This is a genomic window from Pseudoalteromonas sp. SG45-1 (genome assembly GCF_014164135.1).
Lineage (GTDB): Bacteria > Pseudomonadota > Gammaproteobacteria > Enterobacterales > Alteromonadaceae > Pseudoalteromonas > Pseudoalteromonas distincta.
The window spans coordinates 226815-284485 of the sequence record NZ_JACJEP010000002.1; the positions used below are offsets into that span (position 1 = coordinate 226815).

The 57671-nt window shown below is 37.4% G+C and carries 52 protein-coding genes and 2 pseudogenes (1 of these 54 only partly in view); 19 read left to right on the forward strand and 35 right to left on the reverse strand.

Annotated elements, in window-relative coordinates; genetic code table 11:
* Positions 1–62, reverse strand: partial view of a response regulator gene (locus H5117_RS03365; protein ID WP_002960883.1) — the 5' end (the start) only. The gene continues 322 nt to the left of window position 1, outside the view; 62 of the gene's 384 nt are visible here — the first part of the coding sequence; the start codon lies at positions 60–62; the stop codon falls past the left edge of the window.
* 529 nt (positions 63–591) lie between these two features.
* Here H5117_RS03365 and H5117_RS03370 point away from each other — a divergent pair.
* From H5117_RS03370 to H5117_RS03395, 6 genes are all read left to right on the forward strand, one after another.
* On the forward strand, positions 592–1920 hold the full coding sequence (locus H5117_RS03370; protein ID WP_165723449.1) for a hypothetical protein: 1329 nt from the start codon (positions 592–594) through the stop codon (positions 1918–1920).
* 152 nt (positions 1921–2072) lie between these two features.
* Complete coding sequence (locus H5117_RS03375; protein ID WP_182736149.1) at positions 2073–3377, forward strand: sugar ABC transporter substrate-binding protein; 1305 nt, start codon at positions 2073–2075, stop codon at positions 3375–3377.
* 146 nt (positions 3378–3523) lie between these two features.
* The gene (locus tag H5117_RS03380) at positions 3524–4396 is read left to right on the forward strand and encodes a carbohydrate ABC transporter permease (RefSeq protein WP_002960879.1); all 873 of its coding nucleotides are present in this window, start codon (positions 3524–3526) and stop codon (positions 4394–4396) included.
* Positions 4397–4398: 2 nt separating this feature from the next.
* Positions 4399–5229, forward strand: coding sequence for a carbohydrate ABC transporter permease (locus H5117_RS03385; protein ID WP_024589367.1), 831 nt, complete (start codon positions 4399–4401; stop codon positions 5227–5229).
* Between the two features lie 10 nt (positions 5230–5239).
* A complete protein-coding gene (locus tag H5117_RS03390; protein ID WP_182693430.1) occupies positions 5240–6241 on the forward strand; it encodes an ABC transporter ATP-binding protein in 1002 nt (333 codons plus the stop codon).
* Positions 6242–6489: 248 nt separating this feature from the next.
* Positions 6490–7449, forward strand: a complete 960-nt coding sequence (locus H5117_RS03395; protein WP_002960874.1) for a sugar-binding transcriptional regulator — start codon at positions 6490–6492, stop codon at positions 7447–7449.
* A gap of 433 nt (positions 7450–7882) precedes the next feature.
* Here the strand turns inward: H5117_RS03395 and H5117_RS03400 are convergent, their stop codons facing one another.
* From H5117_RS03400 to H5117_RS03465, 14 genes are all read right to left on the reverse strand, one after another.
* The gene (locus H5117_RS03400) at positions 7883–8707 is read right to left on the reverse strand and encodes an alpha/beta fold hydrolase (RefSeq protein WP_182736151.1); all 825 of its coding nucleotides are present in this window, start codon (positions 8705–8707) and stop codon (positions 7883–7885) included.
* Positions 8708–9152: 445 nt separating this feature from the next.
* Positions 9153–9578 carry a response regulator gene (locus H5117_RS03405; protein WP_182736153.1) on the reverse strand — a complete coding sequence of 142 codons (426 nt, stop codon included), beginning with the start codon at positions 9576–9578 and terminating at the stop codon, positions 9153–9155.
* Between the two features lie 16 nt (positions 9579–9594).
* Positions 9595–12462, reverse strand: coding sequence for a hybrid sensor histidine kinase/response regulator (locus H5117_RS03410; RefSeq protein ID WP_182736155.1), 2868 nt, complete (start codon positions 12460–12462; stop codon positions 9595–9597).
* Positions 12459–13625: a hypothetical protein gene (locus tag H5117_RS03415; RefSeq protein ID WP_182736156.1), complete on the reverse strand. Its 1167-nt coding sequence runs from the start codon at positions 13623–13625 to the stop codon at positions 12459–12461. Before H5117_RS03415 ends, H5117_RS03410 begins: the two co-directional genes overlap by 4 nt.
* A gap of 9 nt (positions 13626–13634) precedes the next feature.
* Positions 13635–14450 (reverse strand): type II secretion system F family protein, encoded by an 816-nt coding sequence (locus H5117_RS03420; RefSeq protein WP_182736158.1) that lies wholly within the window; start codon positions 14448–14450, stop codon positions 13635–13637.
* Positions 14447–15322, reverse strand: a complete 876-nt coding sequence (locus H5117_RS03425) for a type II secretion system F family protein (RefSeq protein ID WP_182693151.1) — start codon at positions 15320–15322, stop codon at positions 14447–14449. Before H5117_RS03425 ends, H5117_RS03420 begins: the two co-directional genes overlap by 4 nt.
* Entirely contained in the window at positions 15315–16613 is a 1299-nt protein-coding gene (locus H5117_RS03430) for a CpaF family protein (RefSeq protein ID WP_182736160.1), read from the reverse strand. Before H5117_RS03430 ends, H5117_RS03425 begins: the two co-directional genes overlap by 8 nt.
* Before the next feature lie 6 nt (positions 16614–16619).
* Positions 16620–17387 (reverse strand): hypothetical protein, encoded by a 768-nt coding sequence (locus tag H5117_RS03435; RefSeq protein ID WP_002960857.1) that lies wholly within the window; start codon positions 17385–17387, stop codon positions 16620–16622.
* Between the two features lie 83 nt (positions 17388–17470).
* Positions 17471–17860: a hypothetical protein gene (locus H5117_RS03440; RefSeq protein WP_101216677.1), complete on the reverse strand. Its 390-nt coding sequence runs from the start codon at positions 17858–17860 to the stop codon at positions 17471–17473.
* A gap of 640 nt (positions 17861–18500) precedes the next feature.
* Positions 18501–19178: a lipopolysaccharide assembly protein LapB gene (locus tag H5117_RS03445; RefSeq protein ID WP_138489063.1), complete on the reverse strand. Its 678-nt coding sequence runs from the start codon at positions 19176–19178 to the stop codon at positions 18501–18503.
* Positions 19175–21094 (reverse strand): pilus assembly protein N-terminal domain-containing protein, encoded by a 1920-nt coding sequence (locus H5117_RS03450; RefSeq protein ID WP_182736162.1) that lies wholly within the window; start codon positions 21092–21094, stop codon positions 19175–19177. The genes H5117_RS03445 and H5117_RS03450 overlap by 4 nt, the downstream gene beginning before the upstream one ends.
* 212 nt (positions 21095–21306) lie before the next feature.
* The gene (locus tag H5117_RS03455) at positions 21307–21879 is read right to left on the reverse strand and encodes a tRNA-(ms[2]io[6]A)-hydroxylase (RefSeq protein ID WP_165743839.1); all 573 of its coding nucleotides are present in this window, start codon (positions 21877–21879) and stop codon (positions 21307–21309) included.
* 47 nt (positions 21880–21926) lie between these two features.
* A complete protein-coding gene (locus H5117_RS03460) occupies positions 21927–22559 on the reverse strand; it encodes a sulfotransferase (protein WP_182711250.1) in 633 nt (210 codons plus the stop codon).
* Between the two features lie 14 nt (positions 22560–22573).
* Positions 22574–22945: an MAPEG family protein gene (locus H5117_RS03465; RefSeq protein WP_002962524.1), complete on the reverse strand. Its 372-nt coding sequence runs from the start codon at positions 22943–22945 to the stop codon at positions 22574–22576.
* Positions 22946–23097: 152 nt separating this feature from the next.
* Between H5117_RS03465 and H5117_RS03470 the strand changes: the two genes are divergently transcribed.
* Complete coding sequence (locus H5117_RS03470) at positions 23098–24450, forward strand: DUF2254 domain-containing protein (RefSeq protein WP_182736164.1); 1353 nt, start codon at positions 23098–23100, stop codon at positions 24448–24450.
* A 16-nt stretch (positions 24451–24466) separates the two neighbouring features.
* Here H5117_RS03470 and H5117_RS03475 read toward each other — a convergent pair whose 3' ends face one another.
* From H5117_RS03475 to ggt, 3 genes are all read right to left on the reverse strand, one after another.
* The gene (locus tag H5117_RS03475) at positions 24467–25192 is read right to left on the reverse strand and encodes an SIMPL domain-containing protein (protein ID WP_024596616.1); all 726 of its coding nucleotides are present in this window, start codon (positions 25190–25192) and stop codon (positions 24467–24469) included.
* A gap of 154 nt (positions 25193–25346) precedes the next feature.
* A complete protein-coding gene (locus H5117_RS03480) occupies positions 25347–27041 on the reverse strand; it encodes an NAD-dependent malic enzyme (protein WP_182736166.1) in 1695 nt (564 codons plus the stop codon).
* A 142-nt stretch (positions 27042–27183) separates the two neighbouring features.
* Entirely contained in the window at positions 27184–28962 is a 1779-nt protein-coding gene (gene ggt / locus H5117_RS03485; protein WP_182736167.1) for a gamma-glutamyltransferase, read from the reverse strand.
* Between the two features lie 97 nt (positions 28963–29059).
* Between ggt and rrtA the strand changes: the two genes are divergently transcribed.
* Positions 29060–29644: a rhombosortase gene (rrtA, locus tag H5117_RS03490; RefSeq protein ID WP_182194594.1), complete on the forward strand. Its 585-nt coding sequence runs from the start codon at positions 29060–29062 to the stop codon at positions 29642–29644.
* A gap of 81 nt (positions 29645–29725) precedes the next feature.
* On the opposite strand, the gene H5117_RS03495 is transcribed toward rrtA, so the two are convergent.
* The 5 genes from H5117_RS03495 to H5117_RS03515 all read right to left on the reverse strand — a co-directional run bounded on the left by H5117_RS03495 (position 29726) and on the right by H5117_RS03515 (position 37015).
* Positions 29726–32230 (reverse strand): prolyl oligopeptidase family serine peptidase, encoded by a 2505-nt coding sequence (locus H5117_RS03495; RefSeq protein ID WP_182736168.1) that lies wholly within the window; start codon positions 32228–32230, stop codon positions 29726–29728.
* Positions 32231–32362: 132 nt separating this feature from the next.
* The gene (locus tag H5117_RS03500) at positions 32363–33526 is read right to left on the reverse strand and encodes an endonuclease/exonuclease/phosphatase family protein (protein WP_182695939.1); all 1164 of its coding nucleotides are present in this window, start codon (positions 33524–33526) and stop codon (positions 32363–32365) included.
* Between the two features lie 112 nt (positions 33527–33638).
* Complete coding sequence (locus H5117_RS03505) at positions 33639–34790, reverse strand: 5-(carboxyamino)imidazole ribonucleotide synthase (RefSeq protein ID WP_182711244.1); 1152 nt, start codon at positions 34788–34790, stop codon at positions 33639–33641.
* A 2-nt stretch (positions 34791–34792) separates the two neighbouring features.
* On the reverse strand, positions 34793–35275 hold the full coding sequence (gene purE, locus H5117_RS03510) for a 5-(carboxyamino)imidazole ribonucleotide mutase (RefSeq protein WP_002962540.1): 483 nt from the start codon (positions 35273–35275) through the stop codon (positions 34793–34795).
* Positions 35276–35425: 150 nt separating this feature from the next.
* On the reverse strand, positions 35426–37015 hold the full coding sequence (locus H5117_RS03515; RefSeq protein ID WP_076914937.1) for an ABC-F family ATPase: 1590 nt from the start codon (positions 37013–37015) through the stop codon (positions 35426–35428).
* 637 nt (positions 37016–37652) lie between these two features.
* Between H5117_RS03515 and H5117_RS03520 the strand changes: the two genes are divergently transcribed.
* A complete protein-coding gene (locus H5117_RS03520) occupies positions 37653–38861 on the forward strand; it encodes a porin (protein ID WP_182736169.1) in 1209 nt (402 codons plus the stop codon).
* Between the two features lie 89 nt (positions 38862–38950).
* Here the strand turns inward: H5117_RS03520 and H5117_RS03525 are convergent, their stop codons facing one another.
* On the reverse strand, positions 38951–39862 hold the full coding sequence (locus tag H5117_RS03525; RefSeq protein ID WP_182695936.1) for a LysR family transcriptional regulator: 912 nt from the start codon (positions 39860–39862) through the stop codon (positions 38951–38953).
* Positions 39863–39970: 108 nt separating this feature from the next.
* On the opposite strand from H5117_RS03525, the gene H5117_RS03530 reads away from it, so the two are divergent.
* On the forward strand, positions 39971–41146 hold the full coding sequence (locus H5117_RS03530) for an MFS transporter (protein ID WP_182736170.1): 1176 nt from the start codon (positions 39971–39973) through the stop codon (positions 41144–41146).
* 23 nt (positions 41147–41169) lie between these two features.
* The gene (locus H5117_RS03535) at positions 41170–42309 is read left to right on the forward strand and encodes an MFS transporter (RefSeq protein WP_182736171.1); all 1140 of its coding nucleotides are present in this window, start codon (positions 41170–41172) and stop codon (positions 42307–42309) included.
* Between the two features lie 517 nt (positions 42310–42826).
* Here H5117_RS03535 and H5117_RS03540 read toward each other — a convergent pair.
* The 3 genes from H5117_RS03540 to H5117_RS03550 all read right to left on the reverse strand — a co-directional run bounded on the left by H5117_RS03540 (position 42827) and on the right by H5117_RS03550 (position 45009).
* Positions 42827–43708 carry an alpha/beta hydrolase gene (locus H5117_RS03540; protein WP_182715493.1) on the reverse strand — a complete coding sequence of 294 codons (882 nt, stop codon included), beginning with the start codon at positions 43706–43708 and terminating at the stop codon, positions 42827–42829.
* A gap of 30 nt (positions 43709–43738) precedes the next feature.
* On the reverse strand, positions 43739–44350 hold the full coding sequence (locus tag H5117_RS03545) for a MarC family protein (RefSeq protein WP_033029579.1): 612 nt from the start codon (positions 44348–44350) through the stop codon (positions 43739–43741).
* 176 nt (positions 44351–44526) lie between these two features.
* The gene (locus tag H5117_RS03550; RefSeq protein ID WP_182736172.1) at positions 44527–45009 is read right to left on the reverse strand and encodes a GNAT family N-acetyltransferase; all 483 of its coding nucleotides are present in this window, start codon (positions 45007–45009) and stop codon (positions 44527–44529) included.
* Between the two features lie 107 nt (positions 45010–45116).
* Between H5117_RS03550 and H5117_RS03555 the strand changes: the two genes are divergently transcribed.
* A complete protein-coding gene (locus H5117_RS03555) occupies positions 45117–45317 on the forward strand; it encodes a hypothetical protein (RefSeq protein ID WP_002962626.1) in 201 nt (66 codons plus the stop codon).
* Positions 45318–45375: 58 nt separating this feature from the next.
* Here H5117_RS03555 and H5117_RS03560 read toward each other — a convergent pair whose 3' ends face one another.
* The gene (locus tag H5117_RS03560; RefSeq protein ID WP_002962627.1) at positions 45376–45570 is read right to left on the reverse strand and encodes a CPXCG motif-containing cysteine-rich protein; all 195 of its coding nucleotides are present in this window, start codon (positions 45568–45570) and stop codon (positions 45376–45378) included.
* Positions 45571–45851: 281 nt separating this feature from the next.
* Between H5117_RS03560 and msrA the strand changes: the two genes are divergently transcribed.
* The gene (gene msrA / locus H5117_RS03565; protein ID WP_182736173.1) at positions 45852–46451 is read left to right on the forward strand and encodes a peptide-methionine (S)-S-oxide reductase MsrA; all 600 of its coding nucleotides are present in this window, start codon (positions 45852–45854) and stop codon (positions 46449–46451) included.
* 68 nt (positions 46452–46519) lie between these two features.
* Here msrA and H5117_RS03570 read toward each other — a convergent pair whose 3' ends face one another.
* Positions 46520–46759, reverse strand: coding sequence for a hypothetical protein (locus H5117_RS03570; RefSeq protein ID WP_182695932.1), 240 nt, complete (start codon positions 46757–46759; stop codon positions 46520–46522).
* A gap of 323 nt (positions 46760–47082) precedes the next feature.
* Here H5117_RS03570 and H5117_RS03575 point away from each other — a divergent pair.
* The 4 genes and pseudogenes from H5117_RS03575 to H5117_RS03590 all read left to right on the forward strand — a co-directional run bounded on the left by H5117_RS03575 (position 47083) and on the right by H5117_RS03590 (position 51658).
* Positions 47083–47996, forward strand: a pseudogene (locus H5117_RS03575) (2OG-Fe(II) oxygenase family protein).
* A gap of 335 nt (positions 47997–48331) precedes the next feature.
* Positions 48332–49594, forward strand: coding sequence for a hypothetical protein (locus tag H5117_RS03580; protein ID WP_182736175.1), 1263 nt, complete (start codon positions 48332–48334; stop codon positions 49592–49594).
* Positions 49594–50034 carry a hypothetical protein gene (locus H5117_RS03585; protein WP_182736177.1) on the forward strand — a complete coding sequence of 147 codons (441 nt, stop codon included), beginning with the start codon at positions 49594–49596 and terminating at the stop codon, positions 50032–50034. Before H5117_RS03580 ends, H5117_RS03585 begins: the two co-directional genes overlap by 1 nt.
* Positions 50027–51658 (forward strand): sensor domain-containing diguanylate cyclase, encoded by a 1632-nt coding sequence (locus H5117_RS03590; RefSeq protein WP_182736179.1) that lies wholly within the window; start codon positions 50027–50029, stop codon positions 51656–51658. Before H5117_RS03585 ends, H5117_RS03590 begins: the two co-directional genes overlap by 8 nt.
* 31 nt (positions 51659–51689) lie before the next feature.
* Here the strand turns inward: H5117_RS03590 and H5117_RS03595 are convergent, their stop codons facing one another.
* The 4 genes and pseudogenes from H5117_RS03595 to H5117_RS03610 form a co-directional block, all read right to left on the reverse strand.
* Complete coding sequence (locus tag H5117_RS03595) at positions 51690–52112, reverse strand: hypothetical protein (RefSeq protein WP_182693800.1); 423 nt, start codon at positions 52110–52112, stop codon at positions 51690–51692.
* 40 nt (positions 52113–52152) lie between these two features.
* On the reverse strand, positions 52153–52560 hold the full coding sequence (locus tag H5117_RS03600) for a hypothetical protein (RefSeq protein ID WP_182736180.1): 408 nt from the start codon (positions 52558–52560) through the stop codon (positions 52153–52155).
* 759 nt (positions 52561–53319) lie between these two features.
* Positions 53320–53526 (reverse strand): annotated as a pseudogene (locus H5117_RS20625) (DUF4241 domain-containing protein); the annotation flags it as partial.
* 297 nt (positions 53527–53823) lie between these two features.
* On the reverse strand, positions 53824–54177 hold the full coding sequence (locus tag H5117_RS03610) for a hypothetical protein (protein WP_182736182.1): 354 nt from the start codon (positions 54175–54177) through the stop codon (positions 53824–53826).
* 519 nt (positions 54178–54696) lie between these two features.
* Between H5117_RS03610 and H5117_RS03615 the strand changes: the two genes are divergently transcribed.
* Both H5117_RS03615 and H5117_RS03620 read left to right on the forward strand, forming a co-directional pair.
* Positions 54697–55398 (forward strand): metal-dependent hydrolase, encoded by a 702-nt coding sequence (locus H5117_RS03615; RefSeq protein WP_182736184.1) that lies wholly within the window; start codon positions 54697–54699, stop codon positions 55396–55398.
* A 349-nt stretch (positions 55399–55747) separates the two neighbouring features.
* A complete protein-coding gene (locus H5117_RS03620) occupies positions 55748–56350 on the forward strand; it encodes a thiamine biosynthesis protein ThiC (protein ID WP_182736186.1) in 603 nt (200 codons plus the stop codon).
* A gap of 241 nt (positions 56351–56591) precedes the next feature.
* Here H5117_RS03620 and H5117_RS03625 read toward each other — a convergent pair whose 3' ends face one another.
* Together H5117_RS03625 and H5117_RS03630 are read right to left on the reverse strand one after the other, a co-directional pair.
* Positions 56592–56999 (reverse strand): hypothetical protein, encoded by a 408-nt coding sequence (locus H5117_RS03625; RefSeq protein ID WP_182736188.1) that lies wholly within the window; start codon positions 56997–56999, stop codon positions 56592–56594.
* 161 nt (positions 57000–57160) lie between these two features.
* Positions 57161–57598, reverse strand: a complete 438-nt coding sequence (locus tag H5117_RS03630) for a hypothetical protein (RefSeq protein ID WP_182736190.1) — start codon at positions 57596–57598, stop codon at positions 57161–57163.
* Positions 57599–57671: the final 73 nt, after the last annotated feature.

The window sequence follows — 57671 nt, forward strand, 5'->3', positions numbered from 1 at the left end:
TCACGAATTTCCTTAACGTCATCAATAATGAGGATGGGCTCTAGCGGGCGAACAAATTCCATATGTAGGTTACTTCTATTTTGAATACATCTAAGTGCTTTAATACTAAGCTAACCCCATCATAAGCTCAAGAACGTTACTTAAAAAACACCAATAAATAAACTGTTTATAGGTTTGCCCAACAACGTATTTTTAAAGGATTATCTGCTCTCATATCTTCTACTAACTTATATTTTCATTAATTGTAATGAACAATAATGACGTATTCATAAGAAATTCCTTAATCCAATACAACATTCCATCAAAATTTGATGTAACAAATTTGCTACTTAACTTATTGATTCAAAAATATTTACATATGAATTCGATTTTTTGTAAACGTTTTGTAATAAAAAATCGTTGACCTTCTAAATTCATTCTGTGATTATGCTCAGCAGATGGGCTTATGCTCAGAAGTGCAGTTTCATTAACCACTTAATGTTTTGCTCAGTCAGCCTCATCTATACACACTGAATTAATACCAATTTCATTAAATGAAAATGCAATTTAATAAAGTTGGCATCACACACCACACTAAATAAAGAGCTTATTATGTTGAATAATAAAAAGACTAAATTTGCAATTTCTCTCATAGCGGCAGCTATGGCTACATCGGCTCCAGCACAGGCTGATATTTCTGAATATTTAGATCGCGTTGACGTAGACTTTTTACTAATGCAAAACTTTCAGTCAATTCAGGCTAAAGATGGTGCATTTCGTCCAGAAGATGAAGAACAAGAATCAGGATTTGGCCGTATTAGAGCTAATCTAATGCTTAAATTTCATATTAACGAGTTCATCACTGCCGATATAGATATTGCAGAAGAGCCTAATGACTTTGGTGGCGAAGATCGTGACTTTTCATTTCACAACGATTTTGCAGGTGTTGAATTTGACTTACTAGGTCTATATGGCACACCAAAAGAAAACGCAAATTTAACACTGCGTTTGGGTAATATTGGTGGCTCACCATTTCAATTTAAAGGCTTTCAAGACGGCGCAGATAACCAAAGTAATGCACTTATTGGTAATGGTATTACCGATTACGCAACCGCAGAAAACGGCGCACAGCTAAGTTACAGCGAAACTTTCGATAGTGGTGTAGTACGTGCTTATAATGTTACAGGTCACATTACGACTTCAAGTTTCGGTGAAGCATTTCAAGAAGACAGAGGTTATAACTACCGACTTCAAGGTACTCTAGAATTTGAAGGTGGCTTTAAAGCAGGCTTAAACTTATTAAAAGCGAATCAAGGCGACCAGTTACGTTTTGAAAATGGCGTAGCAAGTCTTGATGGTGTAACCACAACAAACTATCGCTTTGGCGATGGTGAAAACTATAATTTCTCAGCGTCACCTTCAAACGAGCGTGACACTCACGTTGGCGCAATGCCAGGGCTTGAGCAATCAATCATCCAGCTTAACTTAGCTTATCAACCATCTGACGAAACTAGCTTAATTTTTATGGTTGGTAAATCGTCTGATGATTACACATTTGCAGATGCCGCTGGTAATGCAGTTGCCGGTATTACCTACTTTGGTACAAACGGCATAGCTGATGAAAATGGCACTACTTTTGATTCAAACAGTGTAATAGAAGGCGACTCATCGGTTGAGTACTTCGTGTTTGAAGCACAACAATATCTAATCCCTAAAAAGCTATATGTAGCGGCTCGTTATGCAGAAGCCGATAACACTTCCGACTTAATTGAACAAACAGACAACACAGTAGAGCGTATTCAAGTAGCCGCAGGTTACTGGTTTAACGATAAAACGCTTTTAAAAGTTGAGTATGTTAACCAAGAAGAAGGTGTTAATTCGGGCGGCCAAATCGGTAAAGGATTTGACGGCTTCACTTCTGAAATATCTGTTAAATTTTAAATCATTATCCAACTAGTCTAACTATTTAAACAAAGGACCTAAAAAGGCACTTTGCGGGCAGTTTTATGCGTTAAAACTGCCATAAATAGAATTGGTAATAGATTGAAATTTAATAGCACTTGTTAAAACATAACGTGTATGGGGAATACCCGATGAAAAATAAATTAATTATGCTCGCGTGTGGCTTTATAAGCATGGGCGCTGCGGCAAAAGAAACAATCACAATAGCGACTGTTAACAATGGTGACATGATCACCATGAAAGAATTAAGCAGTGACTTTACCAGCCAAAACCCGGATATAGATCTAAAATGGGTTACTCTAGAGGAAAACATTCTTCGCCAACGTGTCACAACCGATGTTGCAACAAAGGGCGGCCAATACGATGTTATGACCATAGGTACTTATGAAGTACCAATTTGGGGCAAGCAAAATTGGCTAAAAGAGCTGGATAATTTAGGTGAAAACTACGATTTAGACGATTTAATTCCGGCAATTCGAAGCGGTTTAACGATTAACGACAAGCTTTATGCTGCGCCATTTTATGGCGAAAGCTCAATGGTTATGTACCGCACTGACTTAATGGAAAAAGCAGGGCTGACAATGCCTAAAGCCCCAACATGGGACTTTATACGCAAAGCTGCTAAAGCGATGACAGATAAAAAAGAAGGTGTTTATGGCCTTTGTCTACGTGGTAAAGCAGGTTGGGGCGAAAACGTTGCGCTTATTACATCCATGGCAAATTCGTTTGGTGCGCGTTGGTTTGATGAAAATTGGAAGCCACAGTTTAATACCCCAGAGTGGGAAAATACCCTTCAGTATTATGTCGATGTAATGAAAGAGTCGGGACCTGCTGGTTCATCTGCAAACGGGTTTAACGAAAATCTTGCACTATTCCAAACCGGAAAATGTGGTATTTGGATTGATGCAACCGTTGCAGGCGCATTTGTTACTAATAAAAAAGACTCAGAAGTTGCCGATAAAGTAGGGTTTGCACTTGCGCCAGATAATGGTCTAGGTAAACGCGGTAACTGGTTATGGTCTTGGACTTTAGCCGTACCGGCAAGCAGCAAAAAACCAGATGCCGCAATGAAATTTATTAGCTGGGCAACATCTAAAGAATACACTCAACTTGTAGCTGACAAAAAAGGTTGGGCAAAAGTACCGCCAGGTACACGTAAATCACTTTACAGTAATCAAAAGTACATGGACGCAGCACCGTTTGCGCAAATTACCTTAGATTCTATCCAATCTGCAGATCCTAAAAATCCAACCGTTAAACCGGTGCCTTATGTAGGTATTCAGTTTGTTGCTATTCCTGAGTTTCAAGGAATTGGTACAGCTGTTGGGCAACAATTCTCAGCAGCATTAACTGGCCAAATGACCGTTAAGCAAGCGCTTAGTGCGTCTCAGCACCTCGTTGAGCGAACAATGCGTAAAGCTCGCTATCCTAAATAGCATGTAATGGGCGGGTAAGTACTCAAACTTACCCAATATTTTATGTCAATTCTATTTACTTGTTAGTTATAAACGCTATCAAGGGTTTCTGATTTTCACTTGATAGTTAACAAGTAAATAGAATTGGCTTTTTTAAGGTCACCTTTATGGCAACAACTAACTCGCGCACGCTTGCTCGGTTTATGCTTCTTCCTAGTGTAATTTTATTACTTGCTTGGATGATAGTTCCGCTGTGTATGACACTGTATTTTTCTTTTATTGATTACAATTTATTAGTACCAGGGGATAAAGAGTTTGTAGGCTTTTTAAACTATGAATTTTTCCTAACTGATCCGGCTTTTTTTGAATCATTTTTTAACACGCTCTACCTAGTAACTGGGGTTTTACTTATCACTATTTGTGGTGGTATTGGCTTAGCTATTTTACTAGACCAAGCAATATGGGGACGAAATTACGTTCGCATTATGGTACTAGCCCCATTTTTTGTAATGCCAACTGTGTCGGCATTGGTATGGAAAAACATGCTAATGAACCCAGTTAATGGCTTATTTGCACACTTTGCTATTTGGCTTGGCTTTGAACCTATCGACTTTTTTGCTCAAATGCCGCTATTTTCAATCATCATAATTGTGTCTTGGCAGTGGTTACCGTTTGCAGCTTTAATACTGCTAACAGCAATACAATCACTCGACCGTGAACAATTAGAAGCGGCTGATTTAGACGGAGCTGGCCCATTTAGTAAGTTCTTTTACATCGTTTTACCGCACTTATCGCGCGCTGTAACTGCGGTTATATTAATCGAAACTATATTTTTACTGTCAATTTTTGCTGAAATATTAGTTACAACCAGTGGCGGTCCTGGTTATTCGTCAACCAATATAACGTACTTAATTTATACGCAATCGCTACTTCAGTTTGATGTAGGCGGCGGTTCGGCAGGGGGCATAGTTGCAGTTATTATTGCAAATATAGTCGCTATATTTTTAATGCGCTTAATTGGCAAAAACTTGGAGGGTTAATTATGACTATAAAAGATAGCCGTCGTTCCAAACTAATTTATACCATTGCTGCATGGACAATAAGCGGCATGATTTTCTTTCCAATTTTATGGACGTTAATCACCAGTTTTAAAACGGAAGCCGAAGCAATTTCAGCAAGCCCAAGCTTATATGCGTTTGATTGGACGCTCGAAAATTACCGAGATGTACTGTCGCGCTCGCCATACTTTACCCATTTTTGGAACTCTGTAGTTATATCACTAGGTTCAAGTTTACTGGGGTTATTAATTGCGGTACCTGCTGCGTGGTCTATGGCGTTTGTGCAAACTAAAAAAACAAAGCACTTATTAATGTGGATGCTTTCAACCAAAATGTTACCACCAGTAGGCGTACTTATTCCTATCTATTTATTGTTTCGCGACTTTGCATTACTCGATACAAAATTAGGTTTGGTTATTGTAATGACACTCATTAACTTACCAATAATGGTATGGATGCTTTACACCTACTTTAGAGAAATACCAAACGAAATACTTGAAGCTTCTCGTATGGATGGCGCAACAATTGGTGAAGAAATATTCCATGTTTTATTGCCAATAGCCTTACCGGGTATAGCCTCAACGCTATTACTCAATGTTATTTTGTCGTGGAACGAAGCGTTTTGGACACTTATTTTAACCGCTGCAAATGCTGCACCTTTAACGGCATTTATTGCCAGTTACTCAAGCCCTGAGGGGTTATTTTACGCTAAGTTATCGGCAGCATCTGCCATGGCCATTGTGCCAATTTTAATACTTGGTTGGTTTAGTCAAAAACAATTAGTGCGTGGATTAAGTTTCGGCGCAGTAAAATAGGAGAATACACATGGGCAGCATCACACTAAAACAAGTCACTAAAAACTTTGATGAAGTTAACGTAATTAAACCGCTCGACTTAGAAATTAAAGACGGTGAGTTTATCGTATTTGTTGGGCCATCAGGCTGTGGTAAATCTACATTACTTCGTATGATCGCAGGTCTTGAAGATACCACCAGTGGTAATATAGAAATTGACGGCATTGACGCTACAAAAACACCGCCTGCAAAAAGAGGCTTAGCAATGGTGTTTCAATCCTATGCGTTATATCCGCATATGACAGTGCGTAACAATATTGCTTTTCCTTTAAAAAGAGCCAAAGTTAGCCCTACAGAAATCGAAAGTAAAATTGCTAACGCCGCTAAAATTCTTAATTTGACCGATTATTTAGACCGAAAGCCTGGGCAATTATCGGGCGGTCAGCGCCAGCGTGTAGCGATAGGGCGCGCAATTGTTCGTCAGCCTTCGGCATTTTTATTTGACGAACCACTTTCAAATCTTGATGCGTCACTACGTGTAAATATGCGTTTAGAAATATCTGAATTACATAAAAGTTTAGCTACAACAATGATTTATGTTACGCACGATCAGGTTGAAGCTATGACAATGGCAGATAGAATCGCGGTATTTAATGCCGGTATTATTGAACAGGTAGGCACACCTTTAGAGCTTTATAAAAACCCAGTAAACAAATTTGTAGCTGGTTTTATTGGCTCTCCAAAAATGAATTTTATAGATGCTCCACAAAATGAAAATGCGAATGTTAGTTGTATTGGTATACGACCAGAGCATATAACACTCTCTACTGAGCAAGGAACGTGGGCTGGTACTGTCGGTGTAATTGAACATTTAGGGTCGGAGAGCTTTTTACATATAAATATTGAAGGCAAAGGGACCGTAACAGTAAAAGCAGATGGTGATTGTCCGTTAAAATATGGCGACAGTATTTACCTAAGCGCACCGGATGATAAAGTATTAAAGTTTGATAATAACGGTTTAACAATTCGCTAAAGCCAATCTTTAATTACCTTAAATAGCACCTTTATAAGGGTGCTATTAACTAAATTCTAATTACATAATCCTATGAAACCTAGGTATTTTTTATTAAGGAATGGTATATTTAAAACTATAAATAACAAAAACGTTATTGATAAATAGATAATCCAAAATTAATAAAATAATTTATATAGCAGCACATATAATTAAAATTATGTAATGAAAATAAGGACTTAGTTTTCCTTCTATTTTAAGAGGTTTACGTGGTAAAGCTATCAAATACAGAAATTAGAAAGCTAGATGATGCAGCCAGAGCAGGGTGGTTATATTATGTTGGCGGTAACACACAAGATGAAATTGCCAAAAAGCTAAATATATCTCGTCAATCTGCACAAAGAATGGTCGCATTATCTGTGAGCCAAGGATTAATTAAAGTTAGACTTGACCACCCGATTGCTAAATGTATGGATTTGGCCGAAAAATTAAAAAGCCGTTTTGGGTTAGATTCGTGTGAAGTTGTACCGAGCGATCCATCTGAACCTTCGTCTACATTAGGTTTGGCTCAAGCTGGCGCGGCAGAAATAGAACGTCATTTAAAATCAGAACAACCCAAAGTACTTGCTATGGGAACCGGTCGAGTTTTACGTTCATGTGTGGATGAGCTAAGAACCGTTGATTGTCCGCAACATAAAATTGTAGCCATGCTAGGTAATATGGCTTTGGATGGATCGGCTTCACCTTATGATGTTGTAGTAAGAATGGCCGAACACACCAATGCAAAACATTATCCAATGCCATTGCCAGTTTTACCAAGAAGCATTGAAGAAAAAGAACAGTTGCACGCACAACAAAATATTACCGGTAATTTAAAACTCGCTAAAGATGCCGATGTAACATTTGTGGGTATTGGTAGCTTAGGTGAAAAGTCGCCATTACATATAGATGGTTTTATTGATGCGCAAGAACTTAAAGAGTTACAAGATCTGGGTGCTGTTGGTGAAATGATTAGTTGGGTGTTTGATAAAAACGGTAAGCTTTTAGATTGCACAGTTAATCAGCGTGTAGCAAGTACGCCATTAAAAACAAATGCTAACAAACAGATTTATGCGATAGCTGCTGGTGAAGAAAAAGTGTTAGCCATTTTGGGCGCAGTAAGGTCAAACATGATCAGTGGATTAATTACTAACGAATATACAGCTGAGCGTTTACTTAGTATTGATTAAACAAATTGATAAATAAAGTATCTGTATTAGTAATACTAGTTATTGTAATAAAAACACTTAATGTCCGATACCGTCTAGTATTGGACATAGTAAGGGCGCATTTAGGCGCTCTTTCTATATATACATTAACTACCTATAATTTATATTATGTTAAATAGAATAAATAAATACATAACCAAGTTACTCACCTTCATTAATTAACGTATAAACGCGATATTTTGACTATTTAATAAGCATTAACCTACTTATCTTAATAGTTAATGTTTTTCCCATTTACGCTATTAGCTTCTTGAACATATAAAAATACCGCTTGGTTATTAATATATCCAAGCGGTATTAACAATAACTTCCTAGTAGATATTTCATCCAGTAAAATTCAAGATGTTGAATTTAATGGCTTTTTAACTATCCTACTGATGTACTTGCTGAGACTTTAGAATTTTTTATCATTCATAAATTCACTAATAAGCTCAGATACTTTATCTGGATATTCATCAACAACCCAGTGAGCGGCTTTATCTAACCAAATTAATGATGAATTTGGAATGGCTTCTTCTAACATTGGTGCATATTTTGGCTTTTGAAACTTGTCTTCTTCACCCCATAATATGAGTGTTTCATGAGGTAAGCTTTTAAGATCGCCCGCAATAGCTTGTGTATATTCTTTATTGAGCCTGCGCATGTTACTAAATAAAGCGGCTTTTCCTTGCTCGTTGCTCCATGGTTTCAAGTATATTTCCATTAACTCTTCATTCATTACGCTAGAATCGTATACACCTTTAGGCATGAAATCTCTTAATGTATCAACAAATTCAGCTACACTTGTCTTTTCTTCTACACCAGGTTCTAGCAAAGGTTCAAATTCTGGTATTGGCCAAGAATCAAAACATACACTATCTATTAAAACTAATCCGTTTACTTTATCAGGATGATTTACCGCCATTAATTGAGCAACACCACCACCAATATCATGTGCAGCAATATTAACTTTAGAAATACCGAGTTCTTCCATAAACTTACACATTATTCTACATTGCGCATTTATAGATACATCGGTGTTAATTGGCATATCTGATTCACCAAAGTTTAGTAAATCAGGCGCTATTACTCGATGTTCTGATGCGAGTTTGGGCATCACATTTCGCCATAAAAATTTGTTAGTTGGTATGCCATGTATTAATAATAAAGGTGTGCCTTGTCCCATTTCTTGATAAGCAATTTGATGACCTTCTACTGTAACGTACTGTGTTTTGCTCATAATTTTGCCTCGTTAACTTTAAAAATTATAATGTTTAATAAACTATAAAATTAGAATATAACCTTATAAAGCAAATTCCATCCCAAGATGTGCATTTATTAATTATTAAAAAATATTAATGTTTTGAAAGTTAAACCCTTGTGATACGTGGGCTCTAGGCTAAATAAATTTACTAACTTTATAATATTACAGCGTTTAATAATTGAGATTATTAACCGCTTTAAAAAGTGTGAAACGATGACTCGTATACATGCAACAATTACAAAAGCGTAGTTTGTAATAATTTAAAGTAATTATTCTTATTAAAGGATTTTTACAAATTTAAATATATTAAAGGTTCATATACACAAAAACACTAAATAAATATTAGTCTTTAAAAAATTATAATTTAATTTTTTAATAAGCTATAAATAAAAATAGTTAACCGCCCTACTGTTTCTATTTATCATTCCAAGAAAGTTCTAATATTTTCAATTAATACGCTTTGCTTAACTGGCTTTAACAAAAGACCGTTAAACCCAAGCTTCACGTACTTATTATCACTATTTTCGTTTTCACTAAATGTATGAGCTATAATTTTTGTTTCTGATGCGTCAGCATGCTTCCTGATTTTTAGCATTGCATCAGTGCCTGTAAATTGCGGCATTACTATATCCATTAAAATAATATCGTAAATATTTTGAGAAACCATCAATAGCGCCTCTATAGCACTTGATGCGAAATCTATTAAAATATTTTCTTCATTAAGCATTTTTCTTATTACTATTTCTATTAGTAAGTCATCATCTACTAAAAGTAGTCGTTTAGTTTTATTTATTGGCGTTACTTTAAACTCGATAACTTCTGCCATATTTTCATTAATGTTTTTCATTTATTACCCCAGCGGCTTATCTTTTTAAAATACGTGTTATTTGGTTTATTAAAACACCTTGTTTAACTGGCTTTAATAACATGTCATCAAAGCCCTGATTTACATATTTAGATTCTGTATCGGGCGTCGATGTATGCGCAATTATTTTAGTTTTAGAATTATCACTGTGTTTTTTAATTTTTAACATAGCGTCAGTTCCCGACAATTCTGGCATTACTATATCCATTAGAATAATGTCGTAACTATTTTGCGAAACCATCAACATAGCCTCTATCGCACTGCATGCGTAATCTATTATGATATTCTGATCTTTTAGCATTGCCCTAATCACAATTTCTACAAGTGGATCGTCATCAACAAGTAGTAGCGTGTTTTGGTGATTTTTAGTCACTAAACTCGCTTTTACTAAATCAGTATTTAATGAGCTACTTGGTACTTTTTGCACATTGTCTTTATCTTGCTTCGTTACTTTGTTTACCAGCATAGAAAGCGTTATCGTTGATTTATTCGCGTTACTACTTACAGTTATCGCTTTACCACCTAACATTTTAAATATTGAGATAAAAAACTTTAACTCTAATGAAACATCTTTATCATCTATGAGACGTGCTATATCATCACCCGATATACTTTTAAGCTCAGTTATAAAGTAACTACTGTCGATTAAATTGCTTAATGAAAAGTCTAGGTGTAAGTAATTACGGTTACTTTCATTTTTAATCTGAGCGTTAATAGATAGCGTTGTATTATTTGACGAATCCAAAACCTCTGTCACTAACTGAATAACCAATTGAGAAATTAACTTTTCATCGCTTACCACGGTTAACCCAGGCGTAATATTATTTTTAAGAACTATTTTTTTGTTTTCAGCTTCTTTAGTTAAAATCGAAATATTATTATTGATCATATGATTCAGGTTAACGTTTTTGGCCTGCAGTTTTAACTTACCTATTTCCGATTTATTTATATTTACGAGTTGTTGAATTACACTTTCGAGCTGGTCGCATGCATCAGAAATATTCCCCACATTGTTTTTAAATTCGTTAAAGCTTATTGGATCTTTAGATATTTCAACTAATGACTTTAAAGATGATAAAGGCGTTTTTAATTGACGGCTAAGCCTTGTAACAAATTTTTCTTTTAATTGATTTGTCTGTTTTGATTTTTCAAGAACATCAGCGAGTAAACATTCTTTTTGATGTGCCTCTGTATCATCTCTAAAGTAGCAAACGAAACCATTAAAATCTGTATGTCTTTGTAATACAGTTATCCACTTCCCGTCTGTAAAACCTATATCTATTAATTGGTTACGATCATCATCAAGCTTATGATGTTCATGGTAGTGATTTATAATATTATTCTGCTGCGCAATACTTACCAGCTGGCTATACGATAGCTGACTATTTTGTTTATTCACTTGTGCAAATAAAAGGTTAAATGCATTGTTGGTGATCACAGGAAATTCGTGGCTATTAAAAATAGCAAACCCATGCGGCAGTGCATCAAGAGAACTTGAAAAAAGCTCTTCTCTATTGAGTATTAACTGATTTTTTTGTTTTATTTCGTTGTGTAAACGTCTTGGCAAACGTAAAAAATAATACACAAAGGCAAATACACAAAAAGAGATTAACCCTAATCTAATTAAACTATATTTAGTTATTTGTGGGCGTACTATTTTATTCATAGGTTGCACATGTAAGCGCCATGTAGGTGGAAAACGACTACTTAAAGCGCTAATACTATTTTTAATTATACTCGGGCTAACTTCTCCTTGTTTTCCTAAAGTAAACTGTGGTGTTGCTATAAAAACGTTATAATTTTCAGTGTTTAATTTGCCAATAACGGCTTTTAAAAACTTACTTAAATCAAATGCTGTAAGTGTATAAATAGAGCCTTGTTTAATTTTTATTTCAGAAATTAAGAAGGCCGTATCTGCAACAGTAAATACTTCTACTGCTTGTTTATTCGCTCTATTATTGAATTTTTCTAACCAGTTTTTAAATCCATACGCGGCTAAATCAAAATTATTTTTTGACCAAAGTGCAAGTTGGTTATACTCAGAATCAAACACAATATACCCTTTATAAGTTAAGCTTTGTGAAACCTGACTCTGTACTAAATCATTAAGCTGCTCTTTTGTATAGCTATTTTGGCTTTGTAAAAAGCCTGCGATAACTAAATCTTTTTGCGATATATATAATCCTTGATTATCAAATCGCTCTAAAGCATTAAATAACGTTTTACGTAATTGCTGAGTTTGTTCATTGTAATTACTTTGCAGCTCCTTTTTTTCTATAGTATAAAGCAGTAATGCAGTGAATGAGCATAATACTAATGCAATTAAGAATGCCACGGGCGCTAAACTAAATACATGAATATACTTTTCCCCATAATTTTTTTTCACAGGATTAGTACTTTGATTACTTAATGAATCTGAATTTTTATTTAACTGTGTCTGCAATAATTGAGCAAATGAAATAAACTGATTTTTTTGTGAACCTATTAATGTTTTAGGTGCTAAATCAGCCATCAGCACTACGCCAATTAATTTATTAGTGACACTATAAATTGGATATTGTGCATAAAAACGAATTAATTTGTGCGTGTTGTTTGATACATCATCAAAAAAAGTATCTTCAAATAAATATAGTTTTTCTTGTGTGCAGCGTAGTTGATAGCTTAATAACTCATTTTCGACACTTTCTTTATCGTTGCAGGTTATTAACTGCTCTGAATAAACCTCTCTAAAATCGATAAATTTAACAATTGGAACATCATAAAACTGTTTTAGTAGCGTTAGCGTTTCTTTAATTTCTGTTGATATTTCATCAGTTGGTGTATCTGCTAAATTAGCATGTGAGGTAAATATATTTGAGGCGTTCATTGACGTTCTCCTTCCCCTTTTGGGGGAGTATGTATCCACGTTGTCCTGTTTTGGCCGCTATGTACTGGCAGTAAAACTTTAAATGGTGGCGTTAAACTACTAAGAGCAGGTTCGCCTGTGGTGATATTAATTACTTGTTCTGCATTAACTAAATTAAGTGATGTTTTGCAATATGTAATACCTGGCTCAATCCCTATTAAGCTCAGTGTTTCACTAATGATAAGGTTATTTACTAAATCGATACCGACCAGCTCAAATGTGGTTTGTAAAATAGTGAAAACAAGTGTTTCTACAATGTTTTCATCATCTTCTAAGCGTGTACCTTCTGGGCAGCATATTGTGCCAAGCTCTATATCAACGTTTGTGCCTATACCTACTAATGAAAGCGCATTAAGGGCTGTATTTAAAAGCGGTTCTACCTGAGGTAAATATAAATCAAGTATGTCACCTTGCGATTCGTACCCTGTTTGGCATGTATCACACGATTGTGATAAACCTTGATCGCTTGTACCTAAAAGTGGATTTCCTAAAGCTGTTACTCCAACTAAACAACTGCTGTCGGCTGGTTGCTTATCTATTTCAAAGCTTTCACAAGGTGAGCCTGTTACTACTTTTTGGGATACATAACGAGATAGAATTTGTTCACTATTAGCAGGGCATTGTTGTGGCGTGCTTCTTAATAACTGACCAATAACGCTGTTACCTAACTGCCCTATTGCGTAATTTGGACCTTGCTGCAGCGCATTTATATAACTTACATTACCGGTATTATTTAACTTGCTGACACCTTGGCTGTCTGTTGCTTCGTCGCTTAAGCCCTTTAAACACGGGTTACCTTGGCAATTTGGAGCATCGTAATAAACAGCTTCTCGCGAGGTAAACCTATCATCTCGTATGCCTATTAATGCCCTGTACGTGTTGTTTGCTCCACGATCTGTATAAAAAATGAGTGGTGCTTGATGCTCATCAAAACTTACTGCAATACCGAGTGGTCTATTGTTAGCATCAACTACAGTAATTTGATTATCTACCTTAGTTTGATGGCGCTTAATAAGGGCATCCCTTACTAAAATCACCCCACCAATTGAGCCAATAATTAAAATAGTTATAATTAATATAAGCTCAATAGTAAGTATGTACCCTTGTTGATAATGCTTTTTCATATCAGGCTCCTATAACACTTCTACAAGCATTTTAAGTACGTTCATTACTTGTAATGCTGCGGGAAAAAACACCAATACCAAAAACATCGGAAAACAAATTAAGATAATGGGAAAGGTTGTGTGCATCGCTTTTTTGTTTACCTTTTTAGCGAGTAAAATGTTCTTTTTTAAAGCTAGGCCTTCGAGTTGAGCCTCTACTGCTTGGATAAGTGGCGTACCAAGTTTTGACCCTATTAACATTAAGTTTGCGAGTTTTTTAATTCCTAATACGCCGGTTCTTTCAAAAAGTGAATTAAATGCAAATTCACGATCTTTACCTGCACTTAGTTCGAATAAAAATAACTTTAGCTCTTTGTATAATGGGTGTTTTTGACTCAATCCATGATCAACCGCCAGTGCAAATGAACGTTCTAACGAAAACCCGGCGCGCATGTAAACCAGTAACACCCGTAAAAAAAACTCTAAGCTGTTATTTATAGTGGTTTGACGTTGATTTTTACGTAATAAAAACCAGCATTCGGGTGCAAAAAAACACATAAAACACAGTAATAATTTAATCGATTGGCTCAGCTCATACCCTGTTAGCTCTATAACCGTAAATGCACTAAAAGTAGCAGCCAATTTAAAGCAGTACAGGCTTATTAATATTTTATTAATTTGAATCCCTGCTTGTCTTAGTTGACGTTTAGAGATGATAATTAGCGGATACCAGTTAATGTTTTTAGTATCGGGTTTATCTAATTCGACTTTAAGCGATTGCCTATGAATATGGATAAATGAGCCCATACTTACTAAAAGCCCGATAAGTAAAAGTATATCAATCATAATGTTACCCTTAAGCTAAGGCGTAGCCATAAAAAGCCAAATAGCTGACAAAGAAGCGCAACCGTTATAAATGCAATCCCATTAGGATCGTTTAATAATGGTTCAAACCAGGTTGGATCGGTATAGCTAAATAAAGGAATTAGTGCGTAAGGTAAAAAACCACTAAACACAGCAGCGTATTTAGTACCGGAAAGCTTAGCTTTCAGCTGTTGGCGGTCGAGAGTTATTAGCGACATCATGTTGCATACGCTTTTTAGCATGTCGGTCAAATCGCACTGGCTTTGTGTATGTGTAATGATGCTATGAGCAAACAATCTTACGGTTTCGCAGTTGTATCTTTCAATTAATGGGGCAAACGACGTTTCGGCATCACTACCCATGCTCATGCGTTGTATTAGTAAGGTGCTTTGTTTTTTTATATATGGGTCTGCATGTTCATCAGCAAACTGCATTGATTGCTGTAGCGATAGCCCTGTGCTTAAACACGATTGTACGGTTTCAATAAATTCTAAAAAGTGATGCTCAAATTTTGCTAATTTATAATGAGCCAAGTCAATCACAGTTATAAAACAGGTTACAAAAACCACGATTGAAATAATAAACGCGCTGGTTGATGCCTCTGGGTAATATAATTTAGCTAAAAACCAGGAGCTACTAGAGAGCGAGCACGCCATGCTTATAAACCAGGCGTTACTAATATTTAAACCAAGCACTCGTAGTGACAGAGTAAGGACATCTTTTTCTTCTAAAATATCTGCTTTTTTAGTGCTTTGGTTGCTTTTATTATTCACATACAAAGAAGCCAATACACTCGCAGCCAGTACAAAAGTTATAACCGCCGCAATAGCTAATAAATAATCAAGTTTAGTCATTGTTAGCCTCCGGGTTATTGTGCAGTAATGCTTTCAATTCTTGTGCATTTGCGCCTTGACCTTTCATAAACTCAATAACACTTGAGTTATCTATTAAATCACTTTGTACTGGTTCTGCTTCGTTAATACTATAAAGCGGGCTAAATTGTGCCCCGCCATTAACACGCTTAATTTCACCAATACTTTTTAGAGTGCGGATGCCATTAGTTGAGCGAGAAACATGAACTATGAGCTGAATACTCGACGCGATTAGCGAACTTGTATGGGGATCGCTCAGTTGTGCATTGTGTAACTGCACTAAGGTAGATAAACGAATAACGGCATCATTTGCACTGTTAGCATGTATGGTCGTCATCGAACCTTGGTGGCCACAGTTCATTGCTTGGAGCATATCGATTACTTCGCCTGAGCGTACCTCACCTACAAGTATTCTATCTGCGCGCATTCTAAGGGCTGCTTTTACTAAATCTCTTAGGCTTACTGCACCTTTACCATCGCTGTTAGTGTCGTGGGCTTCCAATTGCACAACATGGTTGTGATGCAAATTAAGCTCAGCGCTTTCTTCAATGGTTACAACACGTTCGTTTGGATTAATTGAGTTAGCAAGTACGTTTAATAATGAGGTTTTACCTGCACCTGCATTGCCACACACTAAAATATTAACGCCTGTTTTAACTGCGCTTTTTAAAAATGATAAGATGTTTTTATCTAAAAAATGATTATTAACTAAAAAGTCATCGTTTATTTTTTTATGATTAAACTTACGAATCGATACAATCGCGGCGCTGGTACACGCAGGCGGTACAATAATATGAACTCGGCTACCATCTTTTAGTTTGCCATCAACAATCGGCATAAGCGCATTGACTTGTCGGCCACAACCATCAAGTAAGCGATCAACAAATCGGCGTAAATGGCGTTCGTCATCAAACTTACTGGCAGTGCAAAGTAGTTTGCCTTGTTTATCAATCCATATATCTTGCGTGTCGTTTATTAAAATATCACTAACCTGATCGTCCAGCATAAACTGTGCAATAGGTCCCAAGCCTTGAATTTCATCAAAAACAGCCTGCACAACCTGCTCTTGTTGATGTTGGTTAAATGAAGATTGATTAAATTGTGGAATTTCACTACACAACGCAGAGATTTTTTCGAGAACATTACTTGATAAAAGCGCGGTTGGTTCTTGTTCGTACTCTTCGATAACGGCATCGTGCAATAGCTTTTTAAGCTCTTCAAAGGTACTTAAACTGGTTTGAACTTCTTCATGTTTGCTTGATAAATTAAACATAAAAACTCACTTAGCTACATATACAGCTTCATTTTTAACGCCTTTAACCACTTCGATTGTGCGACTGGTTTGTAAGCGTGAAAAGTTTTGCAAACGACCTTGTTCAATGTCATAAGCGCTATGCACAATAATTGAAACTTTGTCGGCGTTATCTATACCCGCCAACGAATAAACATCTTTTGGAAGTACCGCAAGGACTAACGAAACACCGCCTGTAGCAGAATTAGACTCTTTAGCTAAGTTATCCATTACGCCATTTTTTTCGGCTTGCGATTTAGGGCCTTTTGAAACACCAATGAGCTGTACATCACGGGCAACGGTTCTTACTAGACGATTAGTTTTAGCGACTATGTCGAGTCGGTCACCTTTGTGTATACGCGAAAGCGGAATATCCAAGGTGTTTAGTTTTAAAGTATATAAAACACGCCCTGCTGGTATGGCTTCTGATAAATTTTGGCTTTTCGCTCTGATAAAATCTGTGTCAAATAATGGTTGTTCAACCATTTTATTAGTTGCTAATTTTTGACCAATTAATGCACGTGGGTTTTGAACGCTCAGTGCAATATTTGAATAGTTACTTGGATCTATACTCTTTTGCTCAACATCGTGAACGGTTACTGTTTGACCGGCCGACATATTTTTGTTTACTACCCAAGCTGTTACGCTATTTTCATCGTTTACCTGTCTAATACCCAAAGCCGAAGCTAACATGCCAGAGGTGATGAGTAATGTGAGAGCCGCTGTGGTTGCGCCTTTGTTACTTTTACTTTTCATAATATTCCTCCGGAGTAACTTTCACTGCCACAATTTTGTGGCAGTGAGCCTTAAGCTTGGTATTCAAACCTGGTTACCTTGCGTTAGTTACCTTGTGAGCCGCCTGCCGTTGTACGCGTTGCAGCATCACCACTTGGTGTTGCATTAACAAGTGCGGCACTTTCACTAAAGTCTGATGCAACAAAAGTGAATGAACTACCATCGCCTGCGTACACGTCAACTGAATCTACAAAGCCTGAGCCAGACACTTCAGCTGTACCTTCGGCGTTAATCATCCCGTCAAATACATAGCTTTGGTCAAGTGAGCCAATTGCTTCAGCTACATCTTCAAGTTCGCTGGTTACCGAGTCACGTAATGTAGATAAACCAATTACAAGTGCCGCTACCATTGAAGTAGAAAGAATGATTAGCTCTGACGTTAGTACAAAACCTTTTTGCTTTTTGCTATTTAAGTTATGTTTAATAGTTTTCATAATCGTAGCCTTTAAATTAGAAGAGCTTATGCTCACTTTATATATAGCGAGGACCATGCCAACTAATTAAATCCTTTAAATACATGTGGTTAGTGTGTTTAGATTATTTGTTCTTTAGCTGTTTTTACTTTTGATTTGCAAAATGCAAATCAATATTAAAAAATAATTTTTAGATACTTAATACTAGGGTCTGTTGATCTTTGCGGATTAAAATTTGTTCAAACTAGGGGCTATTTAATCGCGGCGCGAGGTTTGTAACCTAGTGGGCTAAGTAAAAACCGAGCAACAAAGAGTAAATAGCCCCTAGAAAGAACCCTTTGGGCAGCGCCTGTTTGGCATTAATGCTACGTTATCGCCCATTTATGGGGAATAACCACACTACATAGGCTCTGCCTTGCCTAAATACCAAACAGACTGCTGCAAATTTAACCTTGAAAGATCAACAGACCCTAGAGACGTTCTGTTAAATTATTAAAACTAATAGGTATTCAAAAAGGGTTAAATATTAGAAGCAGTCTTGTGGGGTAACTTATAAAACGTATGATTAGCGTAAGCTCTACTACTATTTATGATAAATAATAAAGTGGTTTTGGCTCCTTAATAATGCCAAATTTTAGGTATAAAAAAAGGCCCGAAGGCCTTAAGAATAACAATTACCTAAAACAGAGAGTTTACCGCGCCTAGCAAGTGCTTTTTGATGCGTGGGTTCGACACGTAAAACTTGCTCATAATAGCCACAGGCCAATAAATTATTGGTATTAGCTTCTTCAATTAGGCCTTTATGGTAAAAATAGGCGGTGCTATTTAAACCAAACTTAACCGAAAGCTCTAAATAGTTTGAAGCTACAACGTAGTTACCCTGGGCATAATGTATAGAGGCCATTTGCAGGTATGGTGAAGCATGTGTACCAAAAACATCTACGCCGTATTGGGCAATGCTTTTCGCTTTAGCTAAATTGCCTTGCTCAATTGCTAAAGTGACTCCTAAAGTAATTGCGTTTAACGGCGGGTTAGCTTTATTAAGCAGAGTATTTATAACTTGTTGAGACTGATTAGCACGGCCACTTTTATAAAGTACATATGCCGATATTGAAAGTATTGCCGTGTTATCGGGGTGTTCAAGCATTAACTGATTCACCTCATGCACAAGGTTCAAACAGTCACTTGCATTAATACCTTCGCACTTTAATGGTTGGGCATTTAATTGGTATTTTTTAACTATGTCACCCAGCGCGTTGTAAGGATTTACTGTTGGCTTGTAATCAATATGAGCGCAACCCGATAAAGTAAGCAGTAAAATTATATAAAGTATTTTCATAGCCCTTGCTCCTGTATATAGCTAAGTATCTGGGTGTCTATATTTGCCTGTTCCCACGAACGTAATGTGTTAATTGGTTCACGCACCAGATTTGGAGTTACAACAATTATCAGCTCACGGTTGTTTTCACTTTTGCTGGTTGTTTCACTTAACTTTCCAAGCATACTATTGCCGTTGCCATCAGGTACAAAGTCGTGGCTTGCATTGTTATCAGTGCTAATTAAGCCACCAATGATAAGAGGCTGCCCATCTTTTAAACGCGTTGACGTTTGCATGCTGCGTGTATTAAATGCACTACTGTTTAAACTGCTGCCTGTGCTTTGTGCAATTTCGGCTGTTAACGTGGTATCGGGTAGTGAAATTACTGGGTTTAGATCAAGTGTTATTCTGTCTTTGTCGTCAACCATAGCGCGTACATTTAATTCAACTCCGAATGATTTAAATTCCGTACCGCTAAACACCGACCCACTACTACCTTGCTGACCGCTTGTAATGCCAGATGGGCTATAACTTGTAGGTACAGGTACTTCACCACCGACTTTAAACACGGCACTTTCACCGGCTAAAACCGTGATTGTAGGGCGAGAAAGTGTTCGCGAAATACCTTCTTGTTCAAGTAATGAAAACAACATATCAATGGCAAACTGTGAGGTAGAAAGCTGTAAGTTATTAGTTAATTGACCGCCAATTAATTGCAGCGCATTTTCTATTGTTGCAGAGCCAGATTCGCGATTAGTCATACCGTCACGGCCAAACAAGCCCGCTTCTTTTTCATACCCATTAGAGAGCACGCTAATATCTGGGCGCCATTGCTTTAACCTACGTTGATTTACTTCGTATAATTGTACCGACACACGAACTTGCGGTAAATCTTCAACTTCAATGCTCGACAAAACTTTACCGCCAGCCACTGAAAGAAGCGTTGCTCTTGCAATATTAGAACTCACATTACTTAAGTTTAATCCTGATGTAGCATCGTTTATTAACCCACCCGACTCGTTGGCAAGCACTTCAATACCTGCGCTTTTATCCTGCGTTGCGCCGCCCATTAAATTATTAGGATCAAGAGGAGAGCCCTGAGTTTGTAATGCTTGCTCTGGTTCGAATAATTTATTAATTGTATTTAATAAGCGCACTAGCTTTATTTGATTTTTTACAGAGCCTGACAGTAAAAATACATCGCTATCATCATTTGATAGCTCATCAACCGAGATGCGTTTAATGGTCACTTTATCTGCGCCCATTGATTTAATTACTTCGCTAATACGTTCTTCTTTTGGCTTGGGTGCTTGAGTTACTTTTATTAAATTAATAATAGCGACTTTGCTCGAGTTTTGAGAGGTACCACCGTTTGCGTTACCCAATCCTTGCAAGCGTTGAGCGAGAGAATTAAACATTCCTTGATTAGGGTTTGAGGTAATAACGGGTTGTGATGCTTGTGAGCTACTGGCGTATAGATAGTTTTTTGCAGCTTCATAAGCGGCATGACGATAATTTATAGTAGGTACTTCACCGCGTAATACAACAGCATGGCGATCAGGTGCTATGGTTAGTTGCACGTCAGGGTGAATATCGTTTAAGGCATTTTCCAGTACGCTATAGTCTTCGGTAACACCAAGTAAAAATGTTTCCGAGCTTTTATCGTCGTACCACACCATCATAGATGTACGGCCTAACTTTTTAGCTAAAATTAGTAGCTCGCGACCATTAACCACGTTCACATCAAGCGTTGTTTCGTGGCCAAGTGCTATACGCGAAATATCACGGGTAAACACAAAGCGAGTATGTGTCCATTTAACTAAGTGTGATACTTTTTGTACCCGCTCACCATTTGCATTTTCTATATAATCTAAATGACTTTCACTGCCTACGGCGCTAAAAGATATTAGTAATAGTATAAAAGTAAATTTTAACATAAGCCTTTCCCTCAATTTGCTTAATGTATAGGTAGCAAGTATGAGACCAAACGCTTTTGTATTTATTATCAATGCATTAAGATGTGTAAAAGTGTGTTTTATTATTTTGATTCGCAAATTGCAAATCAATAATTCATGAAGGGTTTAACCAAGAAATGAGAGTAGAGGCAGGTGGCGCAAAGCGAATAAAATTGGCTCTGCGCTAATTTTAGTTAATGCAAAGCAGCTGTAAATGGGATGCTTTCACAGATTTTAGCTTCTGCTGTAAGTAACTCTTCTAGGCGAGTATCAACTTCTTCTTTATCAAAGTATTCGTAAGCAAGCTCTACAAAAAGGTTTTTATGTTTTTCTTCTGACTTGGCAATCGCAACATAAAAGTCTTTTTCTTTACCCTCAGGAAGTGCTTGTGCAACTAAAGAAAAACGCTCGTGACCACGTGCTTCAATTACACCGCCAACCAGTAATCGGTCCATTAAAAAACCATCACGACCATGTCTAAACAGTGCACGTATTTGTTTTATGTACGGGTCTTTTTTGTCGTCACCTAAGTTTACATCGCGCTCTAAAAGTAACTTAAGCACTTGTTTAAAGTGTATTAATTCTTCTAATGCTAAGTCGGTCATGGCTTTTACTAATTTACGTTTGTCTGGGTAATGCGAAAGCATAGACATAGCCATACCCGATGCTTTTTTTTCTGCAGCGGCATGATCTTGTAAAAAAGTATTAAAGTCAGCAAGGACAACTTCGGTCCATTCAAATGGGGTGTGGTATTTTAATTCAAACATGTTCTGTACAACTTAAATAATAATGCGGGGATTTTAACGTATTTGATTTAAAAAATCTTGTAAGGCAGTAATTTATCTATGCGCCCTTTAGCCGTAGACTCAACTTTTAACGGGTGCTTAATATCGTTCCATGCGGTGACTTTTCCGCCCACATTCATTTTTTCAAAATCAGTTTTATCACTTTCTAACCCTAAAAAATTACACAACTTTTTGTAACTATTAGGCTTTGCTATATCAATGGATAAAAAATCGTCGTCACGGTTATTAAAGTACGTTTGAGCATCATTAAAATGTGTATCATAACAGTCTGCTAAGTAACTATCGTCGCTAATATTATCAAGCGAAAGCTCACTAAACGTATTTAAATAACAGCGTTTTATATGAATATTAAAGCCCCCGTCGCCGCGCGTTAAATTAGTGTGCATACGCGTTAAAAGCTGCTTTATTGAAGGTAGCCATGCACTCAATTCGCGCTCTAAATAAATAAACTTAGAGTCTGGGTAATGAATATCAAGTGCTTTAAAGTCGTTAAATATGGGAGTGTCGGCAATCGCGTTAGCATTTTCAAAACAAGCATTAGTATACGCGGTATGCGCCGTTGTAATGCCGAGCTCTAAAAATGCGTGGCACACACTGGTTGTGCCGGTACGCGGTAAACCTATTATAAATATTTTGCTCATTAGCTTTTCTTTAATTAGCCACGTGTTACTAGTAATACAAAGGCGCTGATAATCATGACTAAAAATGTAGTAATAGTACCAATTTGGCGATATTTAAGGCTTTTTTCTACTATGCCTAAATTTTGAAACACACGCCCTACTAATAACGCACCACCTAATATATGGCAGTAATGGCTAGCAAGCCCTTGGTACTCTGCTAAAAAAAGCAAAATTAAAGCAAATGGCACGTATTCCATAAAATTTGCGTGGGCACGCACAGCACGTTGTAGCGTTGCATTACCGTTATCACCAAGCGATATTTGCTCCGCACGGCGCACTTTTATTACGTTAAAGCTTAAATAAATGTAAAAGAATGCGAGTAATGCAGCATAAGTTGAAATGATCACGGCGTTTTCCTGTTATTTTTATCGCATAAATATGCGCTCTATTATTGTGGGCGTGATAATAACACATAAATTTGAGCAGCATTATCAGAAGTTTAATAATTGCCTATGCTAAGCTAGAGGTATTAAGTTAGTAGAAAATACATAAGGATTTTATGTTTGTACCTCGTAAAGTAGCCGACAGTTACCGTGAAATGATTAACAGTATTGGCTTTTACCCTTCGATGCTTTCAGTGGGCTTTTTGGTATTTGCCATTATTACTATGTCGGTTGAATATTTAGCCCCTGTTGAGCAGCTAAAATCGTTTATATCGGTTGTACTTGTAGATAGCGCCGAAAACGCGCGGACTATTTTAAGCACTTTAGCGGGGAGTATTATTTCGCTTACCGTGTTTAGTTTTTCAATGGTAATGGTCGTTTTAAATTCGGCCAGTGCGAGTTTATCGCCCCGCGTAGTGCCTGGGCTTATTACGCGTAAATCACATCAAATGGTTTTGGGCTTTTATTTAGGCAGCATAATTTACTCCATTATTATGCTTATAAATATTAATAAACTTGAAGGTGGCAGTACGGCTATTCCTTCAATTGGTGTGTTGTTCGCACTTGTTTTTGGATTGATTTCATTAGGTTTATTTGTATTTTTTATACATTCAATCTCTCGTGCCATTCAGGTTGATAACGTATTAAATGGCTTGTTTAGCCAAACTAAAAACGAAATTAAAACAATAATACAAAGACAACAAGAGAACCCAGTTGAAGACTTTCCAGACTTTAGTAAGTGGTATTCGGTTAGCAGTAAAACAGAGGGATATTACAAAGGCGTGCAAACCGATAAGCTGTGTGCCATTTTGGCAGAGCAAGATATAAAGGTGTATATCTCTGTTAACCAAGGCTACTTTACAGTTAAAGGCTATCCGTTTTTAAAGTGTAATAAAGACATATCAAACGATGAAGAGCTGATAAATAAAATTCTCGACTGTTTTATTTTTTATATAGAAGAGTACATTAGCGATCATTACCGTTATGGGTTAACGCAAATATCTGAGATTGCAGTTAAGGCAATGAGCCCGGGCATAAACGATCCAGGTACTGCGGTTAAATCAATTGATATGCTGAGTATTTTACTTATTCAACGGCTGTCAATTAACGATATTAACTACTCGTTTAAGCACAGTGATAATGCCCCATTGTTGTACCTTCATGAAACAAGCTTTGATGAGTTATTACACGACAACTTTACACCGCTGCGTAATTACGCCAAAGGCGATGCATACGTAATGACAAACGTGCTTGAGGCATTCAAAAATATTTTGTTTGTAGCCCATAAAGATACCGATGCACGAAACAGTTTATTTAATTATTTAAATGCGATTGTTGATGACATAAATGAACATGTAACTAATGAATACGACAGACGCGAAGTGACTAATATGCTCAACTCTATAGCGCGTATCAGCCAAGAGCAAGGTGAGAAGTTGGTGGCACGTTTTGAGCACCACCAAAAATAAAAACTTAAAACATAGTTTAATCTATGTAGTACACAGCGTAGCTTGACGCTGTTACTTTAATCTCTCCAGCATGGTAGGCATCAGGTACATAGTTACTTGGTGCGCTATCAGCCATCATTACTTTTTCTGCGCGCATATAAGGCTGCGACTGCACATTGAGTGGACTTAGTGACGCGCTGTATAATCCTTTTAAATCAACGTCATAATCTTCACTAAACTCTTTTGCAGCATCCCGTGCGTCTTTAATTGCTAACTTTTGCGCTTTTTTATGCAGCTCGTTGTAGTTGCTTGCTAAAAATTGCGTTTGATTAATTTCGTTAATACCGTTGTTAACTAAGCTTTGTAGTAACTCAGGGTATTTATTTATATCGCTGAGTTTTACTGTTAACGTACGAGAAACCTTAAAGCCTTTAAATTCTTGATTACCGGTAGTGCGGTTGTATTGGCTATCACGGTTTATTGAAATTTGCCCTGCGTTTATATCTCCCTCTTTAACACCAATCTCTTTTACGAGCTTAATTGCCTTGGCGATAGTTAAGTCGGTTTTATTTTTAGCAGCAATTAAGTCTTTATCAACTTCGGTAATACCTACACTAAGCTGTACGTAATCTGGCATTGTAGTAAGAGTCGCTTCGCCCTTAACATAAATATGAGGAGCATCGGGAGTCGCTGCCGCAAGTGCATCAAAGCTAAGTACGTTTAAAGCCAGTGCACTACCTAAAACAAGAGTCAGTGTTTTCATTAAGTCGATCCTTTAATTATGTAAAAGCAAGTAAACACCGTACGTGGTTAATTAAATATGAACAAGCACAAAAAAACAGGCAATTGCCTGTTTTTTGTTAAGCGTTGTAACTAATGCTATTACGCCATTTACTTTTAATTACTTATAAACTTAATTAAACACTACAACGTTTATAGTTACGGTATTTTGGTAACCAGTAATTTTTGTCGATTGCTGCCCATAATGCGTCATCCGTAATCTCAAGAGCAACGCCCTCTTCGATTGCCTTTTTAGCGATGGCAAATGCAATACGTTTACTTAGCGTTTCAATTTCCGTAAGGGCTGGTAATAAACTACCTTTACCTGTGTTTGCACGCGGCGACGACTCTGCAAGCATTTCGCTAGATACACTTAACATTGCATCTGTAATGCGTGTCGCTTTAGCGGCAATAACACCTAAACCAATACCCGGGAAAATATAGCTATTGTTACATTGTGGGATTGGGAAAATTTCACCGTTGTGTTCTACCGGATCAAACGGGCTGCCTGTTGCAACAAGCGCTTTACCGTCAGTCCACTTAATCACATCAGCAGGATGCGCTTCTACCTGCTTAGATGGATTACTTAATGGGAAAATAATTGGCTGTTCACAACCGGCATGCATAGCGCGTATTACTTGTTCTGTAAATAAGCCAGGTTGACCAGAAACACCAATCAAAATGTCAGGCTCAGCACAGTGCATAACATCAAGAAGTGATGCGTACTCGCCGCTGTATGTCCAATCACTTAAAGAGCCTGTAGGTTGTGCAAGTGCTTGTTGGAAATCGCGTAAGCCTTCCATACCCTCACTAAGCAAACCAAAACGGTCAACCATAAATATTTGGCTACGCGCTTGTGCTTCTGAAATACCCTCAAAAACCATTTGGCTAATAATTTGCTCAGCAATACCACAACCAGCAGAGCCTGCACCCACAAAAACTACTTTTTGCTGGCTTAGGGTTGAATTTTTAACACGACACGCAGCAAGTAAAGAACCGACCGTTACAGCCGCAGTACCTTGAATGTCATCGTTAAAGCTACAAATTTCATTGCGGTAGCGCTTAAGTAATGGCATTGCATTTGGCTGTGCAAAATCTTCAAACTGAAGTAATACATTTGGCCAGCGACGTTTAACCGCTTTAATGAATAAATCTAAAAACTCATCGTATTCGTCTTGAGCAATTCGCTTATGGCGTGCGCCCATGTACATAGGATCGTTTAAAAGCTTTTCGTTATTAGTACCCACATCAAGCATTACAGGCAATGTGTATGCTGGGCTTATACCACCACACGCTGTGTAAAGTGACAATTTACCAATTGGAATACCCATGCCACCAATACCCTGATCGCCAAGGCCTAAAATACGCTCGCCATCGGTTACAACAATAACTTTTACTTTACCTTTGGTAGCGTTGCGTAAAATGTCGTCAATTTGGTAGCGATCTTCATACGAAATAAATAAACCACGTGCGCTGCGATAAATGTCAGAGAATTTTTCACAAGCATCGCCCACTGTCGGTGTGTAAATGATTGGCATCATTTCTTCAAGGTGGTCACGTACTAAACGGTAGTAAAGTGTTTCGTTGTTATCTTGAATCGCACGTAAGTAAATATGCTTATTAAGGTTGTCGGTAAAGCTAGAATACTGCTGATAACAACGCTCAACTTGCTCTTCTATTGTTTCAAAGCGAGGAGGAAGTAAACCAGCAAGATTGAAATTTTCGCGTTCTTTTTTACTAAAGGCGCTGCCTTTATTTAATAGCGGTGTTTCAATTAGGCCAGGGCCAGAATGATGAATATATAAGTAGTTAGGATCAGTATTAGTTGTCATATTTCCAGGCTTTAACGGAGTCTTAAGTTATGATCTGTCATTATCAGTGTTAGAGGTTTAATTGCAACGACAATTAAGCTAGTCAGACCATTGAGAGAAAATACATGCGGGCTTCACTGCCCGCATGTATATTATACATAATTTAAAATTTGATAGTGGCGTTATTATCAGTTAAATCAGATAACGCAACACCTTCACGGCGCGGATCAGCGCCACCATATAAGGTATTATTTTTAACTTCAACTGCGTGTAAGCCTGAATTTAAATCAATAATACGTACATTGTGGCCGCGTTTAGTAAGCGCAGGCGCAATGGCTTCAATAGCTGTGCCTTTTTCAAGGCTGGTATAATCGTTACGATTTGTTGTACGCGGTAAGTTAATAGCGTCTTGCGCTGATAAATTCCAGTCAATAACACCCACAACAACTTGTGCAACGTAATCTATGATACGACTACCGCCAGGTGAGCCTACAATTAAACGTAAGCTGCCATCTTTATTAAATACCATTACCGGTGACATAGAGCTACGCGGGCGTTTACCAGCCTCTACACGGTTTGCTACAAGCTTGCCGTTTTTACGTGGCGATAACGAAAAGTCAGTTAGTTGGTTATTTAAAATAAAGCCATTAACCATAACCGTGGAGCCAAACGCCATTTCAATTGAACTAGTCATCGAAACGGCATTACCTTTACTATCTACAATAGAGACATGAGAAGTAGAAGGTAACTCGTATGAATCATCCATTGCATAACTTAGGTACCCTACTGGATTACCGGCTACGGCTTTTTGGTCTGTTTCGGTAATTAATTTAGCGCGTGAGGCAATGTAATCTTTGTTTAATAGCTCTTTTGTAGGTACTTGCGTGAAATCGGGATCGCCCATGTACATATCGCGATCGGCAAATGCAATACGCGAAGCTTGGCTAAAGTAATGAATCGCCTTTTCGCCATTTGGTTTAAGTGCGCTCATATCTTTATGCTCAAGTAGGCCAAGCATTTGTAGCACAGCTACACCGCCACTACTTGGTGGCGCCATAGAACACACGTTATAAGCACGGTATTGTATACATACCGCATCGCGTTCTTTACTTTTGTAATCTGCTAAATCTTGCACACTTAATTTACCAGGGGCTATTTTAGAGTGCTGTACAGCATTAACCATTTGTTTTGCATTTTCGCCTTTGTAAAATGCATCAATGCCCTGCTTTGCAATGTCTTTGTATAAATCAGCAAGCGGTTGATTCTTTTTAACACTACCTACTTCAATTAACTTACCATTTGGGTAAAAGTATTCGTTAATAATCGGCATACTCAACACGCCTGGGTTTAACTGGCGTGCTAATAAGCCATGTAAACGCGGCGAAATTACAAAGCCTTGCTCTGCAAGTTCAATAGCCGGTTTAAAAAGCGCTTCCCACGGCAATGTACCGTATTGTTTATGCGCGCTTGCAAAGGCATGTAAAATACCAGGCACACCAACAGAGCGTCCGCCTACTACGGCTTCAATCCATTTAACGGCTTTGCCGTGCTTATCTAAAAACAGCGTTTCGTCTGCATTTGCAGGTGCTGTTTCGCGGCCATCAAAACTAGTCAATTTATTGTTAGCTTTGTTGTAATACATCATAAATGTACCACCGCCAATACCTGATGATTGCGGTTCAACTAAAGTAAGCACTAGTTGAGTAGCAATCGCAGCATCTACGGCACTGCCACCTTGGGCTAAAATTTGTTGACCGGCTCTTGAGGCATATGGATTTGCCGCAGCAACCATGTATTTATTACCCTGCACTACTTCTTTATGGATTAATCCGGTAGCGGCTTCAGGTTCGCGAGTTTCAATTTGAGTTGCTTGCTGTGCAAATGAAGGCAGTGATACTGCGCACAGTCCAATGGCAAATAATGAGTTAAGTTTAAAATGCATAAAAATACTAAAAACACTTAATTACGTAGTTGTATTTGGCATCTTAAAGTTAAACGGGCACAATATGCAAAAATTTTGACTAAAAAAATATAATAAAATGCTTAATTTACCTATTCAACCTCGTTATATATTACCGCCTATTATTTTGCTGCTTTTTAGTACCATTTTTGCTGCATTTGATTTAAATAGTTTACTTGAATTTAACCGAAGCCTAATTGATGATGGCGAACTGTGGCGAATCTTTTCTAGCCAATTTGTTCATGCTAATTGGGCTCATTTGGGACTAAATGCCAGTGGTGTTTTACTAATATGGTTACTACATGGCGAATACACATCACCTACTCGTTACGCCGTTAATATAAGTGCGCTGGCACTGTGGTGTGGACTTGGCGTGTATTGGTTTTGCCCAAGCATACATATTTATACCGGATTAAGTGCTCTGCTGCATGGCGTAATTATTTGGGGGGCAGTTAAAGATATAACTGTAGGGCTTAAGTCGGGGTATTTATTATTTATAGGCGTATGGATTAAAATAGCGTTTGAGCAATTTAGCGGCCCTAATGCTGATATAGGAAAGCTTATTAACTCCACTGTGGCTATTGATGCACATTTAATTGGTGTAATTGGCGGGACTCTGCTTGCCATACCACTGGTTATAGAGCTCTTTAAAAAGAAAAAATAAAGTTAGATTTTGTTCAACCCAATAAAAACGCCGCATTAGTTAACTAAACCAATGCGGCGTTTTTGTTTTTATAATTAAAGCTTAAAGCGTTTCTTTAAATAATTTATGAATACGGCGGTATTCGTCTAACCAGCTTGAAGGCTGTACAAAGCCATGCGGTTCAACAGGGAATATAGCTGTTTCAAAGTTTTGTTTTTCAAGCTCTATTAAGCGCTGTACTAAACGCACTGAGTCTTGAAAAAACACGTTATCGTCAACCATTGGGGCATTAATTAATAAACGTTTGTTTAAGCCCTCAGCGTAATAAATTGGCGAGCTGCGCTCATACGCAATCGGGTCAACATCAGGATGGTTTAATATATTAGCTGTATAACCTGTATTGTAATGTGCCCAATCGGTAACAGGTCTAAGTGCCGCACCCGATTGAAACAACTCAGGCGCGGTAAACAATGCCATAAAGGTCATAAAGCCGCCGTAAGAGCCACCATAAGTGCCGACTGCTTTGGTATCAACGTTGGCATTTTGCGCCATCCATTTAACGCCATCGGCTAAATCTTGTGTTTCAGGCGTTCCCATTTGACGATAAATTGCGGTGCGCCAATCACGCCCGTAACCTTTAGATGCGCGGTAATCCATATCCATTACTATGTAACCTTCATCAGCGAGCAATGAATGAAACATAAATTCACGAAAATAAACCGAAAATCCCATATGTGAGTTTTGTAAGTAACCCGCGCCGTGGTTAAAAATAACTGCTTTGCGATTTTTACCTACTTCACCTTCTACGTAATCAGCTGGGTAGTACACTTTTGCGTATATTGGTTGTTCGGTATGGCTCGATGGCACAGCAACAATTTTAGGTGCAGTTAGCTTTTTAGCTAAAAACTCATCCGACACTGTATGAGTTAATCGCGTTGCTTTTGTATTGGCTTGTGCGTCAGCTACATAAAGCTCATTAGGCATCGTAATTGTAGAGTGCTTAAGGAGTAACTTAGTTTCATCTGGGCTCAACGTGTAATCGGTCATGCCGTTTAAGTCAGTAACTTGCTCACTCTTACCAGTTTGCGGGTTAACGCGGTAAATTTCGTACAGACCTGGGTGTTCAACATTCGCTTTATAATAAATTGCGCTGTCGTCACTTGTAAGCGTTAAGTTAGAAACCTCAAATTGGCCTTGTGTTAGCGCGGTTGCACTACCATTAACTGGTTTTTTATAAAGCTGGCTGTAACCCGACTCTTCCGATAGGTAATAAAGCGTGTTCGAGTTATGTAACCACCCAAAGTCGTTAAACGCATAAGCAATCCATGCGTCGTCATGCAGGCGATGTTGCGACACAAGTTTGTTGTTTTTAAAATCTACAGTAGCAAGCCAACGGTCTTTGTTGTCCCATGCTTCGAGCATGATAGCCACTTGCGAGCCGTCATCGTTCCATACTATTGGGCTTTGCTCAAAACCCCAGTCCATAATAAGGTTAATACCACGAGGTGCCTTTTTAGACTTATATGTTTTACCATCACGTGCATAATTTTCTTTTTTAACTGCGGCTAAAACATCTTCGTCAAAGCCCGGTAAGGTATTAAAGCTAAGTGATGTTTGCTCTTTGTTAGTTAAATTGATGTAGACAAGCTTTGAGGTTTCTTCTTTAGCGTCGGCTACACGGCGGCGTGCTTTTTTAGGTTCTATAGTGGCGTCATTTGTAATGTAGTTAGGCATAATATCGCCATCACCACGCCAGTCTGTTTGCTTTTGTACAACGACTAACAGCGCATCACCATTTGGCGAAAGCTGCGCTTCTGCAACGGTATTTCCTTCGCCTAAGTAATAAGCTGTGTTAGCAATTGAATCGTTTTGTTCATTAATTTGCTCACTGCGTGCTTGCTTATCTTTTTTATTTTTTTGTTGAAGCGCTACAAATTTAATCAATTTATGCTGCTCTTTAGCAATATACGTGCTTGGCTCTTCAATACCTTTTGGCTCATCAGCAAGTTTTAAGTTAGCAAGCTCGCTCGTTAAGCCTGTTTTTAAATCAACTTTAAAAAATACATTGCCTTGGCGGTAAACTAAATCGCCATTATTTAAAAATTGTGGCTTTGACTCGTTTGCTGATGTAGCTGTAATTTGTTTAAGTTCGCCGGTTTTTAGGTTTTTAACAAATACATTGCCTTTAAATGTGTAGGCCGCCATTGTTTTATTTTTAGAATAAACGGCTTTATTTGAACCCACAGTATGAAGTTTATTAAGAGCTACTTGCTCTGCTGTTTGGCTAGTAACAGATTGGCTAAATAAATTGCGTAATGTATTACCTTGCTCTTTTTGAGCATAAATAATAGTAGACGAATCGCTCGCCCAGTAAGCACCCTCTGGCTGATTACCCATCCAATCCGGATCGGCCATTGCTTGTTCTAGCGTTATTTTTTGTGAGCCGATATCTGCTGGCGTGTTTACAACCGCAGCAATTTTAGTTGCTGGTAAAGCACTTTGCTGTGTTGAAGAGGTATTAGCGGTAGCGCTACAACCTGCAAGCATAACACTTGAGGCAACAGCTAAGGCCACTAACGTTTTAGATGAAGAAAGATTAAAAATCATAGTGCTTCTATACGGTTATTATAATTAAGCCGTATTTAAGCAGAAGCACTTAAGTTATTGCAATTTTTTAAGATAAATAGCCATTAAACAGGGTAAAGCTCAGTTTACTAGCGCTTCTCTTGTTAACAGGCGTTATTCAATTACCAAATCAAGCCAAACCATGCGGTGATCGCTCGATGCGTTTCTATCTTTAATTAAGCGATACTCACTACTCATTTTAGTAGGCCAAAACACACCACCGTCCTTAATTTTTAAACCATAGTTTGATGGTAAAACGTAATCAACACGGGCTTGCCAATTAGCACTGTAATTTTGTGCATATGGCACATCATACTGCTCTTTAGCACCTTCGCTTTTTGGAACAAAGCTTGCGTTGATAAGTGGGTTTTTAAGTAATTGGTCGGTGGTATTTGTACGGGCTTTGTCCCCCTCAGGGGCTGCATTTAAATCGCCTAAAATAACAAAACGAGAGTGAACTTTTAAACCGCCCTTTTCGCCTTTATCGTCATAAATATACTTAGCATTTGAAACGTAATCGGCAATTAATCTTACTTCATCGTGGTTACGCTTGCCGTTTCTATCCTCTTCACCGTCAAATACAGGCGGTGTTGGGTGAGATGCAATAACATGAATTGTTTTATCATTTATGCTGATAGGTAAATCCCAAAACGATTTAGAACTGAGTCTAAGTGCTTGCCATTCTTGTGCGTTATACCAGTTTTCACCTGTTTTAGGCATCACAGGCATTTGTGCATTTGGCATGTCTTTATATTTAAAGGTTTGAAGGGTTCTTACTTTATCAAAATTAATTGGGTATTTTGACAAAATAGCCATACCATAATGCCCTTCAAAAAAGCCAAAGCCTTGTGCATCGCCCATCACGCCATTTTTATTGCCATCGTTATCTAAATCAAACTCGGTAGCTAGGCCTGTATTTACTGGTGCAATATAAGAGTAAGGGTAGTTAATAGCGGCTTGTTTTTGCTGACCTACATTTAAATAATGCTGATTAAAGTATTCAATGCCTTGCTCTTTTGGGATGTAATCAAATTCGTTAAGTAAAATAATATCAGGGCGAACACGCTGAATAATTTCCGCTATGTTCTTAATTTGCTGGTGGTTAGCTTTAAGTGCATTAACTAAAGCATCACTTTTAACTTGCTCACCTTTAGGCGTGTGATTAGTTGCATCCATACTTACATTAAAAGTTGCAACACGAAGAGATTCCGATGCAAATGTATTTAAGCTAAATAATGCAGTAATGGCTAGCACGCCAGATATTGTTTTTAGTTTCATTGTTTTACTTCACAAATTTAAAATTAGACTTTAACAGTATTACATATTCAAAGCCCATTTTTATGACAAAAAAATTCCGGCTTAAGCCGGTATTTATATAAAGGTATGATAACTATTCACTGAGCACTAAATTGGCAGCTGCTTTTAAAATACCAGGATAATCTTGCTCTGGTAGGTACTCTGTAAGTTCACCAAGTTTGTCCGCAAGCTCACTCATATTAACAGCTGATACATTAATATGGCCCATTTTACGACCTGGCTTAGCTGTTTTACCGTACCAATGGCTCGTTACATCAACCGTTTTTAATACTTCACTTGGAATACTTGGTTGGCCTAATACGTTTATCATCGCGGTAATGTGTTTAAGCTCTGTATTACCAAGCGGCAAACCTGCAACAGCACGCATGTGGTTTTCAAACTGTGAGCAATGGCAGCCTTGTTGCGTCCAGTGGCCTGAGTTATGTACACGCGGTGCAATTTCGTTAACGAGTAACGTGCCTCTTACATCAAAAAACTCAATTGCTAATACGCCAACGTAGTTAAGCTCGTTTGCTATTTTTGTAAATGCATCGTTTGCTTGAGCTTCAACACTTTGATTATTTTTACCGGCAATAGAAAGCGTTAATACACCATTTGTGTGCTCGTTTTCTGTTAGCGGATAAATAGCAACATTACCGTGTTTGTCGCGCGCACCAATAATAGATACTTCACGATCAAACGGGATCATTTTTTCAGCAATAATCGTATGTGGCGCAAGCTCGGTGCCCGATGCAATAAAATCAGCCATTTGTGACCAAATCTCGTCTATTTGATCATCCGATTTTAAACGCCATTGGCCTTTTCCGTCGTAACCCGCTTGGCATGTTTTAATTACAAGTGGTTTACCTAGAGTTTTAACGGCAAGTTCTAAATGCGCTTTTTCAGTAATTAATTGGTACGGCGCACAAGTTACGTTTGTTTTATCAAGCAATGCCTTTTCAAGCGAGCGATCGCCACCGGTTTTAATAGCGGCTTTACCTGGGTAAAACTTATTACTGTTACAGCAAAGGGTTAAAACATCATCAGGAATGTGCTCAAACTCGGCAGTAATGGCATCAGCGTTTGATATTGCTTGCTCAAGCGACGTGTTATAAACCTCACCGGTTAGCGGGTGCATAATTTGTTTACTGCCTACATCGTACGCAACAACGTTTAAATTAAGCGGCGCTCCTGCAAGGCTCATCATACGTGCAAGTTGCCCTGCACCTAATATTAAAATATTCATTATTACTCTGCAGGGTTTGGATTAGCTAATATAGTGTCGGTTTGAGCTTTACGAAACGCTTCAATTTTTGCAAAAATTTCTGGATTTTGACATCCTAAAATTTGTGCAGCTAATAAACCCGCGTTTGCTGCGCCCGGCTCACCAATTGCAAGCGTACCTACTGCAACGCCTTTAGGCATTTGGCAAATAGATAAAAGTGAATCAACACCATTTAATGCTTTTGATTTTACAGGTACACCAAGTACAGGAAGCGACGTAAAAGCAGCCGCCATACCAGGTAAATGCGCTGCGCCGCCAGCACCAGCAATAATAACTTTAATACCACGTTCTGCGGCTGAACTTGCGTAATCAGCAAGTAATTGAGGAGTGCGGTGTGCAGACACGACTTTGGTTTCGTACTTAATGCCAAAATGCTCTAGCATAAGTGCTGCATGTTCCATGGTTGGCCAATCTGATTTTGAACCCATAATAATGCCAACAGTCATAAATACTCCTCAGTAATGTATTTTAAAAATAGCGGACTTATGTCCGGTTTTAGGCGGGTATTATACCCAAACCAAGTTTAATTGCGACTCACAAAAACAAAAAAGCCATGTTTAAACATGGCTTTTTTGAGTTAACGGGTAAATAGCTAATTAAGCTTCTTTACTCGCTAAGTATTCGGCGTAGTTGCCTCTAAAGTCGATAACTTTACCGTCTTTAATTTCCCAAATACGGGTTGCAACCGATGATACAAACTGACGGTCGTGGGAAACAAACATCAATGTACCCTCGTAAGCTTCAAGGGCTAAGTTAAGCGCTTCAATTGATTCCATATCCATGTGGTTAGTTGGCTCATCCATTAACAATATGTTTGGCTTATGCATCATAATTTTACCAAACAACATGCGGCCTTGCTCACCACCTGAAATTACTTTAACTGATTTTTTAATATCGTTTTGAGAGAATAACATACGGCCTAAGAAGCTACGAACCACTTGCTCGTCGTCGCCTTCTTGTTGCCATTGCTCCATCCACTGAAACAAGTTCATGTCGGTTGCAAACTCATCAGCGTGATCTTGCGCGTAGTAACCAATATTCGCGTTTTCTGAGAACTTAAACTCACCAGCTTTAGGTGCTAGGCGCCCTGCTAATGTATTAAGTAATGTTGTTTTACCAACACCATTTTCACCAATAATAGCAATACGTTCGCCAACTTCTACTAAACCTTCAAGTCCAGAAAACAACGTATTGTCGTCAAAACCTTGTGTTAAGTTTGTCATTTCAAGTGCGTTTCTGAATAACTGCTTTTCTTGATCAAAACGGATAAACGGCGTTTGGCGTGAAGATGCTTTAACTTCGTCTAATTGGATTTTGTCGATACGTTTAGCACGCGATGTTGCTTGCTTAGCTTTAGATGCATTAGCAGAGAAACGAGATACAAACTGTTGAAGTTCAGCAATTTGGTTTTTCTTTTTCGCGTTTTCGTTAAGTAATTGCTCACGTGCTTGCGTTGCTGCAAACATGTATTCGTCATAATTACCTGGGTAAATACGAAGCTCGCCGTAGTCAATGTCGGCCATGTGTGTACACACAGAGTTTAAAAAGTGACGGTCATGCGAGATGATTATCATGGTACAGTCGCGCTGATTTAACACGTCTTCTAACCACTTGATGGTGTAAATATCCAAGTTATTAGTAGGCTCATCAAGTAGCATAATGTCTGGGTCTGAAAATAATACCTGTGCAAGTAGCACGCGCAGCTTAAAACCCGGTGCAATTTCTGACATTGGGCCAAAGTGTTGGTCAGTGCCAATACCTACACCTAATAAAAGCTCACCTGCTTTAGATTCTGCAGAGTAACCATCCATTTCAGCAAATTCAGTTTCAAGATCGGCTACTTTCATACCATCTTCTTCACTCATTTCAGGTAAAGAGTAAATACGGTCTCGTTCTTGTTTAATTTCCCACAACTCTTTGTGGCCCATAATCACGGTATCGATTACTGAGTATTCTTCGTAGGCAAACTGATCTTGGTTAAGTTTAGCAACGCGTTCGTTAGGATCAGTACTTACATTACCTGAAGACGCTTCAAGCTCACCACTTAAAATTTTCATAAATGTTGATTTACCACAACCATTTGCACCGATTAAACCGTAGCGGTTACCATCGCCAAATTTTGCTGAGATATTTTCAAATAATGGTTTAGCACCAAATTGCATGGTGACATTAGCTGTACTAATAATAGCGCTACCCTCCAAAGGAGTAATGATGTATTTAAATTGCGCGCAGTTTAAACCAAAATGGCCTGTTTTTCTATGAAAGTTTAAAAGCAAACCACTGCGTTTTAGCCATTTATTATGGCTATGTAGTTAGTAGTAAAAATAACGGATTAGATTTAATGGTTTCGTTAATTTTTATTCAACTAATTCTAATTAAAATCCATAAAGTATGTTTTATAAACAGGCATAAGAGATTAGAAATTACGATACAAATTAGAGTAAAAACACTTTTAACGTGTTTGTGTGTCTACTTAACTCATTTTTGTTCACCCTGTAATAATAAAAAGTTATATTTATGAAAATAAAGTACTTTTAGAGCTTTTACACTAGTTACTACTTTTTAACCAAGATGAAATTAATTCAAATTACAATTTTTATACATCGCTAATTTCTCATCCTATTTACCTATCAAATCATTAAAAACATAAACTTTTGCAACACCTGAAAAACAAAATTAACCTTTAGTGAATATCCGTTAAGTTTAACGATTAATTTTATTGAGTATTTTTCACTTTTGAGCCGTTTATTGCTTTGTTAGTCTTCAAATCTGAATTTTTACCTACGTAAAAAATTGACCAATTTACACAGGGCAACACACAAGATGAGCAAAAAATTAGCGACGCTTATTAGCGCAAGTATTGTATTCGCACCCGCTGTTTCGGCAGTTGAATTATACAAAGATGACAAAAATACTGTTGAAGTTGGTGGATATCTTGATGTGCGTGTAATTAATACACAAAACGAAACCGAAGTTGTTAACGGTACCTCGCGCATTAACTTTGGATTTACCCGAAAGCTTAAGAAAGACTGGACCGCACTCGCACTCGTAGAATGGGGTGTAAACCCTGTTGGCAGCAGCGATATTATTTATAACAATCGTTTTGAGTCTATCCAGGATGAGTTTTTATACAACCGTTTAGGTTACGCAGGGCTTTCGCACGAAAAATATGGCCAACTTACCATTGGTAAACAATGGGGTGCATGGTACGACGTAGTTTACGGCACAAATAATAGCTTTGTATGGGATGGCAATGCGGCTGGTGTTTACACCTATAACAAAGACGATGGCGCTGTTAATGGCACTGGCCGTGGAGATAAATTAGTGCAGTACCGCAATAGCTATAACGATTTTAGTTTTGCAGTACAAGCGCAGCTTAAAAACAGCGAATTTTATACCTGTGACGTCACCGACATTTCAGAAGAAGAATGTGAAGCACTTTGGAACTCTGGCGATAGTGCAGCCCAAGAAGTTGAATTTAATTACACATTTGGTGCGTCTGTAACTTATACCCCAACTGACATGCTAACACTTACAGCAGGTGTTAACCGTGGTGAGTTTGATTTAACGTTTGGCGATGGTTCTACTCGCAATGTTGAAGATTTAATTTATGGTGCAGGTATTATGTGGGGCAACATTGATGAGCCCGGCCTATACGTTGCAGCCAACGTAAATAAAAACAAAAACCACGACACAGATAACATCGGTCGCTTAATTAAAGACGCAATCGGTGTAGAAACATTCGCATCTTACCGCTTTGATAACGATTTTCGCCCTTTTATTGCCTACAACGTGTTTGATGCCGGTGATGGTTACGTAATTCAGCCAAACTTTAACGCCGATCCTAACGATGTATTTAAGCGTCAGTTTGCTGTTATTGGCCTTCATTACCTAATTGACGAAGCTACTATTGCCTACATAGAAGCGCGTAAGGACTTTAGTGACTTCGAAAGTGATAACGACGATCAACAAGCACAAATGGAGCAGTCGGAAGACGACGGTATAGCATTTGGTTTTAGATATAAGTTCTAAATATAAGCTCTAAATATAAGTTTAAAAACGACTACAACTTCCCTAAGCACAACCCTTTTAGCCCTTTTGACTTTTTTAATTGGGCTTTTTTATTCCGCCATACTTTTTTTAATACTTGGTTTTGCATTTAAGGCTATTTCAACAAATGCATTAACAGCCGCATTGGTATCTGCTTTTTTAAATTGTAATAGCACCGGAATTTGCGTAAATACATCGCTCAATTTTATAAAATGGCACCCTTTACTATACAATTTACGTACGCAATAAGGCGCAATTGCCACACCAAGGCCTGCAGCCACTTCGGTAACTAATGTTTGCATATGTCGAGGTTGGCTAATAATGTTCGGTGAAAAACGAGCTTGTTTGCATTGCAAAATGGTTTCATCAAAAAGACCAAGTGCTTCCTCTCTATTAAAAATGATAAATGGCTCATTTTTTAGTTTAACTAAATCAATGTTTTTATAATTTGCCAGCGCATGGTTTTGATTAACTATGGCCACTAATGAATCTACATAAATAGTATGACTTACAAATTCATCATTAATCGAATCAGGTAAAGGCCGTGAAAAACCCACATCAATTAAATCATTTTTAAACGCATGTATCTGCTCAGTTGCGGTCATTTCAAACAATGTAACGTGCACGCTTGGGTATTGCTGTTTGTATTCTCGAACCAGTGCTGCCATAAAGGCTAAACATGCCGAGCTTAAGTGCGCAATATTAAGTGTACCTACCTGCCCGTTGTGGGCACGTTTAACCTGAGTTTTAGCTTTGTCAGCTAGAGCCAAAATAGCGCGTGCATCTTTTAATAGCTGCTCACCCGCTTGAGTTATTGCAACATCGCGTGAATTTCTTATAAACAGCACAACATCAAGCTCGCTTTCGAGCTGTGCAATATGCCTACTTATTGCAGGTTGCACGGTGTGTAGCTCTTTGGCCGCTTCTGAAAAACTCTGATGCTTAGCCACGCTGACAAAACTTTTTAATGTTTTAATATCCATTACGCACCTTAAATACATTTTTTGTATAGATTCTATAAAATAATATCATTTTTGTTATAGGTAAAGAACTCATACCATAGCGGCATGAGTTAACAACACTAGACAGCTATGACCAAACCCAAACAAAATCAGTCATTAAGTCGATTTATTTTATTACTAATGACCACTGCAATTGCCGCAACAGCAGCAAACTTATACTACAACCAGCCTATTTTACCGCTTATAGCGAACGAATTTAATTTAACTGATTCACAGCTTGGGAGTATTCCCGCGCTTACACAAATTGGTTACGCGTTTGCGTTATCATTTATTTCTCCTTTGGGTGACTCGATTGCTCGCAGGCGTTTAATTACTATTTTGTCGAGCTTATTAGTAGTGGCTTGTAGTGCAGCAATGCTTGCACCTAACTTACCTTTATTACTTATATCGGTATTTTTAATTGGTGTAAGCGCCAATATAACCCAGCAATTAATACCCTTTGCAGCATCGCTTGTATCGAGCGAGCAAAAAGGTGCCACGTTAGGCACATTAATGATGGGCTTAACTATCGGTATTTTACTTTCAAGAACGTTAAGTGGATTTGTAGGTGAGCAATTTGGTTGGCGAAGTGTATTTTTAATGTCGGCAGTACTCGCAGCATTATTTGGTATATTACTGCGCGTGTTTTTACCTAGCAATAAGCCACACACTAATTTGCGTTATTGGCCTCTCATTAAAAGTACGTTGGCGTTGTTTATTAAACATAAATCACTGCAGCATTTTACACTTTCGGGCGCATTTTGGTTTGCATCATTTAATGTGCTTTGGGCAACACTTGCAATTTATGTTAGTGATGAGCCATTTAACTACAACGCTCAACAAGCTGGTTTATTTGGTGTAATAGCATTGGCTGGCGTAATAGGCGCTAAGTCATCGGGTAAATGGGTCAGCAAACTAGGGTCTAAAGCTCTAATTATGATTGCACTTACGCTTGCGGCAATCGGCTTTACTATTACAGGTTTGTTTAATGGCAGTTTAGCGTCGTTGGTTATTGGTATTATTTTAATCGACTTTGCCATATTTAGTGCGCAAGTGGCTAACCAAGTGCGTGTTTTTAGTATAGATCCAAGCGCACAAAGCAGAATAAACGGCATTTATATGCTCGGTTATTACATAGGCGGAGCCGTTGGCTCTGCAGCAGGTGTAAAAGCATTTGATTTATACAAATGGGATGGCGTAATTGCCATAAGTATTATTTTTATAGTTATTAGCGGGATTTTTAATGCCCTTGCTAAAAAAGCCTAATTTTTACATTAATTGGAGAAACGATGAATTCACTCAAAGCGGCCGGTAGCTTTACGTTGTTATGTATAGCCAGCTTAACCATTATGGTTGGCACTCTTTTAGCGCCAGGCTTAGTTAGCATTTCAAACGGTTTAGGTATAACTAATAACACTGTACTTTTAATTACATTACCTTCTTTAGGTGCTGTTGTATTTGCGCCAATTGCCGGTCGGTTAATAGATAAATATGGCGCGTATAAACTTTTAATAATTGGATTATTTTTATATGGCTTTGTAGGTGCCAGCGGCTATTTTTTATATGGTCCAACACTTGTATTTATTAACCGATTTATTCTTGGTGGTGTAACGGCCATAGTGATGGCTGGCTGCACTGTATTAATTTCTACTTGGTACAAAGGTGAAGCTCGCTTAGGCATGATAGCCAAACAAGGCATGGCAATAGAACTTGGCGGAGTAATATTTTTATTTTTAGGTGGTTATTTAGCTTCACTGTTTTGGGGTTTACCGCTCGCGCTTTATTTAATTGCCTGGGTATTTTTAGCCATGCTTTTATTGTTTGTGCCAAGTAAAAACTCACTGGTTAGTAATAACGATGAAGCGCCAGAACATCTACACCACAAAGCTAACAATGGCCTCTCGTTAAAAAGCGTTTATGTAATTTCAACACTTGCGATGACCATATTTTTTACATCAACCGTTTTACTGCCCATTACAATGAACCAGCAAAACTTTAACGAGTCACAAATAGGCCAACTACTCGCATTTATATCTTTAGTGGCTGTAGTTACTGCAGGCTTTATGCCTAAAATAACAAAGAAATTTGGTGAGCCTAAGGTGTTAGCATTAGCCTTTTTAGCCTTTGCTTTATCGTATATTTGTTTTACACAAGCAAGCACCCTACTTTTAGTTTTAGGCGCAATATTAATAGGTATAGGATTTGGTTTTAGTATTCCGCTTTTAAACCATATGACGGTAGAGCTCAGCGATGTGAAAGTACGCGGCCGTAACTTATCGTACTTTACGATGGCTGTATTCTCGGGTCAGTTTTTTACCTCATTTATGGAATATATACCTGGTGGTGAGAAAAACGTATTTATAATTTGTAGCGTTTCAGCATTTATAATTGCACTGGTATTGTTTTTTAAACCGACCAAAGCAAAGTAGTCGTAACTTACAAAAGAGCATTTTTATAAATGCTCTTTTTTTATCTAAACCTCCCGCTTTATTTGCACTACTTTCCTGATTACTTTTTTCTAATTTGACTCTATTGCTAAGTTTAGCATTATAGCAATGCTTAGTATGATGTGTTCTTTTGCTATAAAGCCACCAGCTAATATATAATAATTGCATTAAGAGTATAAAAAATGGTGAAACTATATTGAAATTGCAAAGTACTTACACTGCTTATTGCTGATCACAAAGGCGAAAGGCTGATTAAAAGCAGTAACAAATAGATGTGTATATGCTTCATGGGTACTGACGGTATTCTAATTTAATAGTTGTGAACTGTATAAAAAACAGTACATGTAATTGCTGTGCAAAAATAATTTAAACCTACCTTTTTTGTAAGTCGTTAATAATATTAAACTAAGTAAAGTGTTATAAAGCTGATTCGTTTTCATAAATAGATAAAACAACGAAAGCTGTATATACATACAGTTGGCGCTTAAATCAATCTAACCTACTTTTTAATAAACGTACTATAACCAGCTAATGCCTTAGCCACACTAATTGATGGATTATCTGAATGCTCAGCACCTTTGTTTATAGCGCTTTGCCACACAAGGTTATTGTTAGGGTTTGCTGTTAAAGCGGCCTCTAAATTACTAAACGCTTTTAACATTAGCGGATGCTCTGCCCCACCCACCGAAAGATATAAATAAGTAGACGACTTAACTTTGTTATCTTGAGCACTTAAAAACGCTTCTAAATTATTAACTACGGTCATATCGTCATACCAAGCCGCAGGGCTAAAAGCAAAATAGCCATTAAACAATTCAGGCTTTGTATGCAGTGTATAAAGCACAAAGCTACCTCCTGCCGAAAAACCACTTAATACACGGTTATTACTAAGCTTATATTTTGCTGATAAATAAGGGAGTAACTCAGTTTCAATAAACGCTAAAAACTTGTCGGCTTCACCATTTGGTTCAATAAGTGTTTCATGCTCTGGACGCGCTTGTGTATTTACATCTTGGCGGGCATAAGGAGGTACTAAATCGCGATTACGTGTATCTGTAAAAAACAAATTAGGAATAGACACCAATATAGCCTTATCCCCTTTTTCGCTCTTAGCTTGTTTTGTAAGTGCTTTATCCCATGTATCTAAATTAAAGTTACCATCGGTTTTAATAATTAACGGATACGCTTTTTTCGGATTGTAATTAGCGGGCAATCTTATAAACACTTTGCGCGACTCATTAAGCACGCTTGAGTTAATTGTTACATCTGTATAGGCCGATACATAATGGTTATAATAACGTATAGCTAAAATACCAATAGCAAAAATGACTACGGCTAAACTTAAATTAATAATATAGTGTTTTGTTATTTTTATTGCCATACGGCATTCCTTTCAATGTTTAGGAGTTATTTAATCGAGCTTAACCCATTGTTTTATTTCAAGTGCGGTCATAATAAGCTCAACCGAAAACGCGGCTAAAATCATCCCCATCACACGCGTTAAAATAGACGCGCCGCCAGTACCAATTAGCTTAATAATTTTACCCGAAAGCAGCAACAGTATTAAGGTAATACCCAACACACCAAGTGTAACAAGCGCTGTGCCTATTTGAGTAGTAATTGGGTGTATGTGGTTATCGGTAAGTAGTATTACCGCCAAAATAGCGCCAGGAGTCGCCGTTGCAGGTATAGCAAGCGGAAACACGGCTATATCGTGATCGGGGTCTTGTTTGGCTTTGTTAGAATCGTTTCCAAAAATCATTTGCAGGCCAAATAAAAACAATATAATTCCGCCCCCTAACTGAAACGATACCAACCTAATTCCCATCGCATTAAGTATTAGTTGCCCTATTAAAATAGACCCTAATAATACGCCCCCAGCATAAAGCACCGTTTTAAATGCAGTTTTACGACGTTGTTGATCAGTTAAATGAGAAGTAAGCGCAGCAAACAGCGCCATTGTGCCTATAGGGTCAATGGTCGCCCAAATTACAAGCGCATCTTGAGAGAGTTTTTCTAGCATATAAAATCCTTGTTAAGCGTAAATGTTTAATAAAACACGGGTAACAAATTCATTTGCTTACGCTTAACTATAATAGAAAGCCGCTATTTTTTGTATTTTATTTACTGAGCTTTAAGGATTGAGGATTGAGGATTGAGGATTGAAAAAAGGTAAGCACTTATAATTGCCGTCTTGAGTTAAAGTGATTTATGCCAGACAGAATTTTCTCTTAAACTAAACCCTAGTTTCATAAGTAAATTATGGGAACGTGCATTATGTGCACTCACCTCAGCAGACAAATGTTTAAGCGGAATATGCTTAACTAGAGTTTCAATAAAACCGGTCACCACTTCAAACATTACGCCCTTATCCCAAAAGTCAGGATGCAGCTCAAATCCTATAAACGCACTACTTTTACACGGGGTTAAATTATAAAGCCCACAAGTACCCATTAACTTTCCAGATATATTATGTTCAATTGCAACTCGAATTACTTCACCTTCGTAATATGCACTAATATCATCTTGTATTAATTGTTTGATTTGCGTTTTGCTAAGTGGTGTTTCGTAGTCGTTAAATTCTGACACGTGCGGGTGATTTAAAATATTAAATAAACACGCTGCGTGTTTGTGGGTAACTAAACGCAGCGTAACGCGCTCAAGCTTTGTGGTGTTAAACATTTTATTTAAGTGGTTAGTTAAATTAGCTCTTTATGGGCACGCATTATTAACTTACCATACCCTATTAACAAGCATTATCTTTAAAGCAAAAAGAGTAAGAGAACGTAATGAGTGACGATTTTAAAGTAATACAACCCACTACCACAGTATATTGCCCAAAGCGCGGCGAAGGCTGGACCTTAACAGGCATTACTAATATTAACGAGTTTACCTCAGTAATGTTTGACGGCACACGCTATACGCTTCCAGCACGCGAAATAGTAGAAGAACTTCTACCTAACCAATTAGCGCGTGAGCAAAATAGCTAACCAAACACATACACAGTAAAAAGGCTGCAATTTTGCAGCCTACTATCTAATTAACGAGTTAAAATGCATCGTCTTCGCTGTAAACATTAACGTTTAGCTCGTCATCATTTTCAAATACCACAAACGAAATAGGCTTACAGCACACTTGGCAGTCTTCTATGTATTGCTCATCAATATCTGCTGCATCAAGTAATACTTCTATACTTTCTCCACAATAAGGGCAGCTTATTGATGTTTCTGTTAACTGGTTCATTTATCACCTGCTAATTTATATCACGAATGTTGTCACTTTAATGAACATGTAAGCATAATTCAACACCACATTAAATAACGCATACTTGGCTAACCCAATTAAACCGTGCTACTAACTTAAATAGTGATCTTGTTACTCGCCTTATCCCTATAAAACTTGTCAAAGCACAATATTTTTCACCATAGATAAGTTGGCCAGCCCTCTACAATGAAATTGTATTAGCACTTAGCGGGTCTAACTTTATAACTATTTATAAACTCACAGTACAGATGGATAATTTTATGAAAAAATCACTTACGCTTGCATTAACATCTGCCGTTATTTTGTTTAGTACATTCTCCCATGCAGCTAAAACCGAAAAAGCCGTTCTAGCTGGAGGTTGTTTTTGGTGTATGGAAAGTGACTTTGAAAAGCTAGAAGGCGTAACCGATGTAATATCGGGCTTTACTGGCGGTAAACTTAAAAACCCGACATACAATGGTAATCATAAAGGCCATTACGAGGCCGTAGAAATCACATACGATCCGGCCATAGTTAGCTATCAGGGCATACTTGATTATTACTGGGTAAATATTGATCCCTTTGATGCCAAAGGCCAATTTTGTGATAAAGGCCCTAGTTACTTAAGCGCTATATTTGTACAAAACGACGAACAACGTAAATTAGCTGAAAAAACAAAAGCAGCTGTTGTAGCCGAGTTCCCTAATCAAACTGTGGTTACACCTATACTAAACGCAAGCACCTTTTACCCTATAAAAGGGAGGGAAAGCTTTCACCAAGATTATTACAAAAACAATCCAATCCGATACAACACTTATCGTTGGCGTTGTGGTCGCGACAGCCGCCTAGAAGAAATTTGGGGTGACAGAGCAACCCATTAATCGCGTTAAATCAGGTATACCACAGTAAAATATTAAAAGGCTGGTTTAATTATCAGCTTTTTAATATTTTAGTTATTGCGAGATTCTTTAATAAATCGATATCTAAATTCAGATAAATAACCAACAATGCTAACAAGCAAAGCAGAATTAAAATCACCTCTCACAAGCTGTGTCCAAACATTTCCTTCTCCATTAAAGCTAATGTAAATAGCCATAATAAAAGCAACAAACGCTGAAACTTGATACATCCAAGAATATTCACCAAAAAATTTCTGTGTCACACTTTTTTCTTTTAATTTATCTTCCACAATTAATCTCCATTTTATATTGCTATTAAATCCTAGCTATAACATAGGCAAAACAAGGAATTTATAATAAAGGTTTATTTATACACCGTCTATTTCATAAAGCCTTTGTTATTAAGCTAAGTGCTTGAATAGCAAATAGGATACGTGGTACTTCGCTTTAAGTGGACAGTATTGCTTGACTAAAGATACTTAGTTTTAGGATTCATTATCAATAAATAGTATATTCTGTTTCCTAAAGCAGGCTGTTTATCTACTAAATCAAATGCAATAAATTGCACTCCTAAATTGATATAAACAAAATTCAACAACTGGAGTTACACAAAATGTTTGCCAACCAATTACAACTAGCGCGTGCTCTAGAGTTACCAACACGACAAGCCATGCTTTACCGTGAACCAGCAGTACAAAACTTTTGGATAAACAACACTGACCTAATTACAAACGCGTGGAGCGAATGGGAAGCAACTTCAATAGATAGCTCAACGTTTACGCTTGACGACACACTACTTGATAAAACCTACGCGAAGCAGTAAAGCAAGCATGGGAAGATCCATCAAAAGAGCTAGCCGTAAAAGCGTTATTACACGAAGTAGCGCCTGATGTGTTTCAATTTCAATTTTTTGATCCTGAGCGACTAGCAGTATTACGCGGATATTTAGAACAAGTATGGAATTCGCAAATCCCTATGCGCCCGCCATACGGCATAGTGTTAAATCGCCGTGGTGCCATGCTTGATAGCCGATCAGAAGGTTATTTAGCCGCGCCAAGCTTTCAAGCATTTTATAACGAAATACTAAACACTTATATGCGCCCTATTTCACGTATGCTGTTCTCGGAAGTTATGGGGTTTGATACACAAACATTTGGCTTTTCAATTTATTATGAGCCAAATACAGATTCGTCAATTCGCCCACATACCGACGCATCAGCTGTAACGCTTAACATTAACCTAAATTTACCAGGCGAAGAGTTTACAGGGTCACAAGTGGACTTTTATCACCCGTACACAGGTGACATTAAATCACTTACCTTTAAGCCTGGTACTGCCATGTTACATCGAGGCAATATTGCACACGCAGCCAAGCCTATTACCTGTGGCGAGCGAACTAACTTTGTATTGTGGTTGTATGGGGAGCGCGGTCGATTACCAGCACAAGGTGCTCCACGCATTCCTGTTGATGCTAAACAGCGCTGGACTAACCCAAACAAACCAAATGATGGTTATGCACCATTTTAAATAATCGCTTTTAAAGTTTTAAATACAAATGGCTGCCTAATTTAAGCAGCCTTATAAAAATAAAGCTCATCCAGTAACCAAGACGTTTTAAGTTTAGTAATATTAAAAAAACCGCCCTATTCATAATCTATATTGTCGCCACTTATAACAATAGATAACACAAATTTTCCGCCTTGCTTTTCTTATGTCCCAGTACTTCGCTTAACAAAGTACAAAATTTAGGGGGATGTCATGTTTTTTTGTATTTAATTGATAAGCCACTGTAATGCTTAAGTTGGTAATTTAATAAATTGTGCTATCTTTTTATTATCTACATTATAAAAATACGGGCTAACATGTTGTTCCGAGGTACTATTGCCATAGCAATATTGGCAACCTTTGCTGCAAATAAAACCTATGCAAACGACATTGACGTGCAATTTAGTGGTTTTGCATCCTTAACCCTTAGTTACACTGACGATTCAGATATTGGTTTTGCATCTAGTTATTCAAATGTGAACGAATCTGGTTTTTCAGCAACGCGTGATTCAATTTTAGGTGGTCAGGCTAATATATCACTAGCCAAAAATTGGGACTCTGTAGTTCAACTAGTAATACAAGATCATGCCTTTAAAAGCTTTGATAATTTTTTAGAGCTCGCCTTTGTACGTTATCGCCCATCACGTAACTGGGCCATCCGCGCAGGTAGGTTAAACAGCGACCTTTACTTACTGTCTGAGTACCCTTACGTCGGATACGCTTACTTATGGGTGCGCCCGCCTCATTCGTATTACTCATTTGCAAACATTGCAGGTAATTTTGATGGAATAGACGTTGAATACAGTAAAGCCATTAACGATGGCTTCTTACGCTTAAAACTCGCTTATGGTAGCTCCACAGCAAAGATACAAGCCTATAATGACGACTTTTTTATTGATTTTGATAACTTAACAACCCTTAGTGCAACCTACTCTTTAGATGCATGGACAATGCGTTTTTCGTTATCAAGGTCAAACTTTGGCGATTATAAACTAACCGCGTTGGACGAATTTATAACCGCACTCGATTTAGTACCACAAAGTGTATGGCCGCAAGCACAAAGTATATCTAACAAATTTAACACCAAAGGCAACAGCATAGAATACGCAGCCTTTGGCGTTACTTACGATAATAATAATTGGCTTATTCAATCTGAGTTAGGTATTTCAGAATCCGATTGGATAATAGCTCCATCTGTATTTAGCACTTATATTAGTGCGGGCTACAGAGTAGATGATGCAATATTTTACACAGGCTTTACGGCAGCTAAAAATCGCCATGATGTAGTTGAAGTAAACAGCCCTATTTTCCCACCAGGTACTCCTGAGCAGTTTTCAGTACCCATACAACAACTCGCGGTTGCCACTCAATCTTCAGTTCAAATTACAAATGTTCACCAGCACTCTATTAACGTAGGCGTAAAATGGCATTTTTCGGATCGTTTAGTATTTAAAGCGCAGTTAGACCGCTTTGATATAAAGCCTCAAGGTGCGGGGCTATGGAGCCTTAGCAATCCTGCTGATGCAAATAAAAGCAACAAAGTACATATACTTAGTCTAAATGCTAGTATGGTGTTTTAATGATGAGCCCTCGTAACTTTTTTATAACTGCATTGCTGCCCTTGTGCCTGCTTTTTATGAGCTTTTATGCTAAATCTACAGAGTTTGTAGTTGTGGTTAATAAAAGCAATGCGATTAACGCATTATCAAAACGAGAAATTATTGATATTTACATGGGCAGGTATTTAACTTTCCCTGATGGTGAGACATCAAAACCGCTTGATTTGCCCGCGCAATCAACATTAAAAAACGACTTTTACCTGCAGCTGGTCAACAAAAATGAGCAAAAAATAAATGCGTATTGGGCAAGGCTTTTATTTTCAGGGCGCGCAAAGCCACCCACGCCTTCAACATCGGTAGAAGACGCAATAAACAAAATAGCAGCATCACAATTTGCAATTGGCTACATTCCGCTATCGCAAGTTACAGATGCAGTAAAAGTGGTATACACATTTGATTAAAATTATTAGCCAAAAACTCTACATACGCGTCGCTATATCAATTGCGTTAGTTGCTATTGTTGTGTCTTTAGTCTCATCTATGCTCTCTTATTACTCAGGCTTTAAAGAGAAAAAAAACACAAATTACCTACTTGTTCAACAGTTAGCGCAAACAATGGAAAAAACAGCCGCCATAGCTGCTTATTTAAACGATAAAGAGTTAAGCCAAGAAATAATTAACGGCCTACTCAGTAACGATTTAGTGCAAGGCGCAAGCCTAGAAGGAGAAGTAAACCCTAAAGGAAAGATGGATTTATTTATAGCAAAAGGCTCTACTAACAAAAAAAATGAAGCTGTTTTAATTAAATTAGTTCACCCTTTTATAGAAGACACTTTTATAGGTGTACTCGCCATATACCCTGACGATAACTTTATTGAACAACAAGCACAGTCAGCGCTTATAAAAGAATTTATCTTAATGCTGATTCAATCCATTGTTATCGCATTTTTTGTATCGCTGGTAGTTCAGCGCTGGCTTACACAGCCTATTCAAAACCTAACCGACAGCTTTGCTAAAATAAATCCAAGCGAGCCAGAAACCCTTAAAATGCTAACCTTCAAGCAAGGCAAGCGGGACGAAATAAGCCGTTTAACCCAAGGTATAAATGCCTTAATGCACGAGCTACATTTAACTATTAGTAATGAGCAAACACTGCGTAAAAAAACTCAAGAGCTAGAAGCTAAATTTAGACTTATTTTTGAACAAGCCAGCGCAGGTATTTGTTTACTCGATGACAAAAACATTATCACCACCTTTAACCCTGCATTTAAGCATTATTTTACCGTACCTGGTGAAGAAGAATTACCAACCTTGCATTTTCCTGAGTTACTTAGCAATGTAGACGAATTACAAAGCCTACTGGCAGATATTCGCTCTGCTAAAAACCCACCACAAACCACCTTAGATGTAGAGTGTAAAGTTGGCTATAAAACGGTATGGTTTCATTGTTTGTTTGTAAGGTTAACAGACCAAAGAGATACCAAACGAAACCCCAAACAAGAGCAGCTAGTAGAAGTAATTTTACACGATGTAACCGAGCGCGCAGAACGCGAACAGCAAACCCGCTTTGAAGCCGATCACGACCCACTCACTGGCTTATTAAACCGACGCGCCGGTGAAAAACGCCTTAAAAAAGCACTACGTGAATGTATTAAACATAATGAACATTTAGTGCTTATGATGATTGATTTAGATAAGTTTAAACCCATTAACGACACCTACGGCCACGAAGCCGGCGACAAAGTGCTAATTGAAATAGCGCACAGATTTAAAACACTTTTTCATGAAAAAAACGATATGTGTATCCGCCTAGGCGGTGACGAATTTATTGTTGCAAGGCAAGTTAATACCTACAACAAAGCAACAACGCGTGAGCAATCCATCGCTTTGTTAAACGAGTTACAACAAGACATTTATATTTCACAAAATAAAACATGCGCAGTAGGTGCAAGCATAGGAATTGCAATAGCCCCATATGATGGTAATGAACTACATCAATTAATGCACAACGGTGATAAAACTCTTTATCACGTAAAAGAAACAGGCCGAGGGAAAGTTGCCTTTTATGACGATATAAAAAATTAGATGGCGTGAATTAGTAACTACATAGTAAATGCTATAATGTTTTTATGGCTTTCAAATAGTCTTTATTATAAAAGTACGCTGCTAAACCAAAGTAAATAACAGGACCAAAATAAGCGATTGGGAAGTGAGCATAAATACTAAGATAGATAATCGATAAAATAAAAAACAGACTCATGCTAAAGCAAACCACTGCCAAAAGCCTGCCTAACCAACATATAGATTGGGCTGCAATATTTAAAACAAACAAGCTAATAGCACCAAGTATTACATACACTAAAGTGTTTAAATCTTCCCCATGCGCTAAACCATCTTCGGTATAGTACATCATGTAATGAGCAAGCGGAGTCAGTGCTAATAAAGCCCAGAAACCATAACTGCTCCATGTTGATGAAACAAAATAGTTACTACCAATGTCAGGCGCAGGAAACGATGCTTTATATCTATTTTGGTTCATGTTTATTTTCCTTACGACACACTATAAAAAGCTACTTTATTTATTCATTTAATAACATAATTTTATTATCAAATTCAGATTTGCCATTTATTTGTTTACAAATTTTGTAAGAAATATTTTGAGATGACAAATCTAAAGAATGATCTTTTGAAGACTCATCTGATGTCACTTTTACTGAGCTTATTGATTTAATTGGTAAATATTTGTTATTAGAAAACTCATAGATAAAAAATTCTAAGTACTCTACACCACTTATTTTAGATTCAAAAAAACCGCGTAAAACAGGGATTCTGTAGTTACTATTGTTGCATTTTACATAGATGACAGAAATAAGTTCTAATTCTCTTGATGCTTGCCGATCCGCTATGACTTTAGGAGAGTCATTATTTGGGGAAGATAAAATATATTCTTGATCGTTTTTCTCAGTAAGCGTAAATTCACTGCTCAATGTATGCATTGGTAATAAACTAAAAACAATTGATATTGATATTGATATTGATATTAATATGTTAATAAACGTTACCTCTTATAATGTAATTTAAGCGCTTATAAACCTATCATAGCGTTTTTTTAAAGGTGTCTCTGTACTATATTAGTTGAAGGTTTAACTTCCCAATGAGTTTACGACGAAGGCACAACTTATTTCTATTAACTTTATTTTCTACTCGCATTTTTTGAACTAATAAAATTTTTTAGCACACCACTAAAAGATCAAGTGATAATTTTTAATATAAAAATAGCCAACAAGCGCAAACGTCGCATACAACAAAGATTTGAGAGTTGCGAACCAATTAGTTTTGAAATTTAACAACGTTATGATTACGCCTGATAGTAAAACACTACACCAAATAGCAACCACAATAAACGAAATAAACAAATCAATAACATCGCTTAAACCGTAAGCTTCACCCGCAACTTCGGGTACCTGATCATATAATTTTGAACGATAGAGAAGGCCTAAAAGTACAACAATGTAAATTGCAGCAAGACTAACGTCGAAAAACTTTTTAAATCTAAATTCCACTGACTAAATGACTCCAATCAAAACATAAATATTGGCTGTAAATAATTAACGTTTAGTCCTGAATTTATATACAGCCATAATTAAATTGTCTTAGATCGACTCGTATAGACCATGTTCATTCTCTTTGACAAGTATCATAAAATCTATATAAAGTGATACCACATTACCACTATTACCAACCCCTCAAAAAGCGGGATAAGCACCATCTCCAAATCCACTACTCGATATGACACAATCATTATTGTCTGTGATTGACACTAATTGAGGTTTTCCCTTTCGGCACCATCCATCAAAGGTTCTTTCTTTAGTAATTTGGCTTGCAACCATAAGACTACTTACATCAAAAATAGCTAAATTTCCGGCATCAACACCATAAACTCCGTTACCACTTGGCGTGTTAGCGGCATACCATTTTACTGGTAACTCACTATCGGATAACTTGACTCTTACCCACTACGCGATCATGTATTGTTACTGTTTCTTCAGCATAATCTCCAGGGGTTATCTTTCTTTGTAGTGGCTCAAAATCATAGATATCATAACCAAGATCTAATATGCCAATAATTCCTGAATTAGTACGTAAATTACCAATCTTTTTTAGCCTTACAACATCTTCATCTAACTGAGGTAGTTTAATACTTCGTCCTGCTTGAAAAAGTATATTTTCATTGAGGTCTATGTGTTCTTCTATATTTTTTTCTTTTTTTTACTCAAGCGTACAGATGATTCAGTTATAGAGATTAAAAAAAAGAATGCAAACAACCCGCCACACCATGTGGCAAACACCCAAATTGCCGGTTTAAGCTCATGCCAGGTATCAATATTAATAGTGGCAAAGTAAAACAGTCCTAATGAAATAAATGGCAATATGAACAAAGAGTAAAAAGCCCCCATAACAGCATGCATCAACACTTTCTGGTAAAAACTGGGTTTGCTAGTCCCCAAATCCACCAAACCAAAAACACATTGCGTAGCGATAAACAGACAAATAAACTGTAAAAAGCTCCAACCTAAAGCCGCCAATATAGCAATTAGTTGCATTTATATTCCCTTATTCATAGTAGTTAGACTATCTAAATGAATTTCAACTAGATGAACTGTGCTTTCATCTTCTAGAGTGATGAAGGGCTCATTGTTATCAAATTTTCTTATACTCAAAGTTTGCATTTGACTGTTGACCAGAGCAAAACCTTGATCATTCTCTAATATTCTCTTCGTTTCCCTACTATCGTTAATTGGAAAATAGTATTTACTAAATATAACATTTTCAAATGCTGAACTTGAAAAGCTCAACAGTAACGCAAGGACTATGAATATTCTATGCACTAGTAATTCCTTTTAGTAAGTTAGATATACCACATTAAAAAATATATTTTAAAAGTCAACTTCAAACTACATACGGAGATATGCCAATGTGATGTATCACTAACCCTTTAAAAAACCTTAGACATTCTCTTAATATTAATCAGGATTGTAAAACATATATAACCTTAAAAGAACATTGAACAATTAAGTTTTTGATTGCTAGAATGCCAACCTATTTTTCTATCAAGAGATACAATGGCAAATTTCAATACTCACCTTAATACTGCCGTAATCATCACAGGCTTAGCCTCAGCCACCTTATTATCTGCAGGACATATTGAATTAAAGGGCGCACTCTGGCTATGGTTTTTAGGCTCAATTGGCGGCTTATTACCCGATATAGATTCAGATAACTCCACATCACTCGATACTATTTTTAACTTATTTGCACTGAGCGCTGTATTACTGGTACTGCATTACATAACCACCGAGCTCATTATTACAATTAGTTTTGTTGAGTTAATAGTAGTGCCGTTATTGGTTTACGGATTTATGAAATACATTATTAGACCCATTTTTGAATGGATCACAGTACACAGAGGTAGTTGCCACTCTTTACTATTTATACTGTTATGCGCGCTATTAACAACTCAAGTAACATGGAAACTGAATAACCAATCAACCACACAAGCAGCCGTCTTTGCCTGGTTAACGGGTGGGTTTATTTTACTCGGCGGATTAATTCATTTATTGCTGGATGAAATTTACAGTGTAGATTTAAGTAACGTCACCATTAAACGCTCTTTTGGCACCGCTTTAAAAATAGCTGACTTCGATAATAAACTAATTACGCTAGCTTCAATTATTGCCATTGCAGGTTTAATCTATGTTGCGCCCCCTACAAAGCAAACTATTACAGCGTTAAGTGACTGGTCCCATTTTACGTTTTTATCTTAACGCCGTAAGTATTAAGCCGTTTAACCACATACTCAAAATTAATGCCCTCTTGATAATTAAGATAGCTAAACATTGATTTACTGAGAGGGAATTAGTCGCTGCACTTTTAAGAGCATAAATGGCTTGAATCAAAACAGTTTTACAATTTAATTTTGATTTAAAAAGCCAAAGCTTTAGCCTATTTATTATTAATTAATACTTTTATAGGTTTAAGTGAAATAATTAAATAGCTTTACCTGTCTTATAGGCTAAGTGTAAAAGCTAATTAGCTAAAAAGCTCCCTGTTTGACGTATTCAAACCTGTCGAATCTTTTTAAAGCATTAAATATAAAATTATAAGAGGTAAATAATGGAATTTACGAATAAACGCACCACTCTAATTACGGCATCTTTATTGTTGGTATTGGCGTTAACACAGGCTGTTTTTACTGCCCTTTACAGTGCAGAAATTAGTTTTTCAAGGCAGTATGCATGGGGACTAGAAGCCGTAGTTTTCACTCTACTTGTTGCCATTGCGGGTTCTGCTATGGTGCAAGCACAAAACGCTCAGCTAGGATGGTCGGCTATAACATTTAGCGCAATTCTTAACATAGTACAGGTAAGCATTGGCCTTACTTTGTTTTCAACATTTGGAAAAGTAGCGGGTGCCGTAGAAGGCGCACAACCTTTAATTGGTGGCGTGGTTTCTTTGTCATTCATGATTTACTACGCAGCTAAATTATTATTGGGATTAGCAGCACTTGTTTTTGGCCTGTCTTTTATCGCTAAAGGTGGCAAAGCCATTGGCGGGCTTACTGCCTTAGCAGGCGGAGTTGCAATGCTTGCCAATGGTATTTTAATCACCTTTGGCCGTGATGGGTTCCTTCCATCAGGTGTTGCTGGTGCCTCAGGTATGATTGCAACATTACTTTTAGCAATCTGCTTAATAGGCCTTAACCGTAAAGCTGACTAAGGTTTAACAGCTTACTAGTAATGTGCTTATTTAAATAAGTTATAAACATCGGCGTGTATTAGAGATCTAATTCGCCGATGTTTTACGTTTAAAGTGACGCCCACTTTCAACTTAAAGCGTTCGACTACAGCTTCCCAAGTTAATGCCCTCTTCGTAATCTAAAGGCTAATTCACAAAGAGGATATGAGGCGCTTCGCTTTTAGAGGGTAAAAATAGCTAATATCAAAACCTTTTAACCAATTTATGTTTTGATGTATGAAGTCAAGATTTGACCCCAATTACTTATCCCCGAAGAGTAAATTTGATTTTTAAGTTCAATTTGTTTTTCTGGTGCTAAACCATTGAGGTAAATTGATGGACAAAAACATGGGTTTTGCCTTTTTGAAATTTTTGACCATTTATTTGCCAAAAGAAGGATAGCTTCTTTGAGATCCGCTAGGTTTTCATGAGGGCTACAATCGATTAAAAAAAATCGTCTAAATGCTTCCATATTAAGGCCGCTTAATAAATATTCTTTTTTTACTGACTTTATATATGTAGTACGCCCCTTTCTTTTAATAAACCATGCATCAAAAATTTCATCTTTAACAGCTATGAGTTTTAGAAATCCTCTTTTTGACAAATACCTCTTATCCCTGTTTTGTTCCATCGATAATTTTTGTATAACTTTCAGTGCAGAATTATAATGATAAAACTCCGCTTCAGATTCTGAAACCTTTAATGTTTTAGCTATTTTCTTGATTATTAACTTATACTGATTTTCTATAGATGGCGCGTGAATATCTAACGTTAATATATCTAAAAACTCTTCTAGATCATTATCCGTAAGATTAAGCTCTTCATGAATACAATGAGTAACCTTTGTTTTTTACCACCATCAACTTTTTCAGTTTTACTATAAGTTAAGAAATTACTCTTGAGGCTTGCACATGACAACGAGTGTAATTTTTCATGTCCTGATTCATAATGACCATATAAATGATACTTAACATCGCTATTACGGTTGCCTGCAAAATGACGAAGCATGAGTATTATCGCTTTTTTTATAACAGAATGATTATATTCAGTTTTTGCGTAATACTTACATTGAATTGCACTAGTTTCATCTGCAGTAACAATGTCAATGTCTTCGATTCCTTCAATGCAAACTAATGCATCAGATTGCTCCTGCTGTAAAAGCTCAAGAATAGTTTTATCGAATTGATAAAAATACCCGGTAATTGTATCAATTGCTTCTCTAGTAGACATGAATGCTTATCCTTGCAAAAGGCTTTAACGCCATACTAATGGGCGCATAAATACCTAACTAAAATTAACGACG

Excerpts from the sequence above, each read along its gene's own strand:
- H5117_RS03370 (WP_165723449.1), top strand. The coding sequence starts at position 592 with ATGTTGAATAATAAAAAGACTAAATTTGCAATTTCTCTCATAGCGGCA.
- H5117_RS03375 (WP_182736149.1), top strand. The coding sequence starts at position 2,073 with ATGAAAAATAAATTAATTATGCTCGCGTGTGGCTTTATAAGCATGGGC.
- H5117_RS03380 (WP_002960879.1), top strand. The coding sequence starts at position 3,524 with ATGGCAACAACTAACTCGCGCACGCTTGCTCGGTTTATGCTTCTTCCT.
- H5117_RS03385 (WP_024589367.1), top strand. The coding sequence starts at position 4,399 with ATGACTATAAAAGATAGCCGTCGTTCCAAACTAATTTATACCATTGCT.
- H5117_RS03390 (WP_182693430.1), top strand. The coding sequence starts at position 5,240 with ATGGGCAGCATCACACTAAAACAAGTCACTAAAAACTTTGATGAAGTT.
- H5117_RS03400 (WP_182736151.1), bottom strand. The coding sequence starts at position 8,707 with ATGAGCAAAACACAGTACGTTACAGTAGAAGGTCATCAAATTGCTTAT.
- H5117_RS03405 (WP_182736153.1), bottom strand. The coding sequence starts at position 9,578 with ATGAAAAACATTAATGAAAATATGGCAGAAGTTATCGAGTTTAAAGTA.
- H5117_RS03410 (WP_182736155.1), bottom strand. The coding sequence starts at position 12,462 with ATGAACGCCTCAAATATATTTACCTCACATGCTAATTTAGCAGATACA.
- H5117_RS03415 (WP_182736156.1), bottom strand. The coding sequence starts at position 13,625 with ATGAAAAAGCATTATCAACAAGGGTACATACTTACTATTGAGCTTATA.
- H5117_RS03420 (WP_182736158.1), bottom strand. The coding sequence starts at position 14,450 with ATGATTGATATACTTTTACTTATCGGGCTTTTAGTAAGTATGGGCTCA.
- H5117_RS03425 (WP_182693151.1), bottom strand. The coding sequence starts at position 15,322 with ATGACTAAACTTGATTATTTATTAGCTATTGCGGCGGTTATAACTTTT.
- H5117_RS03430 (WP_182736160.1), bottom strand. The coding sequence starts at position 16,613 with ATGTTTAATTTATCAAGCAAACATGAAGAAGTTCAAACCAGTTTAAGT.
- H5117_RS03435 (WP_002960857.1), bottom strand. The coding sequence starts at position 17,387 with ATGAAAAGTAAAAGTAACAAAGGCGCAACCACAGCGGCTCTCACATTA.
- H5117_RS03440 (WP_101216677.1), bottom strand. The coding sequence starts at position 17,860 with ATGAAAACTATTAAACATAACTTAAATAGCAAAAAGCAAAAAGGTTTT.
- H5117_RS03445 (WP_138489063.1), bottom strand. The coding sequence starts at position 19,178 with ATGAAAATACTTTATATAATTTTACTGCTTACTTTATCGGGTTGCGCT.
- H5117_RS03450 (WP_182736162.1), bottom strand. The coding sequence starts at position 21,094 with ATGTTAAAATTTACTTTTATACTATTACTAATATCTTTTAGCGCCGTA.
- H5117_RS03455 (WP_165743839.1), bottom strand. The coding sequence starts at position 21,879 with ATGTTTGAATTAAAATACCACACCCCATTTGAATGGACCGAAGTTGTC.
- H5117_RS03460 (WP_182711250.1), bottom strand. The coding sequence starts at position 22,559 with ATGAGCAAAATATTTATAATAGGTTTACCGCGTACCGGCACAACCAGT.
- H5117_RS03470 (WP_182736164.1), top strand. The coding sequence starts at position 23,098 with ATGTTTGTACCTCGTAAAGTAGCCGACAGTTACCGTGAAATGATTAAC.
- H5117_RS03475 (WP_024596616.1), bottom strand. The coding sequence starts at position 25,192 with ATGAAAACACTGACTCTTGTTTTAGGTAGTGCACTGGCTTTAAACGTA.
- H5117_RS03480 (WP_182736166.1), bottom strand. The coding sequence starts at position 27,041 with ATGACAACTAATACTGATCCTAACTACTTATATATTCATCATTCTGGC.
- ggt (WP_182736167.1), bottom strand. The coding sequence starts at position 28,962 with ATGCATTTTAAACTTAACTCATTATTTGCCATTGGACTGTGCGCAGTA.
- rrtA (WP_182194594.1), top strand. The coding sequence starts at position 29,060 with ATGCTTAATTTACCTATTCAACCTCGTTATATATTACCGCCTATTATT.
- H5117_RS03495 (WP_182736168.1), bottom strand. The coding sequence starts at position 32,230 with ATGATTTTTAATCTTTCTTCATCTAAAACGTTAGTGGCCTTAGCTGTT.
- H5117_RS03500 (WP_182695939.1), bottom strand. The coding sequence starts at position 33,526 with ATGAAACTAAAAACAATATCTGGCGTGCTAGCCATTACTGCATTATTT.
- H5117_RS03505 (WP_182711244.1), bottom strand. The coding sequence starts at position 34,790 with ATGAATATTTTAATATTAGGTGCAGGGCAACTTGCACGTATGATGAGC.
- purE (WP_002962540.1), bottom strand. The coding sequence starts at position 35,275 with ATGACTGTTGGCATTATTATGGGTTCAAAATCAGATTGGCCAACCATG.
- H5117_RS03520 (WP_182736169.1), top strand. The coding sequence starts at position 37,653 with ATGAGCAAAAAATTAGCGACGCTTATTAGCGCAAGTATTGTATTCGCA.
- H5117_RS03525 (WP_182695936.1), bottom strand. The coding sequence starts at position 39,862 with ATGGATATTAAAACATTAAAAAGTTTTGTCAGCGTGGCTAAGCATCAG.
- H5117_RS03530 (WP_182736170.1), top strand. The coding sequence starts at position 39,971 with ATGACCAAACCCAAACAAAATCAGTCATTAAGTCGATTTATTTTATTA.
- H5117_RS03535 (WP_182736171.1), top strand. The coding sequence starts at position 41,170 with ATGAATTCACTCAAAGCGGCCGGTAGCTTTACGTTGTTATGTATAGCC.
- H5117_RS03540 (WP_182715493.1), bottom strand. The coding sequence starts at position 43,708 with ATGGCAATAAAAATAACAAAACACTATATTATTAATTTAAGTTTAGCC.
- H5117_RS03545 (WP_033029579.1), bottom strand. The coding sequence starts at position 44,350 with ATGCTAGAAAAACTCTCTCAAGATGCGCTTGTAATTTGGGCGACCATT.
- H5117_RS03550 (WP_182736172.1), bottom strand. The coding sequence starts at position 45,009 with ATGTTTAACACCACAAAGCTTGAGCGCGTTACGCTGCGTTTAGTTACC.
- H5117_RS03555 (WP_002962626.1), top strand. The coding sequence starts at position 45,117 with ATGAGTGACGATTTTAAAGTAATACAACCCACTACCACAGTATATTGC.
- H5117_RS03560 (WP_002962627.1), bottom strand. The coding sequence starts at position 45,570 with ATGAACCAGTTAACAGAAACATCAATAAGCTGCCCTTATTGTGGAGAA.
- msrA (WP_182736173.1), top strand. The coding sequence starts at position 45,852 with ATGAAAAAATCACTTACGCTTGCATTAACATCTGCCGTTATTTTGTTT.
- H5117_RS03580 (WP_182736175.1), top strand. The coding sequence starts at position 48,332 with ATGTTGTTCCGAGGTACTATTGCCATAGCAATATTGGCAACCTTTGCT.
- H5117_RS03585 (WP_182736177.1), top strand. The coding sequence starts at position 49,594 with ATGATGAGCCCTCGTAACTTTTTTATAACTGCATTGCTGCCCTTGTGC.
- H5117_RS03595 (WP_182693800.1), bottom strand. The coding sequence starts at position 52,112 with ATGAACCAAAATAGATATAAAGCATCGTTTCCTGCGCCTGACATTGGT.
- H5117_RS03610 (WP_182736182.1), bottom strand. The coding sequence starts at position 54,177 with ATGCAACTAATTGCTATATTGGCGGCTTTAGGTTGGAGCTTTTTACAG.
- H5117_RS03615 (WP_182736184.1), top strand. The coding sequence starts at position 54,697 with ATGGCAAATTTCAATACTCACCTTAATACTGCCGTAATCATCACAGGC.
- H5117_RS03620 (WP_182736186.1), top strand. The coding sequence starts at position 55,748 with ATGGAATTTACGAATAAACGCACCACTCTAATTACGGCATCTTTATTG.
- H5117_RS03625 (WP_182736188.1), bottom strand. The coding sequence starts at position 56,999 with ATGGAACAAAACAGGGATAAGAGGTATTTGTCAAAAAGAGGATTTCTA.
- H5117_RS03630 (WP_182736190.1), bottom strand. The coding sequence starts at position 57,598 with ATGTCTACTAGAGAAGCAATTGATACAATTACCGGGTATTTTTATCAA.